This window comes from Rhodococcus sp. AW25M09 (assembly GCF_000333955.1).
Classification (GTDB): Bacteria; Actinomycetota; Actinomycetes; order Mycobacteriales; family Mycobacteriaceae; genus Rhodococcoides.
On sequence record NZ_CAPS01000054.1, the window covers coordinates 1 to 51041 of the forward strand.

A 51041-nucleotide genomic window follows, 5' to 3' on the forward strand; every position below is an offset into this window, starting at 1 on the left:
AGGCACGCAACAAAACCGCCGACACCGGTGACATTGCCGTGAAGCTCGATCAACTCATTGCTCGCTTCGGCAGGGAACGTGCCCCCGCGCACGAAGTCGAATACGTACCGAGCGAACGTGGTCAAACCGCCTGCCTCGCGCGCAATCCGGCGGACTTTCGATACTGGGAACCCGACACCGATGGCGAAGTCGGCGGTAGCGGCCGCGCACGAGAACGGGTTGAACTGTGGCGTCACAATGCCACCGGCCCGTTCCGGATTGGGAATGTTGTTCTGAATCCATGCCCGTACCTCCGGGTCGCTCGGTGCTCTCTGCTGCAAGTCTTGTGGGACCCGCTCCAGCGCCGAGAATGCCGCCGCAAGGTTCTCCACCTGGATTTCTTTTGATGTAGCAGCGACCGGTGCAGCGCTCGCAACCTGAACGGACACACTGCTGATAACTGCTGCGATGACAGCTGAGGTAAGTGCGGTGCGAATTTTTCGGGGTTCTTCTCGAGTCGATCCTCCGGCGGTCACCGGGGCGATGTGTGCACGAAGCTACGAGGCAAATGTCATGACCGCGAACGCGCAGGGCGAGTTCATCGTCGTCACGATGCGAGTGAAGAACATCGGGGACAAGCCGCAGAGCTACTTCGGCGACGACCAGAAGATGATCGATGCGCAGGGCCGCGAGTACGGGGCATCCAGCGAGGCCGGTATGTACATGAACACCGGAGTCGCCGTGACGGGTGAGATCAACCCCGGCAATTCGATAGACGTGAAGGTCGCATTCGACGTGCCACCAGGAACCGCTCCCGCCGCGTTGCAGCTACATGACTCGATGTTTTCCAGCGGTGTGAAAGTGGCTCTTGCTTGACCTGTTTCGTTGGATCAACTCGGCCACCACCCGCGGACCCGGCGTTATCCCCATACGCCTACCCATCGACAAGATAGTGTGACCTTGACTCCCCATCCGCCTGGCCCCGTGATCACACGAGTGCGAATCGCTCCAGCACCACCTGGGTGTCGTCGTTCACGGTGAAGTGCGGATCGCCCAGTTCCGCGCGAGTCTCGGTCGAGTGCCAGAACCTCTCGTGCCCGTCTCGCCATTGCGCGACGTCGGCGTATCCCTCACCCTCGTCGAGAGCATGTTGCAGCGAAACATCCTTCAGGGCAACAATATCGACGGCGATCGTTTCGACGACGGCCACTGCGCTGCCCGCCGAGTCGACCACCGCACAACGTTCGCCGACTCGCGGAAGCACCTCGTCTGTGTGCTGAACCAACAAGCTGGCCGTTGTGGTTTTCGCACCGGACAGGACGGCCGCAACCAGTGCGTCTCGCAGCGGACCCGGATAGGCGAATTCGACAATCGGAAGTTCGGTCACTCTCACATCATATTTCGAGGTCGGCCCACACCAGTCGGTGGTCCGAGGGATGCTCGGGCAGATCCGGCCAGTACACCTGCGAATCGACCACCGTCAGATCCTCCGAGGGGAGTACGTAGTCCACACGCAGATCACCCGGGTTCGGGTCGGCGAAATCTGCTGTGTCCGTTCCGTGTCCATCGGACGTGGGAGCCGGATCCTGAACCCGCGGAAGGTCGAGAACCTGCGCGATCGCACCGGCGACCGAATCTCCGTCGACCGGATCGCTGTTCTGATCGCCCAGCATGACGAACGACGCTCCGTCCTCCAGCCCGCCGCGCACACCGTTGTCGTCGTAGAGGTAGTCCGCACCCGAGATGTATTCGGCACTGAGCCTGATCTCGTCGTGGTTGCGCTTGCCGTTGCGGTCTTCGGGTCCGTCGAAGGACGGGGGAGTGGGGTGCGAGGCCAACACGTGCAGCGTCTTTCCGTTCACGTCGATCGGTACGTCCCAGTGCGATTTGCTGGACAGTCGCAGCGCGTCGGACACATCTCCGTAGTGCTCGCGCGGCAACAGCGAATCCGGCATGTCCTTCCACAGGAAATTCTGGAACGTGCGTACCGAATCGGTGTCGATCGGATACTTCGAGAACAGCGCCATCCCGTACTGACCCGGGAACTGGCCGAATCCCCAGGCGTCGCCCGGGCCGCCGAGCGCGCCGTCTCGGTCCAGGTCGAGTCCCGAATCGACGCCCGTGTTCACCGGTGCGGTGAAGGAGTAGGGGTACCGCTGGTCGAGATAGTTGTCGTTGAAGAGCGCCACCGCATCGGCACCCGAGTAATCGAACTCGTTGATCAGCAACACATCCGGTGAATTCGCGGCGATCGTATCGGCCACCGCGCGCGCCTGTGCGTTCTCGCCGGTCAGGTCGGTCACCAACTGTCCGGCCGCGGGTCGATTGAGACTGGCGTTGAACGTCGCCACCCGGATGCTCGACGCGTCGTCGGGGGCCGAGTCCGTAGAGGAGCAGCCGGCGGACGCGATGGCGAGGATGACGGTGACGGCCACAAGTCTCGACATTTTCACGCTCGCAACCGTAAAGAAGGTAAGCGAACACGAGGTTACAAATTAACAAGCAGGCGTGCTTGCTTTTTTCTCGACCCTTTGTGAAGCTGGACCCATGGCAGATCTCGACTCCCTCGTAGACGACCTTCGCGGCGAGGGCAACGACCTCGATGCACTCGTGGCCGAGCTGACTCCGGAGCAGTGGGCGGCATCGACCCCCGCTGCAGGCTGGACCATCGCACATCAGATCGCACATCTTTCCTGGACCGACCACGTCGCGGAGCGAACCACGTCCGCCGCGGCGGGTGATTCCGCCGCCGAGGCGGACTTTGCCGTGGTTCTGCAGGGTGCATGGGAGAACCCCACCGGCTTCGTCGACGACGCCGCCGAGGGTGAATCTCGCAACCCCGAACTGTTGAACGACTGGCGTACCCGACGCCGCGCCATGACCGATGCACTGACGCAGGTCCCGTCGGGAACCAAGATCACGTGGTTCGGACCCCCGATGAGTGCCGCGTCCATGGCCACCGCGCGGCTGATGGAGACCTGGGCCCACGGCCAGGATGTCGCCGACGCACTGGGCGTCACGCGGGCAGCCACCGACCGGATCCGCGGCGTTGCGCACATCGGCGTCCGTACAAGGGATTTCGCCTATGCGGTGAACCAGCAGACCGCGCCCGCCGAGCCGTTCCGGATAGAACTGACCGCGCCGTCGGGTGAGCTCTGGACGTGGGGGCCCGAGGACGCCGCCCAGCGGGTGAGCGGCCCGGCGCTCGACTTCTGCCTTCTCGTCACTCAGCGCGCCCACCGCGACAACCTCGACATCCATGCCGAGGGAAGCGATGCCGCGCACTGGCTCACCATCGCCCAAGCCTTCGCAGGCCTTCCCGGAGCAGGACGAGACCGAGCATGACAAGAGAAGGCATGACTGTGCGTATCGGTAACTGTTCGGGCTTCTACGGAGACCGGCTCTCCGCAATGCGTGAGATGCTCGAGGGCGGCGAACTCGACTACCTCACCGGCGACTATCTCGCCGAGCTCACGATGCTCATTCTGGGCCGCGACCGGATGAAGGACGCGACCCGCGGCTACGCCAAAACCTTTCTGCGTCAGGCCGAGGACTGCCTGGGTCTGGCTCTCGACAAGGGCGTCAAGATCGTTGCGAATGCCGGCGGACTCAATCCGCGAGGACTGGCCGAGGCGCTGGAGAAGCTCGATTCCGGTGCGAAGATCGCCTACGTCGATGGTGACGACCTCCTGGGAAGGGCCACCGAACTCGGTCTCGGCAGCCCCCTGACGGCCAATGCGTACCTCGGCGCGTGGGGCATCGTCGAGTGCCTGAACTCCGGTGCCGACGTCGTGGTCACCGGCCGTGTCACCGACGCCAGCGTGATCGTCGGACCGGCTGCGGCGCACTTCGGCTGGACGCCAACCGATTACGACGCCCTGGCCGGAGCCGTCATCGCCGGACACGTCATCGAATGCGGAACTCAGGCGACGGGTGGCAACTACTCCTTCTTCACCGAGATCGCAGACATGTCGCGTCCGGGATTTCCGATCGCGGAAATTCACGAAGACGGCTCGAGTGTCATCACCAAACACGAGGGCACCGGCGGTGCTGTCAGCGTCGGCACGGTGACCGCACAGTTGCTGTACGAGATCACCGGCGGGCGCTACGCGAACCCCGATGTCACCGCGCGCATCGACTCGGCGATGCTGGCGCAGGAGACCAGCGATCGAGTGTCGATCACGGGTGTGACCGGAGAAGCGCCGCCGCCCACCTACAAGGTGTCGCTCAACGCGCTCGGCGGTTTCCGCAACGAATTCACCATGGTGCTCACCGGCCTCGACATCGAAGCCAAAGCGGCACTCGCGCACAGTCAATTCGAGTCCTGGCTCAGCGATCGTCCGGCCGAACTGGAGTGGACTCTGGTGCGTACCGACAAGCCGGACGCCTCGACGGAGGAGACGGCCAGCGCCCTGCTGCGCTGCGTGGCCCGCGACAGCAACCCCGATGTCGTAGGGCGTCAGTTCTCCGCAGTGGCAGTCGAACTCGCACTGGCCAGCTACCCCGGATTCTCGGTCACCGCGCCGCCTGGAAACGGAGCGCCGTACGGGGTGTTCACGGCCGGCTTCGTCGACGCAGCCGAGGTACCGCATGTTGCGCATCGGGCCGACGGCACCGAACGTGCCATCGCGCCGTCGACGGAGACACGAGCGTTGGAACCTTTGGAAGAGCCCACACTTCCGGAACCCAGACCCCCGGAAGCAACCATCCGAGCGCCTCTCGGCATCATTGCTGCGGCTCGAAGCGGCGACAAGGGCGGTAACGCCAACGTCGGGGTGTGGGTGCGCACCGATGACGAATTCGCCTGGCTGGTACATGCATTGACGGTCGAGCAACTGAAGCGGATGTTGCCCGAGGCCGAGCAACTCACCGTCACGCGGCACGTATTGCCCAACCTGCGTGCCGTCAACTTCGTCATCGACGGCATCCTCGGACAAGGCGTCGCATCGCAGGCCAGATTCGATCCGCAAGCCAAGGGGCTCGGTGAGTGGCTGCGGTCGCGGCACATCGACATCCCCGAAACGCTGGCCTACAGCTCAGGAGTGGAGCCTGCGGAACGACCCGACAAGAGTGGAGAACTGATATGAGCATCTGGACGACGCCCGAGCGTCAGCAGTTGCGAAAGACCGTCCGCAGCTTCGTCGAGCAGGACATCGCTCCGTACATGAATCAGTGGGAGAGCGACGGCGAGATTCCACGTGACCTGCACAAGAAGGCGGCCGCTCTCGGTTTGCTCGGAGCCGGTTTTCCCGAGGAGGTCGGCGGCGACGGCGGGGATCTCGCCGACGCGGTCGTGATCTGCGAGGAGATGCATCAGGCCGGTGCCTCGGGCGGTCTGTTCGCATCGCTGTTCACCAGCGGAATCGCGTTGCCGCACCTGATTGCAGCCGGCGACGCCGACCAGATCGAGAAGTGGGTACGGCCAACCCTGGCGGGGGAGAAGATCGGCTCGCTCGCGATCACCGAGCCGGGTGGCGGCTCCGACGTCGGCCACCTCAGGACGAAGGCGGTCAGGGACGGCGAGCACTTTGTCGTCAACGGATCGAAGACGTACATCACCTCGGGCTGCCGAGCCGACTTCGTCGTCGCTGCTGTCCGCACCGGAGGCGACGGTGCCGCAGGGGTGTCACTGCTCGTCATCGAGAAGGGAACGCCGGGCTTCGAGGTGACCAGCAAGTTGGACAAGATGGGTTGGCGCGCATCCGATACCGCTGAGCTTGCATTCGTCGACGCCCGCGTCCCCGTGAGCAACCTCGTCGGTGCCGAGAACAGCGGCTTCGCGCAGATCGCGCAGGCGTTTCTCACCGAGCGCATCGCCCTCGCCGCCCAGGCCTACGCCAGCGCGCAGCGATGCCTCGATCTGACGTTGCAGTGGGTCCGCGATCGGGAGACGTTCGGAAAGCCGCTCATCGCACGGCAGTCCGTGCAGAACACCGTCACCGAAATGGCGCGCAAGATCGACATTGCCCGCGTCTACACCCGGTCCCTCGTCGAGCGATCCCTGCAGGAGAACCAGGACTTCATCGCCGAGGTCTGCTTCGCCAAGAACACCGCCGTCGAATCCGGAGAGTGGGTCGCCAATGCGGCAGTGCAGCTCTTCGGCGGACTCGGCTACATGCGCGAAAGTGAAGTCGAGCGGCAGTATCGCGATATGAGGATCCTCGGCATCGGCGGCGGCACCACCGAAATCCTCACCGGACTGGCAGCAAAACGATTGGGGTACCAGGCATGAGCGTGCTGAAGTCCACCCTCGACACCACATCGGAGCAATTCAACGGTGCGACCGAGGCGATGAACACCAAGCTCGGCGAGATCGACGCCGAGCACTCGAAGGCTCTGCTGGGCGGCGGCGAGAAGTACATCGAGCGGCACAAGAAGCGCGGCAAGCTCTTGGCCCGCGAACGCATCGAGTTGCTGATCGACGAGGACTCCGCGTTTCTCGAACTGTGCCCACTCGCGGCCTGGGGCAGCGACTTTCCGGTGGGAGCCAGCACCGTCATGGGCATCGGCGTCGTGTGCGGCGTCGAATGTCTCATCGTCGCCAACGATCCGACGGTCCGCGGCGGGGCCAGTAACCCGTGGACTCTCAAGAAGGGGTTCCGCGGCAACGACATCGCGACCCAGAACCGGCTCCCGGTCATCTCCTTGGTCGAGTCCGGCGGTGCCGATCTGCCGACGCAGAAGGAGGTCTTCATTCCGGGCGGCCGAATGTTCCGCGACCTGACACAGCTGTCGGCGGCGGGCATTCCGACGATCGCATTGGTGTTCGGCAACTCCACCGCCGGTGGCGCATACATTCCCGGTATGTCGGATCACGTCGTCATGGTCAAGGAGCGATCCAAGGTGTTCCTCGCCGGGCCGCCCCTGGTCAAGATGGCCACCGGTGAGGATTCCGACGACGAGTCCCTCGGTGGGGCCGAGATGCACGCCCGAAAGTCCGGTCTCGCCGACTACTTCGCCGTCGACGAGCAGGATGCCATCCGCATCGGACGCAGCATCGTCTCCCGGTTGAACTGGAAAAAGAAGGGGCCCCAGCCGCGCACCGAGGTCATCGAGCCGCTGGCCGATCCCGAGGATCTGCTCGGCATCGTGCCCACCGACCTGAAGATCCCGTTCGACCCCCGCGAGGTCATCGCCCGCATCGTCGACGGCTCGGATTTCGACGAGTTCAAGCCCATGTACGGCGGCTCTCTCGTCACCGGATGGGCCGAGCTGCACGGCTACCCGATCGGCATTCTCGCCAATGCTCGCGGCGTGCTGTTCAGCGAGGAATCGCAGAAGGCGACGCAGTTCATCCAGCTCGCCAACCGATCGAATACGCCACTGTTGTTCCTGCACAACACCACCGGCTACATGGTCGGCAAGGAGTACGAGGAAGGCGGGATGATCAAGCACGGCTCGATGATGATCAACGCCGTCTCGAACTCGACGGTTCCGCACATCTCGATCCTGCTCGGTGCGTCGTACGGAGCCGGCCACTACGGCATGTGCGGCCGCGCCTTCGATCCGCGATTCCTGTTCGCCTGGCCGTCCAGCAAATCCGCCGTGATGGGCGGCGCGCAACTCGCCGGTGTCATCTCCATCGTCGGACGCGCCGCCGCCGAAGCTCGCGGACAAGCCTTCGATGCCGAGGCCGACGCCGGCCTGCGCGCGATGATCGAGGCGCAGATCGAAGCCGAGTCGCTGCCGATGTTTCTCTCCGGACGCCTCTACGACGACGGTGTCATCGACCCCCGTGATACCCGCACGGTAGTGGGAATGTGCCTGTCGGCCATCGCCTCTGCCCCGATCGAAGGCACCGCCAACTTCGGTGTCTTCCGGATGTGAGAGACATGACTGTGTTATCTGGTCACTACGCAGGCTACGCTCCTGTCAGCAGCATCCTGGTCGCCAACCGCGGTGAAATCGCCCGACGCGTCTTCACCACGTGCCGCGCCGAGGGGATCGATACCGTCGCGGTGTTCTCCGATGCCGACGCGAACTCCCCGCACGTGCGCGAGGCCGATGCAGCCGTGCGCCTGCCCGGTAACAGCTCGAGCGAGACCTACCTGCGCGGTGAGCTCGTCATCGCCGCGGCAGTACAGGCCGGAGCCGACGCAATACATCCGGGATACGGATTTCTGTCCGAGAACGCCGATTTCGCGCAGCAGGTGCAGAACGCGGGGCTGACGTGGATCGGACCGCCCGTCAAGGCCATCGACATGATGGGCTCGAAGGTCGAGTCCAAGAAGATGATGGCCGACGCCGGGGTGCCGGTGCTGACGCAACTCGATCCCGCGTCGGTCACCGAGAACGAACTCCCGGTATTGATCAAGGCATCTGCGGGCGGCGGCGGGCGCGGCATGCGCATCGTGCGCAGCCTCGACAGCCTGCAGTCCGAACTCGAAGCGGCCGAGCGCGAGGCGTTGTCGGCTTTCGGTGACGGCACGGTGTTCGTCGAGCGCTACATCGAGACCGGCCGGCACATCGAAGTTCAGGTCATGGCCGACCGATTCGGCACCGTGTGGACGGTCGGCGAGCGCGAATGCTCGATCCAACGTCGACACCAGAAGGTGGTCGAAGAAGCACCGTCGCCACTCGTCGAACGCGTCGACGGTATGCGCGAAAGGCTCTTCGAGGCCGCGAGACTCGCTACCGAGGCCATCGGGTACGAGGGTGCAGGCACCGTCGAATTCCTCGCCGACGAGAAGGGCAACTTCTTCTTCCTCGAGATGAACACTCGTCTGCAGGTGGAGCACCCGGTCACCGAATGCACAACGGGACTGGATCTGGTTGCGCTGCAGATCCGAGTGGCGTCGGGGGAGCGGTTGCCCGCCGAGCAGCCGGTGACGCGCGGCCACTCCATCGAGGTTCGCCTGTACGCGGAGGACCCGGCCCAGGATTGGCAGCCGCAGAGCGGTGCCGTGCACCGATTCGAGATCCCCGGCTCGCAGTTCGAGGTTCTCGACAAAGCAGGCATCAGAGTGGACTCCGGCGTCGAGACCGGCAGCGTGGTGGGCACTCACTACGACCCGATGCTGGCGAAGGTCATCTCCTTCGCGCCGACGCGAGACCAGGCTGCGAACCTACTGGCGAAAGCATTGCAGAGGGCCACGATTCACGGGCTGAAGACCAACCGAGATCTGCTGGTCAACATTCTGCGGCATCCGGCGTTCCTGGCGGGGGACACCGACACTGCCTTTTTCGCCACCCATGGCCTCGACGTTCTGTCGCTGCCGATCGCACAGGGCCGTGCCGCGCAATTGTCGGCGCTCGCGGCCGCATTGGCCGATGCAGCGAACAACAGAAAGCACGCCCGAGTGAACGCGGGACTACCGGGCGGCTGGCGGAACCTGCGGTCGCAGCCACAGCGAAAGACCTACAACGACATCACTGTCGAGTATTCGATCGGGCGCAACGGGCTGACGTCCTCGCTCGATGGCGTCGAACTCGTCGATCACACTCCCTCGCAGGTGACGCTCGACGACAACGGGATTCGGCGTACGTTCGAGGTGCACAGCTACGGCTCGGATGTGTTCGTCGACTCCGCACTCGGGCCGGTTCGGCTGGTTCGGGCTCCACGCTTCACCGACCCCACCGACGAGGTGGCGGCCGGGTCTCTGCTGGCTCCGATGCCGGGTAGCGTCATCAGAATCGCTGCAGCGCAGGGCGATACCGTCACCGCCGGTCAGCCGATCCTGTGGCTGGAGGCGATGAAGATGGAACACACGGTCACCGCGCCGACAGATGGTGTGCTCACCGAATTGAACGTGCAGCAAGGTCAGCAAGTCGAAGTAGGGCAGGTGCTGGCAGTGGTCACCGAAGAATCTGTAGGAGAGGAACAATCATGAGTTTCGTCGAAACCGAAGAGCAGAAGGGGCTGCGCAACGCAGTCTCGTCACTGGGCAAGCGGTACAACTACATCGACTACGTGCTGCCCAAGGCACGCAAGGGTGAGCCACTGACCGAACTGTGGAACGAGGCAGGCAAGCTCGGCTTCCTCGGCGTCAACCTGCCCGAGGAGTACGGCGCGGGGGCGCAGGCATCTACGAGCTCGCGCTCGTCCAGGAAGAGCTTGCCTCGCACGGCGCCGGTCTGCTCCTCGTGGTCGTCAGCCCGGCGATCTGCGGCACCATCATCGGTAAGTACGGCACCGCCGATCAGAAGCAGGAGTGGCTCACCCCTCTCGCCGACGGTTCCAAGATCATGGTCTTCGGCATCACCGAACCCGACGCGGGATCGAACTCCCACCAGATCACCACGACCGCGCGACGCGATGGTGACCAGTGGGTTCTCAAGGGCAACAAGATCTACATCTCCGGCGTCGATCAGGCCGACGCCGTCTTGATCGTCGCGCGCACCGAGGACTCGAAGACCGGCAAGCTCAAGCCGGCCCTGTTCATCGTGCCCACCGATGCCCCCGGTCTGCAGAAGACGCAGATGGAGATGGACATCGTCGAGCCGGATCACCAGTTCGTGCTGTTCCTCGACGACGTTCGTTTGCCGGCCGAGGCGCTGGTGGGTGAGGCCGATGCCGCGCTGATGCAGCTGTTCGCGGGCCTGAACCCCGAACGCATTCTCGGTGCCGCGATGGCGATCGGCATGGGCCGCTACGCCCTCGACGCAGCGGTGAAGTACGCCAAGGAACGCACCGTCTGGAAGACGCCCATCGGGGCTCACCAGGGACTGTCTCATCCGTTGGCGCAGTGCAAGATCGAGCTCGAGCTCGCCAAGCTGATGATGCAGAAGGCAGCGGTGCTCTACGACTCCGGCGACGATTTCGGTGCCGCCGAGGCCGCGAACATGGCCAAATACGCTGCCGCCGAGGCCAGTATCAAGGCACTCGACCAAGCGATCCAGACCCACGGCGGGGCCGGACTGAGCAGTGAGTACGGCTTGGCCGCGATGCTCGGGGCCGCCCGCATCGCCCGCGTGGCACCGGTGAGTCGGGAGATGATCCTGAACTTCGTCTCGCAACATTCGCTCGGGCTGCCGAGAAGCTACTGATGGCGGTCACGTACGAGTTGGGCAGCAGGACAGCGTATGTGACGCTGGATTCGCCGGAGAACCGAAACGCCTTGTCCTCGGTGCTGGTCGAAGAGCTCACCGCCGGTCTCACGGCTGCGGCGGAGAACGACCACGTCAGAACGATCGTGCTCGGCCACACCGGCGGAACCTTCTGTGCCGGTGCCGACCTTCGCGAGGCAGGTGCATCGCCGGAGTTGCGCACCCGGCAGATGCTGGACCTGATGCGGTTGATCATCGACACCCCCAAGCCCGTCATCGCGCGCATCGACGGGCACGTGCGGGCGGGCGGCATGGGTCTGGTCGCCGCCTGCGATGTAGCGATCGCCGGACCCGAGAGCTCGTTCGCACTCACCGAGGCTCGCCTCGGACTTGCCGCGTCGGTCATCTCCGTCGCCGTGCTCCCGCGACTGACCTCTCGGGCCGCGAGTCGCTACTTCCTCACCGGAGAGACGTTCGACAGTGCCACGGCCGAGGCGATCGGCCTGATCACCGTGGCCGACGTCGTCCCGGCGGCTGCGGTGGCCGACTTCATGATCATGTTCTCGAAATGTTCGCCGCAGGGCCTGGCCGAGTCGAAGATGCTCACCACTGCGGCCATCCGGCGCGAGATCGACGAGCGTGGGAGGGCCGTCGCCGAGCAATCTGCCAGGTTGTTTGCATCCGACGAGGCGCGAGAGGGGATGATGTCCTTTCTGGAGAAGAGGCCCCCATCCTGGGTGGTCGAGAAGTAGGGCGGCCTAGAACAAGTAGAGGGAGATGGTGATGGCGCGCGAACCCAAGCAGGACCGAAGCAGGGTGACGCGTCAGCGACTGCTCGAGGCGACGATCGACTCACTCGCCGAGCAAGGTTGGGGTGCGACGACGGTCGGCGTCGTCGCCGAACGCGCCGGAGTCTCTCGCGGCGCGACCCAGCACCATTTCCCGACGCGTGAGGATTTGATCACCGGGGCGCTCGAGTACATGTTCGACATTCGAATGGACCACGCGCGCCGCGAGGCGCAGGACATTGCGCCCGGGCCCGGACGGACGAAGCTCGTGGTCGAGCGGCTCGTCGAGTACTACACCGGCCCGATGTTCAAAGCGGCACTGCAGGTCTGGACGGCGGCGTCGGCCGATCCCGAGCTACGCGATCGGATCGTGCCCCTCGAGGAGCGGTTCGGTCGTCGCGCGCACCAGATGGCCGTCGAGAACCTCGGGGTCGACGACAACGATCCCGTCACCCACCGCCTCGTCCAGGCGACCCTCGACCTCGCCCGCGGTCTGGGTCTGGCCGATGTGCTCACCGACGACGCGCGCCGACGGGCCGAGGTCGTGCGGTCGTGGGCCGATGTTCTCGACGTGTCGCTGCACGCGAGGCAGTCCACTGGATCGATAGCTCTCTAGAACAGCCGGTCTGCAGTACCGAGCAACCTGTGCTTGAGTCTGGCTGGTGACTTCCGATTCCGCACGCGTGCACCGCGGCCACATTTTTCACGTCGCCGGATCGCCCACGGTCATCGATGCCGCGGACGCGCTGGTGTCGATTCCCGACGGTGCCCTGGTGGTGTCCGAGGAAGGGAAAATCGAATTCTGCGGCGAATTCGATTCTCTTCCAGAGCAATACGCGCAGCTGGACACCGCCGATCATCGACCGGGATTTCTACTTCCGGGGTTCGTCGACACCCACATTCACTTTCCGCAGACCTACGCCGGAGATTCCTACGGCGGCGGCCAGCTCCTCGAATGGCTGAACGCGTGCATCTTCCCGTCCGAGTCTCGCTTCGCCGATCCCGAGTTCGCGGCCGCGGCGGCACGGGACTTCTGCGCCGCACGTATCCGGGCCGGCACCACGCAGGCGATGGTGTTCGGATCGGCCTTCCCCCATGCGCAGGATTCGTTGTTCTCCGAGACCGCGAAGCACGGACTGCGCATCGTCAGCGGGCGAGGCGTCCAGACCACCGGGCCGGCGTCGGCGAAGGCATTGATCACCGGTGAGGACGAGGCAATCCGGCTCGTGTCGGAGGAGATCGAGAAGTGGCACGCCGCCGATACCGGCGATGTCGAGACGGCGATGTTGCACGTGGCCGTCGTGCCGAGATTTTCGCTCTCGGTGACGACGGAGACGTTGAAGAATCTCGGCGAGCTCTACGATTCGGTCCGTGCCCGAGGCGTCTACTTCCACACTCATCTGAACGAGAACAACCGCGCGGGTACCGGCGAGATCGACGCGACGAAGGCCGCGTATCAGGTGGAGAACTACCTCGACACCTACGACGGCAAGTTTCTGCCCGGCTCACAGGTGGGCGGCAAGAGCTTTCTCGGCAAGCGCACCATCCTGGCCCATGCGGTGCACTGCCAGGACGCCGAACTGGAACGAATGGCCGAGACCGGCACCTCCATCGCGCACTGTCCGACGTCCCAGCAGTTTCTGGGCTCGGGCACGATGCCGTGGAAGCGAACGGTGGCGGCGGGAGTGAACATCGCCCTCGGCTCGGATTTCGGCGGCGGCGACGAATGGTTGCTTCCGCAGGTACTCGCCGACGCGTTCAAGGTGCACATTTCCGAGGCAGACGAGGAGGGATTGTCACTGCACCCGGCAGAGCTGCTGTTCACCGGAACCCTCGCCGGGGCTCGGGCGCTGGACATGGAGAACCGAATCGGCAACTTCGACGCAGGCAAGGAAGCGGATTTCGTCGTCGTCGATCCGTCCGTATGGCCGCAGTTGGCGGCGGCGATCGACCACGGTGTCCGCGCCGACGATCCGGAGCTGGCCCGCGATCAAACCCTGTTCGCTCTGCTGATGGCCATGCGAGAACCGGCGATCGTGGGGGTGTACGTCCGGGGACTCGCTGTCCACGGCCGGTGACGAGAGACCCGTCGGTTGATAGGTTCGGTGCGAGATCCGAACGGCAACCCGAACAGCAGGCGAAGGACGGCATGAAGCGAGTGGTACTGGCCATCACTGCAGTCGCCGCGCTGGTCGCAGGCTGTGGTGGCGGCGAGAACGACGCCGCATCGTCCGAAGAAGTGACAACGACCACCACGGCATACGAGCCCGGTCCCTTCTTCGGTGAATGCGGATCGATCACCGACGCCGAGGTGCAGTCCGCGTTCGGAGCGGGCCCGTTCGGACAGATCACCCGCAACTCCGTCGGCTGCCAGTGGGAAACCGTCGGCTTCGGCGGCCCAGGCGTCAGCTTCTCCTGGTACCGCGGCAGTCCGATCGGACGCGAACGGGCCGGTTCGGAGTTGATCGGGCGTCCGGCCGACGACATCGAGATCGACGGCAATCCAGGGTTCGAGGCCGAGCAAGGCACGCTGTGCGAGCTCGGCGTGCAGTTCGGCGACGACTTCTTCCACTGGTCGATCACATATTCCGACGGACCCGCGGCGCGCCCGCCCTGCGACGTCGCAAACGAGCTCGCGAAGCTGACCGTGGAGCGTAAGCAATGAGAAACAGTCGAGTGATTGCTGCGGCCGCGACCCTGTTGCTCGTCGCCGGTTGTTCCCAGACCGTCGAGGGGACCGCGTTGCCGGCCAGCTTCGGGGGATCGGGTGGACAAGAATTCACCAAGTTGTTGACCGAGTGCGACGCCGTGTCCGACGAGCAGATCCAGGAAACCACCGGAGCCGACGCCATCGCGCGGGGCTTCTTCGGGGCCATCTGTCGGTGGGATCTCGTGGGTTCCGCGGGCACGGTGAAGGTGACGTTCAACTGGTTCGAATCCGGCACGCTGGCGGCCGAGCGAGCCGCTGACGAGAAGATGATGTACACCGTCGGGGACACAACAGTGCAGGGTCGCAAGGCAATACAGGCCCAGCGTCCGAACGATTCGGCATCGTGCGGGGTCTCGGCGGGAGCGGACAGGGCGGGCATCTTCGGGTGGTGGGTGCAGTACCAGCCGGACGCCGCGCATCCCGATCCCTGCCAGGCCGCGGCGAAGCTGGCCGACCTCACGCTCAACCTGAGCCGGTAGGTTGCGCGGGCTCATCAGGGGTGTTTTGACCCGAGGCAACGCTGCCAGGTATCGTTATGGGTCGTGTCCGGCCTGGCCGGAACGTTTGTGTGCCTATGCGAGGTACAGCCGTGCGCACGTTCGCTTGAAAGAGCGCGCAACCGGCTGGACGTGTGGGGGTATGCGACACACCCGACCGCGGGGTGCAAGAGACCCGCAGAAGTAGTACCGGAGCAGCAGCGGTACCGGGTGAGGAGCAGTGTTCTCTTGCTCCAACTGCTAGATCCCTGTTTATCGACACGAAGAAAGCCGGTTTATGCCAACGATCAACCAGCTGGTCCGTAAGGGACGCACCGACAAGGTCGCGAAACTGAAGACCGCTGCCCTCAAGGGCAGTCCACAGCGCCGTGGCGTGTGCACTCGCGTGTACACCACCACCCCCAAGAAGCCGAACTCCGCTCTCCGTAAGGTCGCGCGCGTTCGCCTCACCTCTTCGGTCGAGGTAACGGCATACATCCCCGGTGAGGGTCACAACCTGCAGGAGCACTCCATGGTGCTCGTTCGCGGCGGTCGTGTGAAGGACCTCCCGGGTGTGCGTTACAAGATCATCCGCGGCTCGCTCGACACCCAGGGTGTCAAGAACCGCAAGCAGGCTCGCAGCCGCTACGGAGCCAAGAAGGAGAAGAGCTGATATGCCACGCAAGGGCCCAGCACCCAAGCGGCCGCTGATCAACGACCCGGTCTACGGATCGCCGTTGGTCACGCAGCTCGTCAACAAGATCCTCCTCGACGGCAAGAAGTCGACTGCAGAGCGCATCGTCTACCAGGCTCTGGAGCAGGCTCGCGAGAAGACCGGCACCGACCCCGTCGTCACGCTCAAGCGTGCACTCGACAACGTCAAGCCGGCCCTCGAGGTTCGCAGCCGTCGCGTCGGTGGTGCCACCTACCAGGTGCCCGTCGAGGTTCGTCCCGGCCGCTCCACCACGCTGGCACTGCGCTGGCTGGTCACGTTCTCGCGCGCTCGTCGTGAGAAGACCATGGTCGAGCGTCTGGCGAACGAGTTGCTCGACGCGAGCAACGGCCTCGGTGCCGCTGTGAAGCGTCGCGAGGACACTCACAAGATGGCCGAAGCCAACAAGGCGTTCGCCCACTACCGCTGGTGATCTCCTCGCTCGGGCGGCACTCGGAACTATCCGATGCCGCCGGAGCGTTGATCAGCTCAGGCAATACCTCTTCCAACACCAAGGCGGGTTAACTCGTGGCACAGGACGTGCTGACCGACCTACTCAAGGTCCGCAACATCGGCATCATGGCCCACATCGATGCCGGCAAGACCACCACTACCGAACGCATCCTCTTCTACACCGGTATCTCCTACAAGATCGGTGAAGTTCACGATGGCGCAGCCACCATGGACTGGATGGAGCAGGAGCAGGAACGTGGCATCACGATCACTTCTGCTGCCACGACGTGCTTCTGGAACGAAAACCAGATCAACATCATCGACACCCCCGGGCACGTCGACTTCACCGTCGAGGTGGAGCGTTCGCTCCGCGTGCTCGACGGCGCTGTCGCAGTGTTCGACGGCAAAGAAGGTGTCGAGCCGCAGTCCGAGCAGGTGTGGCGTCAGGCCGACAAGTACGACGTGCCGCGTATCTGCTTCGTCAACAAGATGGACAAGCTCGGCGCTGATTTCTACTACACCGTGCAGACCATCATCGATCGTCTCGGTGCCAAGCCGCTGGTCATTCAGCTGCCGATCGGTGCGGAGAGCAACTTCGAAGGCATCGTCGACCTCGTCGAGATGAACGCGAAGATCTGGCGCGGCGAGACCAAGCTGGGCGAGACCTACGAAACCATCGAGATCCCCGAAGATCTCAAGGAGCGCGCAGCCGAGTACCGCGAAATGCTGCTCGAGACCGTGGCCGAGTCCGACGAGGCGCTTCTGGAGAAGCACTTCGGCGGCGAAGAGCTCACGATCGACGAGATCAAGGCTGCCATCCGCAAGATGACGGTCAACAGCGAGCTGTACCCGATCCTGTGTGGATCCGCGTTCAAGAACAAGGGCGTTCAGCCCATGCTCGACGCGGTCATCGACTACCTCCCGTCACCCCTCGACGTTGCCGAGACCATCGGACACGCCGTCGGCGACGAGGAAAAGGAGATCACTCGCAAGCCGTCCGCAGACGAGCCGTTCGCAGCTCTCGCGTTCAAGATCGCGACGCACCCCTTCTTCGGCAAGCTGACCTACGTCCGGGTGTACTCGGGCAAGGTCGACTCCGGCGCTCAGGTCATCAACTCGACCAAGGGCAAGAAGGAGCGTCTGGGCAAGCTCTTCCAGATGCACTCCAACAAGGAGAACGCGATCGCGACCGCGTCTGCCGGTCACATCTACGCCGTCATCGGCCTCAAGGACACCACGACGGGTGACACGCTCTGCGATCCGCAGAACCAGATCATCCTCGAGTCCATGAGCTTCCCGGACCCGGTCATCCAGGTCTCGATCGAGCCGAAGACCAAGTCCGACCAGGAGAAGCTGGGAACAGCAATCCAGAAGCTCGCCGAAGAGGATCCCACCTTCTCGGTGAAGTTGGACGAGGACACCGGCCAGACGGTCATCGGCGGCATGGGCGAGCTCCACCTCGACATCCTCGTCGACCGTATGCGTCGCGAGTTCAAGGTCGAGGCCAACGTCGGCAAGCCGCAGGTCGCGTACCGCGAGACCATCCGCAAGACGGTCGAGAAGCACGACTACACGCACAAGAAGCAGACCGGTGGCTCCGGCCAGTTCGCGAAGGTCATCATCAAGCTCGAGCCTTTCGAGGGCGAAGACGGCGCGACCTACGAGTTCGAGAACAAGGTCAGCGGCGGTCGTGTGCCCAGGGAGTACATCCCCTCGGTCGACGCAGGTGCTCAGGACGCCATGCAGTACGGTGTTCTCGCCGGATACCCGCTGGTCAACGTCAAGGTCACACTGCTCGACGGTGCGTACCACGATGTCGACTCGTCGGAAATGGCCTTCAAGGTCGCCGGCTCACAAGCGTTCAAGGAAGCCGCCCGTAAGGCCAGCCCCGTCATCCTCGAACCCGTCATGGCCGTCGAGGTCATCACGCCCGAGGATTACATGGGTGAGGTCATCGGCGACCTGAACTCCCGCCGTGGTCAGATTCAGGCCATGGAGGAACGCAGCGGTGCCCGTATCGTCAAGGCACTGGTTCCGCTGTCGGAGATGTTCGGCTACATCGGAGACCTTCGGTCGAAGACGCAGGGCCGCGCTAACTACTCCATGGTCTTCGATTCGTACGCAGAAGTTCCCGCGAACGTAGCGAAGGAAATCATCGCGAAGGTGAACGGAGAGTAATTCTCTCCGCTTGCTGGACCACGCTCGACCTGTAATAAGAAACAACACATACGCGTGCTTGCCCCGCAGGGGTACGCACAGATCAGTCCAGGAGGACACACAGTGGCGAAGGCGAAGTTCGATCGGACGAAGCCGCACGTCAACATCGGCACCATCGGTCACGTTGACCACGGTAAGACGACGCTGACGGCTGCAATCACCAAGGTTCTGCACGACAAGTTCCCGGACCTGAACGAGGCATCGGCTTTCGATCAGATCGACAAGGCTCCGGAGGAGAAGGCTCGTGGTATCACGATCAACATCTCCCACGTCGAGTACCAGACCGAGAAGCGCCACTACGCGCACGTCGATGCACCGGGTCACGCCGACTACATCAAGAACATGATCACCGGCGCGGCTCAGATGGACGGCGCAATCCTGGTCGTGGCAGCTACCGACGGCCCGATGCCGCAGACCCGCGAGCACGTGCTGCTCGCTCGCCAGGTCGGCGTGCCGTACATCCTGGTTGCACTGAACAAGGCCGACATGGTCGACGACGACGAGATCATCGAGCTCGTCGAGATGGAGGTCCGCGAGCTCCTCGCTTCGCAGGAGTTCGACGAGGACGCACCGGTCATCAAGGTCTCCGCACTCAAGGCCCTCGAGGGTGACGAGAAGTGGGGCGAGTCGGTTCTGGAGCTCATGCAGGCCGTCGACGATTCCGTTCCGGATCCCGTCCGCGAGACCGACAAGCCGTTCCTCATGCCCGTCGAGGACGTCTTCACCATCACCGGCCGTGGCACCGTGGTCACCGGACGTATCGAGCGCGGCTCGGTCAACGTCAACGAAGAGGTCGAGATCGTCGGCATCCGCCCCGGATCGACCAAGACCACCGTCACCGGAATCGAAATGTTCCGCAAGCTGCTCGACTCGGGTCAGGCAGGCGACAACGTCGGCCTCCTCGTTCGTGGCATCAAGCGCGAAGACGTCGAGCGTGGACAGGTCATCATCAAGCCGGGCACCACGACTCCCCACACGGAGTTCGAGGGCAACGCTTACATCCTGTCCAAGGACGAGGGCGGCCGCCACACGCCGTTCTTCAACAACTACCGCCCGCAGTTCTACTTCCGTACCACGGACGTTACGGGCGTTGTGACCCTCCCCGAGGGCACCGAGATGGTCATGCCCGGTGACAACACCGAGATGTCCGTCACGCTGATCCAGCCGGTCGCCATGGATGTCGGCCTGCGTTTCGCTATCCGTGAGGGCGGTCGTACCGTCGGAGCCGGTCGCGTCACGAAGATCATCAAGTGATCTAGTTTCACCCAGCACTACACAAGCGGCACTCACCTTCGGGTGGGTGCCGCTTTTGCGTGCGCCGCTCCCGCGGACTGGGGGGAGAGAGAGACGGGCGGACGAGAGAAAATTCGGACGCATCGGGCGCAGTCGTCCCGTAACGTCGCAGCGGTGCTACTGACCGTGACTGCAAATGCGACAACCGATTTCCCGGACGCCTCCGAGATCGGGTATCTGTTGCACAAGCACCCCGATCGCGTGCAGACCCGCGACCTGCCGATGGGGAGAACGACGGTGCTGTACCCAGAAGTCTCGGCCGAGCGCACGACTGTTGCCGTCCTGCTGGACGGGAATGCGGCGTCAGGCCTTGCGGTAGCTCTATCGAGACTGTTCAAGCAGACCCTCGCCGGCGTCTGCACCTCAAGGACCGAACTGGTCTCTGCTGCAATCGATCTGACCATTTCGCTGCCTGCCGCACCGTCGCGTGGTTCCGCCGATCTCGCGTCGCGGCTGTTCGGTCCACTGGGGTGGAAGGTCGAGGCGACGCCTATTCCGCTCGATCCGACGCAGCCGAAGTGGGGCGACTCCGAATACATCGACCTCGCACTGACCGGCATGTTCACTCTGTCCGCCGCCCTGCGGCACCTGTATGTGCTTCTCCCTGTGCTCGACGACTCCAAGCACTACTGGGTAGGCGAGGACGAGGCCGACAAACTCGTTCGAGCAGCGGGGGATTGGCTCGGAGATCACCCTGAGTCGTCGTTGATCGCGTCCCGCTATCTGGCGCACCGCCGCGAACTCGTGGCCTCGGCGCTGGACCGACTGGTTCCCGACGCGCCACAGGGCGACACGGCACCGCGGGATCCGACGTTGGCCGAGCAGCGAGTACGCGACGTCCTGACTGCGCTCATAGTGGCCGGCGCGAAATCGGTGATCGACCTGGGATGCGGCGAGGGCCGTCTACTGCGGGAACTTCTCGTGAACAGCACCTTCGACCGCATCCTCGGTGCCGACGTGAGTGATCGTGCACTCGCCAAGGCGCACCGCCGGTTGCGTGTGGAGGATATGTCGGATCGGCAGAGAGCACGCATCGAACTGGTCCAGTCTTCGGCAACGTACCGCGATGTGCGGTTGCAGGGATTCGACGCGTTGGTGCTCATGGAGGTCATCGAGCACGTCGACCTCGATCGGCTGCCGGCGTTGGTGCGCTCGGTCTTTCGTGATGCCCGGCCCCGAACGGTGCTCATGACCACACCCAACTCGGAGTACAACGTGCTGTATCCAGGCCTCGAACCGGGAGCCTTCCGGCACGTCGATCACCGATTCGAGTTCACCCGCGCCGAATATCAGCAGTGGACATCGTCGGTGGCAGACGCCCACGCCTATTCGGTTCGTATCGAGGGGATCGGGCCGGTCGACGAGAACCGAGGGACTCCAACCCAGATGGCCGTATTCACCCGAGAGGAGCAGGACCGATGAGTGCTTTCGACATTCCGGATCTCTCCCTCGTCGTGCTCGTCGGCATCAGCGGTTCCGGCAAGTCGTCCTTTGCAGCATCACATTTCGGCCCGTACGAGACGGTATCGAGTGACGCGTGCCGTGGGATGGTCAGCAACGACCCCAATCTGCAGAGCGCAACCAAGGACGAGTTCGCGGTGCTGGAGTTCCTTGTCGCGACCAGGCTTCGGGCCGGTCTGCTCACCGTCGTCGATGCTACGAACGTCCAACCGGCTGCGCGCAAGGCGCTGATCGCGCTGGCTCGTGAACACGACGTGCTCCCGGTTGCCGTCGTATTCGATGTGCCGGAATCGGTGTGTGCGGGGCGCAACGAGGAGCGCACGGACAGGACGTTCGGACGAGACGTATTGCGCCGCCAGCAGTCTCAGTTGCAGCGTTCGATGCGCGGCCTGTCCAAAGAAGGTTTTCGCGCGGTCCATGTACTCGACGGTGTCGAGGCGGTGGCGTCGGCGCAGTTCGTTCGGACGCCGCTCCGCAGCGATCGCCGCGTGCTCACGGGACCGTTCGACGTCATCGGCGACATCCACGGCTGTCTTGCCGAACTCGAAAGCCTGCTCGATGCACTGGGTTACACGCTCGACCGCGACGAGGCCGGTCGGGCGGTCGGTGCGACGCCACCGCCCGGTCGTACCGCGGTGTTCCTCGGCGACTACGTCGACCGCGGACCCGATTCGGTCGGTGTACTGCGGCTGGTGATGGGAATGGTCGGTGCCGGATCGGCGCTGGCAGTTCCGGGCAACCACGAGAACAAGCTCGTCAAGGCACTGCGGGGGCGGAAGGTGACCGCATCGCACGGTCTGGCCGAGACCCTCGAGCAACTCGAAGCCGAATCCGAAGACTTCCGCAGGGAGGTCCTCGAATTCTGTGACGGGCTCGTCGCGCACCTCGTGCTGGACGACGGAAAGCTCGTCGTTGCCCACGCCGGTCTGATCGGGAAGTACCACAACAGGGCGTCGGGCAGGGTTCGAAGTTTTGCACTGTACGGCGACACCACGGGCGAGACCGACGAATTCGGCCTGCCGGTGCGGTATCCGTGGGCCCAGGACTATCGCGGCTCGGCGACAGTGCTCTACGGGCACACGCCGGTCCCGGAAGTGGAGTGGGAGAACAACACTGCGTGCCTCGACACAGGGTGCGTCTTCGGTGGGAAGCTCACGGCGCTGCGCTATCCGGAGCGCGAGATCGTCTCGGTGCCGGCTGAGCAGGTGTGGTACGAGCCAGCGCGACCGATGGGCGCGTTCACTCGTGATGCCGCGTCGCTCGATCTGTCCGACGTGATCGGGCCGACGGGTGTCGAGACGTCATTGCGTGGGCGTGTGTCTGTTCGGTCCGAGAATGCCGCGGGCGCACTGGAAGTGATGAGTCGGTTCGCATTGGCGCCGCAATGGTTGCACTATCTGCCGCCGACCATGGCACCGAGTAGAACGTCTGAGCGCGAGGGCTACCTCGAGTATCCGACCGAGGCGTACGAAGCTTATCGGGCGCTCGGTGCGTCGACGGTGATCTGCGAGGAGAAGCACATGGGCTCGCGGGTGGTCGTGGTGGTGTGTCGAGACGCCGATACCGCTCGGGAGAAGTTCGACGCTCAGGAGGGAGTGCTCGGCACCGCGTACACGCGAACCGGTAGACCGGCGTTCGACGAGTCGCTCACCGGTGAGCTGATCTCCGGGGTGTCCGACGCGATCGAGAAGGCCGGTGTGTGGGACGAATTGGGCTCGAACTGGCTGATTCTCGATTGCGAACTGATGCCGTGGTCTGCGAAAGCGGAGGGCCTGATCAAGACCGAGTACGCCGCGGTCGCAGCAGTGTCTCGGGCGAATCTCGAGGCCGAAGCCGCCGTGCTCGCTCGGGCCGACTCTCGTGGTCTGGCCGTGCAACAACTACAGGAGGAGAACGCACTGCGCCAGCACAACCTCGGCGAGTTCACCGATGCCTATCGGCGCTACATCTGGCCGACGGACGGATTGGACGGTGTTCGGATCGCGCCGTTTCAGGTGCTGGCGTCCAACGTCGAGACGTATGCGGATCGTGCGCATCAGTGGCACCTCGATGTGGCCGATCGGTTGGTAGTCGCCGCTCCCGAGGTGTTCGCCACCACCCGTCGGATCGAGGTGGATCTCTCTTCGCCTGATTCGATTGCAGCAGGGGAGAAGTGGTGGGAGGAGTTGACGGCACAAGGCGGCGAGGGCATGGTCGTCAAACCCGCGGGTAATGCTCCGCGCGGAACGATGCAGCCCGGCATGAAGGTTCGCGGCAGAGAATACCTGCGGCTGATCTACGGTGCCGACTACACCGACCCGGATCGACTGACTGCACTGCGCAACCGAAACGTGGGACACAAGCAGTCGATGGCCCTACGCGAATACGCGCTGGGAATGGAAGCGCTGGATCGGTCGGTACGCGGTGAGCCGCTCTATCGCATCCACCAGGCGGTGTTCGCTGTCCTGGCACTGGAATCGGAACCCGTCGACCCGCGGCTGTAAGTGCCTAGGTACCCCCGGCGAGACGTATCCACACCACTGCCGCAGGCACTATCATTCGGCGATGACAATCAGACTCGTTGTGTCCGTGGAGACGAAGGCGGGCCTCGGCGCTCGACAGGTCGAGGCATTCGCCGCGCTGGCGCCTCTGGTTCGCGCGGAACCGGGTTGCCTGCAGTACGACCTGCACCGGGTTCTCGACTCGGGGGAGCGGTTCGTCATTCTCGAACACTGGGAATCGGCTGAAGCGCTGGCGGCTCACGGCGAGGCCCCGCATATGCTCGACGCCGCTGTCACGAACAAGGAGTTCCGAGCGGGGCTGGCAGAGGTGCTGGTCATCGAAGGCGCGGCCGTCGGCTAGACCTCGCGCGCAGCCTCGGCTCAGGCCTTCTGGTTGGGATCGATGTGGGTTTCAGTCGGTCAGATTGCAACAAAGGGACATTGATCCCAACCGGGAGAGGCGTCGGCAAGCGGCAGTCGACCGGATCACTGCGGCGCAGTGGCACGATCGACGTGCAACTGAACGCGGGTGGCGACATACGTACCAGCGAGTGATTCGGCCACGAACTCGGCGCGGGATTCGGCCCTGGAAGTGAACGCGACCACATCGAAATCTGCTGCAGCGTAGACAGACACGGCGATAGTGGGCATTCCGCGGTCGTCGATCGCCGTGCCGCGAGCTCGGCGAACACCGGGGAATTCTGCCAACTCTGCCGCGACGCCCGATGCGATTGCGCTCAGGTCCACGTGCGCCGAGAAATGTGGCTCCTCGATGACACTCGCCGTCCCGGTTCGACGCGGAGAGAAGTTGCCGATCAACAATCCCAGCGCCGCCACGACGGCCACTACGACGACGATCACCAGCGTCGGCACCCACCAACCCTGCTGCGGCAATTCCGCAATGCGCGCACGATCGAAGCGAGACAACGTCTCTCGTGCCCACGGAGCGTCGTAGTGCCAGGCGAGGGCGAAGCCGCCGGCTCCCAGGAGGACGAGCCCGGCGGCAACGGCCAGGAGTCGATCCACCCCGGCGACGAGTGTCTTCATCACGACACCCTCGTCGGTTGTGCGACCGAGTGCTTCACCGTCAGACGTCGTCCGGCCGAGGCGACGGACACAACCGGCGCAAGTGCTTCGCGCACAGCAGCGTCGATACCGTCGACATCGAATGCCGCATCACGCTCCACTCGTACCTCGATCTTCTTGCGCGTGACGACTGTGTGTGCGACCGAGACTCGACTGTGTGACTGCGCTGCAGCACTGCACAATCGGGCGATGTCGGTGGGCGTGGCCCAGACAGTCGAAGACGATTCGCCCAGGCCGGAATGAGTTCTCGTGCGAGGTTTGACTCCGATGAACACCAGGAACAATCCGATGACGGCAGAACCGACAGCGGCGGCGATCATCCAACTCTGCCAGTGCAATTCGGCGACCCACGAGACGGCGTCGGCGATCCACGGGCTGCCGCCGATGCTTCCGTGTGCAATGAAGAATTCGCGACCGGCAACGAAGGCCACGCCGAGGAGGGCGAACCCGAACAACAGTGCCACCGGCATCGCGGCCGGACCGGCAGTGGGTGGGCGGGGTGAAATGGTCTGTGCCACGTGCACACCAGCGGTCGGATCGGTACTGCGATCGAGGATGGTCTCGGATACCAGCACGTTCACTCGATGCACGTGCAGTCCGGTCATCGTCGCCAATGCAGCTTCGACGGTCGCGTGTACGGCCTCGCTGACCTCGGTGATCTGCGACGGCCACGTCACGCCGATGTAGAGGTTGACGGCGATCGTGCCGTCGCCGAGAGTGATGTCGGCCCGCGGGAGTTCTCGCCCGGTCAGTCGCGACATGCCACCGGTGGTGCGGGTGACACGAGGATCCTTCAAGGCCGCCGCGATGGCGGTCCGGGATATCGCCCGATCCTTTATTTCCAGGCCGCCGCGAGAATCGGGGTCGGTATCGACACCGTCGTCGGATGCAGCCTGCGTCGTCACCGAGATCCTTCTGCCGTTCGCGGCCCGCTCGATTGCGGTTCGCGCTCCACAACTGTAGTGACGACCCACCGCCGATGCCGTCGCAGTAGTAATTGTTCCTGGCATACTTCGATCGTGTCGGAAATTGTGCGGGTGACTGCGTCGGATATCTCCTCGGCCGAGGAGTTGTTGGAACCGGTCATGCGCCGGACACCGGTGGTCGCCTCGCGGATTCTGTCCGACCTGACCGGCCACGAGGTGCGCCTCAAATGCGAGAACCTGCAGCGCACCGGGTCGTTCAAGCCGCGCGGGGCGTACAACCGCATCGCCAGGCTCGACGCCGAGCAACGCGCGCGCGGAGTCGTCGCGGCCAGCGCCGGCAACCACGCTCAAGGTGTCGCGTGGGCGGCCTCCCAGGTGGGAATCGAGTCGACAGTGTTCATGCCGGTGGGGGTGTCACTACCGAAGTTGGTGGCCACCAAGGCATACGGCGCGACGGTGCATCTGGTGGGAAACACGGTGGACGAGGCGCTGACGTCGGCGAGGGAGTTCGCCGAACGTACCGGAGCCACCCTGATTCATCCGTTCGATCATCTCGACATCGTGGCGGGTCAGGCCACCCTCGGTACCGAGTTGCTGCAGCAGATGCCCGATGTCGGCACCATCGTGATTCCCACCGGCGGCGGGGGTCTGCTGGCTGGTGTCGCCGCGGCGGTCAAGCTGACCAAGCCCGGCATCAGAATCGTCGGAGTGCAGGCCGAAGGTGCTGCCGCATGGCCCGCATCACTGAGGGCGGGACACCCGATCGCGTTGGAGTCGATGTCGACGATGGCCGACGGCATCGCCATCGGTCTGCCCGGCTCGGTGCCCTTCGACCATGTGCTGGAATGGGTCGACGACGTCGTCACCGTCAGCGAGGACGCCCTCTCGCGGGCGCTGGTGCTCTGCATCGAGCGAGCCAAACTCATCGTCGAACCCGCAGGCGCGGCAGCGGTGGCGGCGCTGATGACGCATTCCGCGGAGGAGCTCGGATTGACCGGCTCGGTGTGTGCCGTTCTCTCCGGCGGAAATATCGACCCACTGTTGCTCACGCACGTCATCACCCACGGTCTCCGCGCCGGAGGACGCTACCTCGCTGTGCGGGTCACCATTTCGGACAAGCCGGGCGGACTCACCGGTGTGCTCGGGGTGGTGCGCGACGCGGGGGCGAGTGTGGTCGACGTCGTCCACTCCCGTACCGGCGGACGCCTGGGACTGGAAGAAGTCAACGTGATGCTGACCGTCGAGACCCGTGGCCCCGATCACCGCGGTTCGGTGCTCGATGCTCTCGGTGCGGCCGGATATGCGGTGCAGGTCGAAAGCTGACGGCCCGGTCCACACAGGTCCGACTGGTACTTTGATCAACGACTTGGACCAGGACATCAGTGGGAGATATTTGCATGGCTCGGCTCGTCGCGATCATCTCCGCTGTGCTGGGAATCCTGCTGACGATCGCGATCCCGCTGCTGCCGATCGAGCAGCAACAGTCCTCGTTGACGTGGCCGCAATCCGACCCGATCGGCAAAGTGGAAGCTCCGCTCGTCGGCTACACCCCGATCAGCCTCGACGCGAGCATTCCGTGTGACGCCACAGATCAACTTCCCGACGGCGGATTGCTGTTGTCCACCTCGCCCAAGGGATCGCCCGACGCCTATCGCTACGGTCTGGTCGCCGAGGTCACGGGTGGAGACGTGCCGAACCTGAAGGTGACGTTGCGTGATTCGGTGCTGCTGGAAAAGCCGGTATCGGAACTGACCGGTTGCACCCTCACCATCTCGTCGAACAACATGTCGACGACCGTCGGACTGTCCGGTGCCGACACCGCGACGCGCGAGGGCGACGTCCGGCCCCAGCTGGTCGGAGTGTTCAGCGATCTTCGCGGCGAGGTCCCCGGCCTGACCTCGACCTCGCAGCTCGACAGCAGGTTCTCCTCGACTCCCAGTGCGTTGAAGTGGTTCGCGATGATCGTCGGCGTACTCGCCACGGGCATCTCGCTGGTGGCCCTGCATCGCCTGGACCTGTCCGACGGCCGGCGTGCCCGACGGTTCTTGCCGCGTCGCTGGTGGAGCTTCGGGGCGGTCGACGCTGTGGTGATCGGGACCCTGCTGGTGTGGCACCTGATCGGCGCGAACACCTCCGACGACGGTTACCAGCTCGGCATGGCCCGCACGGCCGATCACGCCGGGTACATGGCCAACTACTTCCGTTATTTCGGTGTGCCCGAGACACCCTTCGGCACACCGCTGTACGACATGTTCACCCTCCTCTCGCACGTCTCGACGGCGAGCGTCTGGATGCGGCTGCCGACGCTGATCTGCGCCGTCGTCGCGTGGCTCGTCATCAGTCGCGAGGTCATCCCGCGGTTCGGTGCTGCTGCTCGCGCGTCGAAGACCGCGCTGTGGAGCGGCGGCCTGGTGCTGCTCGCGTTCTGGCTGCCGTACAACAACGGCCTGCGCCCGGAGCCGTTCGTGGCGCTCGGTGTGTTGCTGACGTGGTGCTCGGTGGAGCGCTCGATCGCGACCCGCAGATTGCTCCCTGCGGCCACGGCGATTGTGATCGCGGCGTTGACGGTCACGTGCGGCCCCTCCGGTTTCATCTGCTTCGCTCCGCTGATCGCCGGAGCGCGGCCGGTGCTGCAGATCGTCGTCGCCCGCGCTCGGGAGTTCGGCAACACAACCCTGGGCGCGGTAACCCTGCTGGCCCCGCTGATCGCGTCGGGCACGGTGGTGCTGGTGTTCGCCTTCGGCAACCAGACCGTGGCGGGCATGCTCGAGATGCAGCGGGTGCACAATGCGGCCGGCCCGAGCCAGGCCTGGTTCGACGAGTACCTGCGCTATCAGTGGCTGCTGAACATGGACATCGACGGCTCGCTCGCGCGCCGGTTCGGGGTGTTCGTCATGCTCGTCTCGCTGATCGCGGTGGTCGTGGCGATGCTGCGCAAGGGCGGCAAGATCCCCGGCACCGCAACCGGTCCGGCGCGGCGGATCGTCGGAATCACCGTCGGGGCGATGGCGTTGATGATGATCACCCCCACCAAGTGGACCCACCATTTCGGCGTCTTCGCCGGCCTCGCTGCCTCGCTCGCGGTACTGGCGGCCGTGGCGACCGGCGCGGCGGTACTGCGCTCACGGCGCAACCGACTGCTGTTCGCTGCGTCGGTGTCCTTTCTGCTGGCCCTCGCCTTCACCGGAACGAACGGGTACTGGTACGTCTCGGCATGGGGAGTTCCGTTCTGGGACAAGCCGATTCTCGTTGCCGGGCTCGGCATCTCGACGATGTTCCTCGGTCTGACCGTGCTGTTGTTGCTTGCCGCCGTGTGGTTCCATCTTCGCGCGCCCTACGTGCGGATGGACAAGCCGATGGCGCGCTGGTGGTCGGTGCCGCCGATCGCGGTCGCGGCAGCATTGATGGTGCTGTTGGCCGTCGCATCCATGGCCAAGGGCGCTGTGGCACAGTGGCCGTCGTATTCGGTAGCCAAATCCAACCTCTCGGCGCTGGCCGGAAACACGTGTGGTCTTGCCGACGACGTGTTGCTCGAAACCGACCCCGATGCCGATGTGTTGCAACCGGTCAGCGGAGACGCATTCGCCGCACTGGGTGCCGAGAACGACGGGTTCAGCCCCGATGGGGTGGCGGGCGACCTCACCGCAGACGAGGAAGCATCGGCGTCGGGCACCTCCAACACCGTCGATACGGAACAACAACAGCAGCCGACGTCGACCACCGGAGCCGGAACCGGCGGCAGTGCATTGCCGTTCGGCTTGGACCCGGCTACCGTCCCGGTACTCGGTTCGTTCGGATCCGATACCCCCGCGGCCTTGACCACCGGCTGGTACGCGCTGCCGGAGGACCGCGGGGACCTGATCTCCATCGCCGCTGCTGGACGCATCCGCTCGGTGAACTCCGATGGCATCGTCACCTACGGGCAGAGCCTCGAACTGGAGTACGGAATCGACGGTCGCGCACAGGGCCGGGTGACGCCCATCGACATCGGCCCGACGCCGTCCTGGCGCAACCTGAGGGTTCCGATGGACCAGATCCCCACCGGCAGCGACATGATTCGCCTCGTGCTCGCCGATACGGACCGCGATTCCGACCAGTGGCTTGCGATCACTCCGCCGCGGGTACCGCGCACGCAGACATTGAACGAGGTGGTCGGCCGTGAGAATCCGGTGATGTTGGACTGGGAGGTGGGCTTCAACTTTCCCTGCCAGCATCCGTTCGATCACCGCCTCGGCGTGGCCGAGGTTCCGCAGTACCGGGTACTCCCGGACCGGAGCGGTGCCGTCATCACCAATGCGTGGCAGGACCATTACGGCGGTGGCCCGCTCGGGTGGATCGACATCGTCGCCTCGGCGCGTACCATCCCGTCGTATCTGAAGAACGACTGGGACCGCGACTGGGGATCGATCGAGCAGTACTTCCCCTACGACGAAACGGCCGAGCCGGCGCAGATCACTACCACCGAGGTGCAGCGTTCGGGCCTGTGGACGCCGGGTCCGATCAAAACCGGTTAATCTCTACGTGTTCTTCGGTCCCTATACCGACTGACAAAGAAACGGGGAGAGGGCCATGGCGAACGCTATCGAAGTAGAGAACCTCGTACTCCGCTACGGGAAGAACGTCGCGCTCGACGGGATCGATTTCACCGTTCCCGAGGGGACGGTGCTCGGTGTGCTCGGACCCAACGGGGCCGGCAAGACGACGGCCGTCCGTATTCTGGCCACGTTGTTGAAGGCGACATCCGGCTCGGCGCGGGTCTTCGGACTCGACGTGTCGACGCAGGCGAACGAGGTTCGCGGCACGATCGGCTTGACCGGCCAGTTCGCGGCCGTCGACGAGTATCTGACCGGATACGAGAACCTCGAGATGGTCGGGCGGCTGTTCGGCCTGCGCAAGGCGGAGGCCAAGAAGCGCGCCGACGAACTGCTCGCGCGATTCGACCTGGAGTACGCACGAGACCGCACCGCCAAGCAGTACTCCGGCGGTATGCGACGACGGCTCGACATCGCGGCGAGCCTGATCGGTCGACCGCGGGTGGTGTTCCTCGACGAGCCCACCACCGGACTGGATCCTCGCAGCCGAATCACCATGTGGGAGTTCATCGCGGACCTGGTCCGCGACGGGACGACGATTCTGTTGACCACGCAGTACCTCGAAGAGGCCGACCGGCTGGCCGATTCGATCATCGTGCTGAACAAGGGGAAGATCATCGCCCGCGGCACGGCGGACGAACTCAAGGCACAAACCGGCGGCGAGCGAGTCGAATTCGTGCTCACCGATCGCTCTCAGGCCGATCGCGCCAAAGATATCCTGACTCCGCTCGGCGTGGAGCCGCCCACATTCGACGAGCAGGTGGGACGCATCGTCATGCCTGTGAACGGCGGATCCAAGGATCTGTCCTCGGCTCTCGGTCACCTGGAAGCCGCGGGGATCGAGGTGGTCGATGTCGGTCTGCGACGGCCGAACCTCGACGATGTGTTCCTGAGTCTGACCGGTCAGACCACCGGAGAGCCCGAGACGGCGGAGGAAGAGAAATGAGCAACGTTCTCCTAGATTCCGCGATCATCACCAAGCGAAATCTGATCAAGCTCAAGCGAGTTCCCGATCTGCTGTTCTTCGCGGCACTGTCGCCGATCATGTTCGTGCTGCTGTTCGCCTATGTCTTCGGCAGTGCGATCGACGTTCCGGGAATCGACTACAAGAGCTTCCTGATGGGCGGTATCTTCGTCCAGACCATGATCTTCGGGTCCTCGCTCACCGGGTCCTCGCTGGCCGAGGATCTGCAGAAGGGCGTGATGGACCGGTTCCGGTCGTTGCCGATGGCACGATCGGCAGTGGTCATCGGGCGCACAGCGGCCGATGTCGGCAACAACATCGTCACCATCACGATCATGTCGATCACCGGACTCATCGTCGGCTGGCGCATCACGTCGTCGTTCTTCGATGCGCTGCTGGGGTACGTGCTGCTGTTGTTGTTCGCGTACTCGATCTCGTGGGTGATGGCCTTGGTGGGCCTGACCGTACGTTCGCCGGAGATATTCAACAACGCGTCGTTCATCGTGATCTTCCCGTTGACGTTCATCGCGAACACCTTCGTGCCGATCGACAATTTTCCGAGCGTGCTCAAGACGATCGCGGAATGGAACCCGATCTCGTCGGTGACGTTGGCGGTGCGTGAGCAATTCGGCAACACCAATCCGATGGCACCCCCGGCGGAAGTGTGGCCGTTGCAGAACCCCGTGCTCTACACCTTGATCTGGATCGTGGTGATGCTCGTGGTGTTCGTGCCATTGTCGGTACGCAAATACCAGAAGACGATGACTGCCTGATGCGCACTGCGGCGGTATGGGCATGCGCGCTGGCCGCTGCGGTGGCGCTCGGGGGATGCAGTTCCGACCCGGCAAGTGCCGAACGATTCGACTACCAGCTCGGTGCAGCGTACGAGACCGAGGGCGGTGTCGATACTGTCGTCCGAGATTCGACCGCGAAGCCACTGCCCGGCGCGTATTCGATTTGCTACGTCAACGGCTTTCAGACGCAGCCCGGTTCCGCGTGGAACCCCGAACTACTGCTGACCGACAGCGACGGCGAGGCGGTGATCGATCCGGAATGGCCGGACGAGAACATCCTCGACCCGAGTACCGCCCAGAAGCGGGCAGAGATCGACACTGTTCTCGGGCCCGTCATCGACGCCTGTGCGGCACAGGGATTCAGCGCCGTGGAAATCGACAACCTCGACACCTGGACCCGATTTCCGGACCTGATCGACGAGGATTCGGTCATGGCATTGGCGCGCCTCTACGCGGACCGGGCACACGCGTCGGGCATGGAGATCGCGCAGAAGAACACCCCGGACGGAGCCGGTCGGATCCGCGAGGACGTCGGATTCGATTTCGCTGTGGCGGAGGAGTGCCTTGCGTACGACGAATGCGGCTCGTACATCGAGGCGTACGGCTCACGGGTGTACGACATCGAGTACACCGACAATCTCCCGGAGTCGTTCGAGGAGCTGTGCACGCGACAAGATCGGCCGTCCGTCACGATTCTTCGAGACCGAGACCTGGTGGCTCCGACCGATCCGGAGTACGTGTACCGGCAGTGCTGACCTGCGTCGACGACTGCACCCCCGGCCGCAGAGCGACCAGGGGTGCAGGCGAAAAATGTGCCGACTCAGGTGTGGTACGGCTCCGCGCTGACGAGCGTGACCTTCATGGTCTTGCCGTTGGGCAGCGTGTACTGACGGGTGTCGCCGACCTTGGCGTCGATGAGCGATCCGCCCAGCGGCGACGCGGGGGAGTACACCTCGAGCTTGCTGTCGCGGGCACCCTCTTCGCGAGTGGCGATCAGGAAGGTCTCGGTGTCGGACTCGTCGCCGTCGTAGTAGACCTTGACGACAGATCCGGGCAGTGCGACGCCGGACTGGGTCGGTGCTTCGCCGACCTTCGCGTTGTTGAGCAGTTCCTGCAGCTGGCGAATGCGTGCTTCCTGCTGACCCTGATCCTCGCGCGCAGCGTGGTAACCGCCGTTCTCTTTCAGATCGCCTTCTTCGCGACGCTCGTTGATTTCGGCGGCGATGACGGGGCGATTGGAAATGAGCTGGTCGAGTTCGCTCTTGAGCCTGTCGTGTGATTCCTGGGTAAGCCAGGTCACCTGGGTCTCGGTCATCTCGATCACTCCCTCGTAGTCGGAATCTCGACATCGATTCCGGTTTCTGGGCAGGTAGGGCACGCAACGAACAGGGGACTCCAATGGTTGGATCCCCTTGGTCGGCCCACATCCTGGAGCCGTCGCCATCGTTAGCAGTTGAACCCTGCCCGCAATGCAGCAATACACGGCACCTACTGCGGTGGCCGTGTATGACCCGAGCTTACCACGAACAGGCAGTTCGCCTATCGAGCGCGTAAATACTCGGGAACATCGAGGCTGCAGCCGTAGACGTCGCCGACGGCCGGCGCGGACGATGTCGTCACCTCGGTTGTCATCTCCACGGTGGTGGACGCCGACTCCGGTCCGATGTACACCTCACGCCTGCCGGTCTCGGAACCGTCGCGTGAGCGGGCGCGGACGATGCACACGGCCGGTTGCTCGGGATCTTGCCGGGTGACGCTGAAACGGATCGACATCGTGTTCTCGTCGACGATGTCGAACGAGAGCTGACTGCCTTCGATCGGTTTGACCGAGAACTTCGTGTATCCGTAGTAGGCCACGCCCACTCCGACCAGCAGGACCAATGCCACCAGTGCGATCTTCGTCGCACGTTTCGGGGCCCGCCGAATACCGCTGGGGCCGGAACCCGACGGGTATCTACCTGCGGGAAGTGCGTTGGTCATGGCCGCTCTCGGGGTCGATTCGGGGGTGCCACTGGGGGCCTGTCGGCGTCAGGTGGAACTATAGGGCAGGCAAGAATCAGGCGAATCCGAGGTGAGGAAGAACGTGTCCGGACTGCGGCTCATGGCAGTGCATGCCCATCCCGACGACGAGTCCAGCAAAGGTGCTGCGACTACGGCTCGCTACGCGGCCGAAGGACATGACGTTCTGGTCGTCACCCTCACCGGTGGCGAACGGGGTGACATCCTCAATCCGGCCATGGACATTCCTGGAGTGCACGAGCGCATCCACGAGGTTCGGCGCGAGGAGATGGCCGAGGCCGCTCGCGTACTCGGCGTTGCGCAGACCTGGCTCGGATTCGAGGACTCCGGGTTGCCCGAGGGCGATCCGCTGCCGCCGCTGCCCGATGGTTGCTTCGCGTTGGTCCCGTTGGATGTCTCGACCGAGGCACTGGTCAAGGTGGTGCGTGAGTTCAAGCCGCACGTCATCACCACCTACGACGAGCGCGGCGGCTACCCGCACCCCGACCACATCCGCTGCCACGAGGTCTCCATGGCGGCGTGGGAGGCAGCGGGAGATCCCGAACGTTTCCCCGATGCGGGCGAGCCCTGGACGCCGCTCAAGCTCTACTACTCGCACGGCTTCATCCGTAAGCGCATGCAGCTCTTCAACGACTGGTTCACCGACCGCGGCGAAGAAAGCCCGTTCGTCGACTGGCTCAAGCGCTGGGACGGTCAGAAGGACGAGATCATCGGCCGTATCACCACTCAGGTTGCCGTCGGTGACTACTTCGAGCAGCGGGACGACGCACTTCGAGCGCACGCCACGCAGATCGATCCCAACGGATCGTTCTTCGCGGTGCCGGTGGACATCCAGCGCAAGCTGTGGCCCACCGAGGAATTCGAGCTGGCTCGCACCCGGGTGACCACCTCACTGCCCGAGACCGACCTGTTCGCCGGAATAGACGAGACCGACCAGTGATCGTCTCGATTCTCGCCCAGCAGCCCACCGGGCCCGAGTTCGGCAAGTCCTCGCCGATCGGGCTGGTGATTCTGGTGGCGCTGCTGGTCGGAACAGCCCTGCTGATCTGGTCGATGAACAAGAAGATCAAGCGGCTGCCCGCCACGTTCGAGAAGGGGGATCCGGCGCTGGATCAGGCCCTCGACGAGGGTACCGATCGCGGCGGGATCGCCACCTCCACTCCGCCGAAACCGGATTCGGCAAAACCTTCAGTACCCGACGAATCCTGATGCTCGACGCCAACGCGCTCGGCGAGTCCACCAGCCCGTATCTGCGGCAGCATGCGGACAACCCGGTGCACTGGCAGCAGTGGGGCGCGCAGGCTCTGCAGTCCGCCCGCGATCGTGACGTGCCGATTTTGCTGTCGATCGGATATTCGGCGTGCCACTGGTGCCATGTCATGGCCCACGAATCGTTCGAGGACGAGGCCACGGCGGCGTTGATGAACGAGCAGTTCGTGTGCATCAAAGTCGATCGCGAGGAAAGACCCGACCTCGATTCGGTGTACATGAACGCCACTGTGGCGATGACCGGCCAGGGTGGTTGGCCGATGACGTGTTTCCTCACTCCAGACACCGAACCGTTCTACTGCGGCACCTACTTCCCGCCTGCCCCGCGTCAGGGAATGCCGTCGTTCCAGCAGTTGCTCACCGCGATTGCCGACACCTGGTCGACGCGGAGACAGGACGTGTTCGACGCCTCCGCCGCCATCGTCACCGAACTACGCAAGCAGAGCGCGGGAGTCCCGGCCGGCGGGCGCCCGATCGACGCCGACACACTGGCCACCTCCGTCGCGGCGATCTGTGCCGACGAGGACACCACCTTCGGCGGCTTCGGCCGAGCACCGAAGTTTCCGCCGGGCGCACTGCTCGAAGGTCTGCTCCGACATTACGAGCGCACCGGCGACGTCGAGGTCCTCGGAGTCGTCCGCCGCACCGCGTCGGCCATGGCGCGCGGGGGCATCTACGACCAGCTCGGCGGCGGGTTCGCGCGCTACTCCGTCGATGCCGAGTGGATCGTTCCGCATTTCGAGAAGATGCTCTACGACAACGCCCTGCTGCTGAGGTTCTACGCGCACGCAGCCCGAATCGACAACGATCCGCTCGTTCGGCGGGTGGCGTCGGACACGGCGGAGTTCATGCTCCGCGAATTACGCACGGAGAACGGCTGTTTCGCATCGGCGCTCGATGCCGACACCGAGGGCGTCGAGGGTCTGACCTACGCGTGGACACCGGAGCAACTGACCGAGACCCTCGGTTTCGAGGACGGTGTCTGGGCGGCGGGCTTGTTCGCCGTGGCGTCGGCAGGCACGTTCGAGGCCGGTATGTCGGTGCTGCAGTTGCCCGCCGAACCCGAGGACTACGAGCGGTTCGCCCGGGTTCGTCGTGCGCTGTCGGATGCTCGTGCCATCAGGCCGCAGCCTGGCCGCGACGACAAGGTGGTCACCGCCTGGAACGGGTTGGCGATCACCGCGCTGGTCGAGGCCGGGACCGGGCTGGGACAGCCGAGATGGGTCGACGCGGCCGTCGAGTGCGGCGAACAACTCTTCGCCGCGCATGTGGAGACGGGCCGGGTCCGTCGCGCCTCACTCGGCAGCGCGGTGGGCCAGGCGACCGGTGTGCTCGAAGATTACGCATGTCTGGCTGTGGCCGCGGCAGCGCTGTTCCAGGCCACCGGAGACGCCGTCTGGACCGGACGCATGAGCTCGATCCTGGATTCGGCGATCGAGCATTTCTCCGACCCCGGCGATGTCGGCAGTTGGTTCGACACTGCCGATGACGCCGAGACCTTGGTAACTCGGCCGCGAGACCCGATCGATGGGGCCACCCCGTCCGGCGCGTCGACGATGGCAGAGGCATTACTCACAGCTGCTGCACTGGTCGATCACGAATCGTCGGCGCGCTACGGCGAACTGGCAGCGGCGTCGTTGGCACGAGCGTCGTTGATTCTGGGGCGTGCGCCCCGATCCGGTGGGCACTGGCTGGCCGTCGCGGAGGCGTCCGTTCGTGGACCGATTCAGGTCGCGGTGTCGACCGCGCCCGACGGTCACCTGGTCGCCGCTGCGCGCGCACTGGTGCCGGGTGGTTCGGTGGTGGTTGCGGGCGCGACCGATTCGTCGGTGCTGTTGATGGACCGGCCACCCGTCGACGGCGTCGAAACGGCGTACGTGTGTCGCGGCTTCGTCTGCGACCGTCCTGTGACGTCTACCGATGATCTGGCGTTCGCACTGAAGAGATGACCAAGCTCGTCGATGCTTCGAGAGACAAACAGTATCGTTGCGGGAGCTTCGACCTGGGGCGGTCGAAAAATTCCAGCAGCGGATCGGCGGTGTCATGACTGAAGGCGTCACCAGGGACAGTGTCGTGGGTGACGGCATCGTGCACGAGGCGGTGACCGACGAGCAGCGCTCGGCCGTCGCAGCATTCGTCGCCTCGGTCCCGATGGCGGCCATGGTCCACTCGATGCAGTACGAGGTGGTCGGTGCGAACACGCTGTGCGAAGAGGTCCTCGACTGTCCGGTGGAGGGGATGCTGGGTCGGCCGGTGGCCGATTTCGTGCCGCTCGGCGATCGCGCGTCGGCCCAGCGGATTGCGGTGTCGGTCGAGCAGCGTTACGCCGCAACGGGCACGACCGATGTCGGTCGACCGATCGGAGCCTTGCGCCGAGTGCGGCGCAGTGACGGCGAGGTCGTCTCCTGTTGGATGCACGTCGGAATCTCGACTATCGCCGGTCGGCGGTTCATCGTCGCATTGCTCGATCTGATCAATCCTGTCGTCGACGACACCGTTCGCTGGCGCGATCGCGCCGAGCGCGACGATCTGACCGGGTTGCTACGGCGGGGTCCACTGTTGGCGCACGTCGACGAATGGATCGTGGCCGATCTGCCGGTTGCTTTGGCCTTCGTCGACGTCGATCGGTTGAAGTCGATCAACGACGCCCACGGTCATGCGGCCGGGGACGCCGTGCTCGAGGCAGCGGGCCGTCGACTGCACCAGTGGTCGCCGCGGGGGAGTGTCGTCGGTCGATATGCCGGGGACGAGTTCGTTTTCGCGATCACCGGCGGTCCGACAGCAATCGACAGCAGAAGTCTCGCCGAAGCGGTTCGATCGGCGATCTGCGACGAACCGGTGCCGTTCGAGTCTCGACTGCTCGAGATGTCGGTGAGCGTGGGTGTGGCGGTGCGGGAGGTGGGCGAACCGAGAGATCGGCTCATTCGAAGGGCCGACGAGTTGATGTACCGAGACAAGGCGTCCCGACCCACCTGACGTGGCTCAGAACAGGACGAGCCAGACGGCCACGAGGTGGCAGATTGCCGCCAATACCGTTGCTGCATGAAAGAATTCGTGATGGCCGAACGTCATCGGCCACGGGTTCGGCCACTTGGTCGCGTACAGGACGCCCCCGACGCTGTAGAACACCCCGCCGACGAGCAGTAGCAGAAATGGCGCGTAGCCGACGTGCTCGATGAGCGTGGGCGCGACCGGAACGATCGCCCAGCCCAGGATCAGATACAGCGGCACGCCCAGCCATCGCGGGGCGGTCGGCCACAGCATCTTCAGGGCCACCCCGGCGAGGGCCCCGCTCCAGACGATGATCAGCAACGTGCGTCCGGTGGAGGCGGGCAGTCCCAGCACGGCGAACGGGGTGTAGCTACCTGCGATGAACAGAAAGATCATCGAATGATCGGCCCGCTTCATCCAGATCTGAGACGCCGTGGTCTTCCAGTGCACACGGTGATAGGTGGCACTGACGCCGAACACACCGCAGACGGTGACGGAATACACTCCCGTCGCCAGTCCCGCGCTGACCGAGACCGAGCTGAAGGCAAGTGTGACGAGCGTGATGGCACAGACGATCGCCACCCCGAACGCGTAGAGGTGAATCCAACCGCGCATGCGAGGTTTGACCGGCACCTCGTCCAGTCCGAACATCGTCATGAAAGAGGCCTCTCCGTACTGCTGTCAGAACCTACGCAACCGTAGGTTCTGACGCTACTGTACCGTCGACCGGCTCGAAGCGGGCGGCGTAAGGTGATTCCCCGTGGTGATGGGAGCAATGGTGACGAAGCAGTGGTGACTGAGAAGTGGTGATCATTCCGCAGAAGGTGCGCGGCGTTCTCTACAACGTGTACGAGCGGCGTCTGTTGAGCCAGCTCGAAGGAGTACAACATCCGCGGCACGTGGCCGTGATGTGCGACGGCAATCGCCGTTGGGCGCGGGAGAACGGATTCACCGACGTCGCGCACGGCCACCGCATGGGGGCGCTCAAGATCGCCGAGATGCTCGGCTGGTGTGACGCCGCCGGTATCGAGATGGCCACCATCTACCTGCTCTCTACCGAGAACCTCCGACGGGAAGCCGACGAGCTCGACTCACTGCTCGAGATCATCACCGATGTCGTCGAGGAGATCTGCGGCCCTGAGCAGAACTGGGGCGTCAAACTCGTCGGCACCCTCGATCTGTTGCCTGCGTCGACCTCGCGCCGACTCAAGGAAGCAGCCGCGCTGACCGAGGGACGGACGGGAACGCACGTCAACGTCGCCGTCGGGTACGGCGGTCGACAGGAAATCGCCGACGCCGTGCAATCCCTGGTGAGCGAGAAGATCGCCGAAGGCGTCACCGGTGAGGACCTGGTTGCCTCCATCAACGTGGACGGCATCGACAGCCACCTCTACACCTCCGGCCAGCCCGATCCCGATCTCGTCATCCGCACCTCGGGCGAACAGCGGCTCTCCGGATTTCTGCTGTGGCAGAGCGCGTACTCGGAAATCTGGTTCACCGAGGCCTACTGGCCCGAATTCCGTCGTGTCGATTTCCTGCGCGCACTGCGCGACTTCGCGGCCAGACACCGGCGGTTCGGCATCTGACGATCGGTCTACAACTTTCGTAGGCGCAGCCGGTTGATCGCGTGGTCGTTGTCCTTGCGCAGCACCATCGTCGCTCGTGGCCTTGTCGGCAGGATGTTCTCCACCAGGTTCGGCAGGTTGATCGAATGCCACAGATCCTCGGCAGCGATCTGCGCGTGGTCGTCGGACAGGCCTGCGTAGTGGTGGAAGTGCGAGGACGGATCGGTGAACGACGTCTTGCGCAGCGCGAGAAACCGCTTGACGTACCAGCTCTCGATGTCCTCGATACGCGCGTCGACGTAGATGGAGAAGTCGAACAGATCCGAGACCATCAACCGCGATCCGGTCTGCAGGACATTGAGCCCCTCCACGATCAGGATGTCCGGTTGGCGGACCATGTGGAACTGGCCTTTGACGATGTCGTACGAGACGTGTGAGTAGACCGGTGCGCCCACCTCTTCGGTCCCGGATTTGACCTCGGTGACGAATCTGAGCAGCTTGCGCCTGTCGTAACTCTCGGGAAAACCCTTGCGGTGCAGGATGCCTCGACGCATGAGCTCGGCCGTCGGGTACAGAAATCCGTCGGTGGTGACCAGGTCGACCCGAGGATGATGATCCCAGCGGGCCAGGAGGGCCTGCAGCACACGGGCTGTGGTCGACTTACCGACGGCGACACTGCCCGCTACGCCGATGACGAAGGGGACCTGACGATCGGGGTGCTTCTCGCCGAGGAACGTCGCGGTGGCGGCGAACAGCCGTTGCCGGGCCGCGACCTGAAGGTGGATCAGTCGCGCCAACGGCAGGTAGACCTCGGCCACCTCGTCCAAGTCGATCTGTTCACCGAGACCGCGAAGACCGATCAGTTCTTCTTCGGTCAGTGCCAGCGGCGTGGACTGGCGCAGCGTGCGCCACTGCGCGCGATCGAACTCGACGTACGGACTGGACTCGCTCACGCACGGCTCCCCTCGTGCGCCTTTTGCGTCCTCAGAGGTATGCAAAAGGCGCACGATGGGTCCGGAAGTCGCATGGCTTCAGATTGTGCTCGGTCCCGGCCGATCGCGCACGGGCGGGGTCGTTCGCCGTACTAGGGTTCGGTTATGGACGCATCTTCCCTGGTTCGCGAATACCTGTTGCTGGGCCTCGGTTTCGACCGACTCGAAGAAGGGTTCGTCGACGCATACACCGGCGATCCCGAGTTGCGCCGGATCACCGAGAACGCCCCCGCGCCCGAGCCGCGCGAGCTGGTGCGTCAGGCACAGACGCTGCGCGCCGAGCTCGGCAACGTCGATCTGAGCGCCGAGCGCAGGACGTTTCTCGATGTGCATCTGCGGGCTCTCGAATGCTCGGCCCGCAAGTTCGCCGGCGAGGACATCGGATTCGTCGACGAGGTGTACTCCTACTTCGACGTCCGCATCGCCCCCGGTGATCAAGACCAGTACCTGCAGGCCCACCGCAAGATGGACGAGGTCCTTGCCGGGCCCGGCTCGTTGAGCGAACGGTTGATCGCCCATCGCCGCACCGACGTCATTCCGGCCGACCGGCTGCAGGACTGTGTCGAGGCGTTCTCGTCCGCGCTGCGCGACCGCGTTCGCGCCGAGTACACGTTGCCCGACACCGAGAAGGTGACCTACGAGGTCGTCGGAGACAAGCCGTGGTCGGGATTCAACTACTACCTCGGTGATTACCAGTCGACAGTTGCGATCAACTCCGACATCGAGCAGCAGATGGCCAATCTGCCGCACCTGATCGCACACGAGTCCTACCCCGGTCACCACACCGAGCACTGCCGCAAGGAGACCGGCCTCGTCGGCGCCGGTCAGCTCGAACAGACGCTGTTTCTGGTCAACACCCCGCAGTGTCTGATGGCCGAGGGCCTGGCCGATCACGCACTCGGTGCCATCGTGGGCGACGGGTGGGGCAGGTGGGCGCAGGAGATCTACGCCGATCTGGGACTGCGTTTCGACGGCGACAAAGCCGAGCGCCTCTCGGCCGCGTCGAGTCAGCTGTTGGGGGTGCGTCAAGATGCCGCGCTGCTGCTGCACGATCAGCACAAGAGCGAGGACGACGTGGCCGCCTACCTGGAGCGTTGGTCGCTCGCGTCGCCGCAGCGCGCCCGGCACAGCCTTCGGTTTCTGTCCTCCCCTCTGTGGCGGGCGTACATCAGCACGTACGTCGAGGGCTACACGCTGCTCGCCGGCTGGCTCGACCAGGGTGAGACCGTGAGCGCGCGCGCCCAGCTGTTCGGCAGGCTGCTCGACGAGCCGCTGACACCGGGCGCACTACGCGTCTCGTAAACTGCAAGAGCCCCTTACTCTGCTGTCCCTTGGAGACTCCTGTTATGACCGACGTCAACAACCTGTCACTGGCCGAACTCGATCCCGAGGTCGCCGAAGCGATGGCCGGTGAGCTGGGACGTCAGCGCGACACCCTCGAGATGATCGCGTCGGAGAACTTCGTTCCCCGCGCGGTTCTGCAGGCTCAGGGCAGCGTCCTGACCAACAAGTACGCCGAGGGGTACCCCGGGCGCCGCTACTACGGCGGTTGCGAGCACGTCGACATCGTCGAGGACCTCGCGCGCAACCGTGCCAAGGAACTCTTCGGTGCCGAGTTCGCGAACGTGCAGCCGCACGCGGGTGCGCAGGCCAACGCTGCGGTACTGATGGCGCTGATCAACCCGGGCGACAAGATCATGGGCCTCGATCTCGCCCACGGTGGCCACCTGACGCACGGCATGAAGCTCAATTTCTCGGGCAAGCTCTACGAGGTCGAGTCCTACGGCGTCAGCAAAGAAGACCACCGCATCGACATGGACGAGGTGCGTAAGCAGGCCATCGCGGCCAAGCCTCAGGTGCTCATCGCCGGCTGGTCGGCCTACCCGCGGCACCAGGACTTCGCGGCATTCCGCTCCATCGCCGACGAGGTCGGCGCGCTGTTGTGGGTCGACATGGCGCACTTCGCCGGACTAGTCGCCGCAGGCGTTCACCCCTCACCGGTGCCGTACGCCGACGTTGTCTCCTCCACGGTGCACAAGACCCTGGGTGGACCCCGCTCCGGCATCATCCTGGCCAAGAAGGAATGGGCCAAGAAGCTCAACTCCGCAGTGTTCCCCGGCCAGCAGGGCGGGCCGTTGATGCATGCCATCGCCGCGAAGGCCGTCGCCTTCAAGATCGCCGCGACGCCCGAGTTCAAAGAGCGCCAGGAGCGCACCCTGCTCGGTGCCTCACTGCTGGCCGAGCGTCTCACCGGATCCGACGTTGCCGACAAGGGCGTTTCGGTCCTCACCGGCGGCACCGACGTGCATTTGGCTCTGGTGGATCTGCGAAACTCCGAGATGAACGGCCAGGAGGCCGAGGACCTCCTGCACGAGGTCGGCATCACCGTCAACCGCAATGCCGTGCCCTTCGACCCGCGCCCGCCGATGGTCACCTCCGGCCTGCGCATCGGCACCGGTGCACTGGCCACCCGCGGATTCGGTGAGGCCGAGTTCACCGAGGTCGCCGACATCATCGGTACCGCTCTGGCCACCGGTGAGGCCACCGATTCCCTCAAGAACCGCGTCGTGAAGCTCGCGCAGAGCAAGCCCCTGTACGAGGGCCTGGAGGACTGGGGCCTGCTCGGCTGATCGCCGCTGCGGTGCACGGCCCACGGCCCACCGCCCGCGGATGGTTCACACCGAACCGGTCCGCGTGAATGGACCATTGCACTGCCCAGACGTGTGCAGTGGTCCATTCACGCATCCGGGGCGGGGCGGTTTCGACGTAACGCGTTGTTCACCGACACGCCAGACTTCTCAGCGAGCCGAACCCATGGTTCGGCTGTACCGTCGGCAGTAACAGGAAGCGGGGAAGCTACCTGTGCGGGAGGTTCTGATACGTGACTGAGCTAGTGAGCGCGAGAGGGCCGGCACCCGGCCCTCGTGTCATCTGACACGTCTGGACCGACCGGCCCGAGCGACCAACGTTCGTGCGGTGTCGTGCGAACATAGGAGCCCCACGTGACCACTTCACGCTCCGTTTCCGCCCCTCTCCGGACCTTCGTGCTGGACACCTCGGTGTTGCTTTCGGACCCCTGGGCAGTCATTCGGTTCGCCGAGCACAATGTGGTTCTTCCGCTGGTTGTCATCAGCGAGTTGGAGGGTAAACGCCATCACCACGAGTTGGGGTGGTTCGCGCGGGAGTCCTTGCGGATGCTCGATGATCTCCGCGTCGAGTTCGGCCGACTCGATCAGCCGGTTCCTATCGGAAGCGTCGGTGGCACACTGCAAGTCGAGCTCAATCACACCGACCCCTCGGTGCTCCCCGTCGGTTTTCGCACCGACACCAACGATTCCCGAATCCTCGCCTGTGCTCTCAATCTGAAGGCGGAGGGCAAGGACGTCGTGCTCGTCAGCAAGGATATTCCGCTGCGGGTCAAGGCCGGTGCCGTCGGTCTTCCCGCCGACGAGTATCACGCTCACGACGTGGTGAATTCCGGATGGACCGGGATGACCGAACTCGACGTGCAACCCGACGCCGTGGACACCCTGTTCAACGATGGAGTCATCGATCTCGTCGAGGCGCGAGACCTGCCGTGCCACACCGGTGTTCGACTCCTCGCTGGTCGGCAGAGTGCGTTGGGGCGCGTGACTCCGGACAAGCAGATTCAGCTGGTCCGCGGTGAGCGGGAGGCATTCGGCTTGCACGGACGATCCGCGGAGCAGCGTGTTGCTCTGGACCTGCTGCTCGACGAGAGCATCGGCATCGTCTCGCTCGGTGGGAAGGCCGGAACGGGTAAGTCCGCGCTGGCCCTGACCGCGGGCCTCGAAGCGGTGCTCGAGCGTCGATCGCATCGCAAAGTCGTTGTCTTTCGGCCGCTTTACGCTGTCGGTGGACAGGAACTCGGCTACCTACCCGGTAGTGAGAGTGAGAAGATGGGTCCGTGGGGTCAGGCGGTGTTCGACACCCTCGAAGGTCTCGCCAGCCCCGAGGTGATGGAAGAGGTCATCGCGCGTGGGATGCTGGAAGTGTTGCCGCTCACACACATTCGTGGTCGATCGCTACACGATTCCTTCGTGATCGTCGACGAGGCGCAGTCGCTCGAACGCAATGTACTGCTGACGGTGCTGTCCAGGCTCGGTAGCGGCTCCCGCGTCGTGCTTACCCACGACGTCGCTCAGCGTGACAACCTTCGGGTCGGTCGACACGACGGTGTCGCCGCGGTAATCGAAAAGCTCAAGGGCCACCCACTTTTCGCGCACATCACTCTCACCCGCAGCGAGCGTTCACCGATCGCTGCACTGGTGACCGAAATGCTCGAAGAGTTCGGCCCCTCCGGAGCATAAGCGCTTCGCGCATGTGAACGGAACTTCGTAGCCCACTACGAAGTTCCGCTCACATGGTCACCGACCCACCACGGCTCGGAACAATCCGCGGACAACGCCTTTCAAAAAGTCCAGGTTGTCGAAGTGGTCGCGCCACACGGCCACTGTGCCGTCGCGCATCTCGAAGGTTCCACACACCCAGAACTCGATCCGCAGTCGCCGCCAGATCAAGGCGTCGGTGCGTTCGGTGAGAACGATATCTCCGTTCGCTGCGATGTTGTGCATTTCGACGTCGAATCCGTACGCCGGCTTGGCAAGTGCCCTCATGAACCAGCCTACGTTCGAGGCACCGCGCACCTTCGGGAGCCCGACGTTGTGCCACACGATCTCCTTGTGGAGTAGAGCCATCGCGCGGTCGGTGTCGCGATTCTTCACCGCGTAGAGCATGTCTTCCACGATCTCGGTTGCCTGCTGTGTCTCGGTCATCTGGTGAACCGCCCCAATCCATCTCCGTCGAAGAACTCCAGCGTCACTGTATTCGCGTCGAACATCGCTCGAGAGACGGTGCCGTCGGGCGCGTTCTCGCCGGAGGGCACGAATGTGAAGGTGTCGCCGTCCCAGGGGGACAACTCGTAGCTGGTTCCCTTCGGCCCCAGGGCCAACACCAATTTTCCGTCGGACTCGGTCACTGTGGCCGGCCCCCAATAGTCGTTCTGATAGACCCCGGTGTACGACTCGAGTGGTCGAGGCGCAGCGGCATTCGACGGAGCAGTCTCGCCCACGAGCTCACCCTCCGGCTCGCTCATTCCGGCGAAGGCATTCTTGTACAGCGTTCGCCAGTCCTCGCGTACCTCGCCGAACTGGACGAGGTCCGCGAACTCGGCTGTGACTGTTTCTGCGATACCGAGGGGTGCGGCGTTGGTCAGGACGACTACGGCGACGTCGAGCGAGGGAATCCACACGAAGTTGGTGCCGGCCCCGAGCGCGAATGCTCCGGAATGACTCACCGTCGTGCGTCCGGCCGCACTGGTCGAGACATTGAATCCGTACCCGTAGGAGCCGGCACGCGAGTCCGGTGTCGCCGAGGGGTTGGAGATGATCTGCGCGCTGACGGCTGGGAGGAGGGCGTCGGGATCGATGATCTTCGCCCCGTCGTATGTTCCGTCGGCGATGAGCATCTTCAGCCACTCGGCGAGGTCGTTCACCGATGAGCTGACCCCGCCCGCCGGTGTCTGTGCGTCGGGATCTCGCTGATATTTCGGCTGGTATTCGCCGTCCACCAGGACATGAGGCACGGCGCGATCGGACCGACCCATGTAGTCGGAGAACGACGAACTCGTCGAGTCCATCCCGAGTGGACCATAGATCGCGTCCTGGCTGAGGGTGTCCCAGTCCTTGCCCGACGCCGCGGCAACGGCCTCGGCTCCGGCCGTGAGACCGAAGTTGGTGTAGTGGTACGTGGAGCGGAAGGGGTCCAGGGGCAGCTCTCGCAACCGTTCGAGAACTTGCCTGCGGTCGTAGCCGATGTCCTCGAGCCGATCGCCGGCGTGCCCGGGTAGCCCGCTTCGATGCGCGTAGAAGTCGCCGACCGTGATGTTTCGGGTCACCCAGGGCTCGTCGAGCTCGAACCACGGCAACTGCGACACCACCGGCGTCGACCAGTCGACTACACCCGCTCCCACCTGGGACGCAATCACCGTTGCACCTACCGGCTTGGACATCGAGGCCAGCTGGAACACCGAGTTGCCGTCGACCGGATCGTCCTTGCCGATCTCGCGAACGCCGAAGCCTTTGGAATAGACGACGTCGGCACCGTGCACCACAGCAACGGCCATGCCCGGAATGTTCGACGACGCCATCAGCTCCCCCACGATGCCGTCGAGCTCGCCGACGGCATCGTCGACGCGGCCGGCCGGAACATCGACGCCGGCCACCTGGCCAGGGGAAAGATCCTCGGTCGGTGCCGACTCGGATGTCGGGGGACGGTCCCCGGTGGATGGGTTGTCGTTCGCGCACCCGACCAGCAAAATCGTCGAACACACAACAGCAAGACACAGGAAATCTCGACCCGACCGCATCACGAGGAGTCCTCACTTCGGTGACTGGATGCTCCTCAGAATAGACCCGCGCCGACCTGGGTTTAGGAGAATTCACAGAGCTCAGGGGTGCGGCGTCGGACGTTCGGATGCAGGCGCTACGGTTACCGCATGTCTACGAACCTGTCCGACGGTGATCTGCTGGTCCGTTTGGAGCCCGCGGTCGAAGAGAATCTGAAGCGCCATATCGAGGCAGCGAGCGATTGGCACCCCCATGACCTCGCGCCGTTCGACGAGGGCAAGAACTTCGCATTCCTCGGCGGCGAGGACTGGACGCCCGAGCAGTCGCACCTGAGCGACGTCGAAATCCTGTCCGCGACGGTCGGCGTCCTGATAGCCGACAACTTGCCCGCGTACCACCGCGAACTGGCCCACGCCCTCACCGGCCTCGGAGCATGGTGGAAGTGGACCGGGCGGTGGACGTCGGAGGAGAACCGACAGTCGATCGTGCTGCGCAACTTCCTGGTGCTCACCCGCGCCGTGGATCCGGTCGCCCTCGAGCGCGTCCGGATGGAGCACATGACTCTGGGCTACGACGCCCCCAGCCTCCATCTGCTCGACATCCTCGCGCATTTCGCCATCGAGGAAGCCGCAGCGTCACTACGCAACCGCAACACGATTGCGCTCGGCAAGGACCCGGTGTTGGCCACTATCCTCGGCAAGATCGCCGACGACGACGCGTTGCAGTCGACCTTCTACGCAAACATCCTCGACGAGGCATTCGCCGTGGTGCCCGACCAGGCCGCTCGCGCCGTGGCCGACCGCATCAACGGCTTCAAGATTCCTGTGGTGGACCTGCCCGAGCGGGGCAGCAGCACCGCAGCACTCGCCGAAGCCGGCATCTACGACGCCGATCAGGAACGTGACAAGGTGTTCAAGCCGCTGCTCGCGGGTTGGAAGATCTTCGACCGCACCGATCTGGGCGACGACGGCAAGAAGGCACGCGAGGAACTCGCTCACCTCGCCTGATTGTTGGCCCCACTTCGAAGCGTGAATGGTCCACTGCACACGTCTCGGCGGTGCAATGGACCATTCACGCGTTCAGGGGTCCGGCGGGCGATCGGGAAAGCTAGTCCTTGACCTTCGCCATCGCGAGTACGTCGAGGCGCTTGTCGAGTTCTGCCTCGCTGAGCTTGTCGCCGATCAATCCGCGGTCGATGACCGTCTGACGGATCGTCTTCTTTTCCTTCAGTGCCTGCTTGGCCACGGCTGCAGCTTCCTCGTAGCCGATCGCGGAGTTCAGTGGCGTCACGATGGACGGCGAGGACTCGGCGAGGGTCTTGAGGTGCTCGACGTTCGCCTGCAGACCGGTGACGCACTTGTCTGCGAACAACACCGAGACGTTGGCGAGCAGCTTGAACGATTCGAGTACGTTGCGCGCCATCATCGGGATGTACACGTTGAGCTCGAATGCGCCCGATGCGCCGCCGAAGGCAACTGCGGCGTCGTTGCCGATCACCTGTGCGGCGACCTGCGTCACTGCTTCTGGGAGAACGGGATTGACCTTGCCGGGCATGATGGAACTGCCGGGCTGCAGATCGGGGAGGGCGAGCTCGCCGAGTCCGGTGAGCGGTCCCGATCCCATCCATCGAATGTCGTTGGCAATCTTGGTCAGCGACACCGCGATGGTGCGCAGCGCGCCGGATGCTTCGACCAGTCCGTCGCGCGCGGCCTGTGCCTCGAACGAATCCTTGGCGGCGGTGAGTGCATCGATTCCGGTCGACTTCACCAGTTCTGCAACCACTTTGGGGCCGAAGCCGTCGGGTGCGTTGAGGCCGGTGCCGACTGCGGTGCCGCCGATGGGCAGCTCGCCCAGACGGGGCAGGGTGGCCTCGACGCGCTCGATGCCGGCCTCGATCTGACGGGCGTAACCGCCGAACTCCTGGCCGAGGGTGACCGGGACGGCATCCATCAAGTGGGTGCGGCCGGACTTCACGACTGTCTTCCACTCCACGGCCTTGGCGGCGAGCGCTTCGTGCAGGTGCTTGAGAGCGGGTACCAGCGAGGTGACGGCTGCCTCGGTGGCGGCGACGTGAGTAGCCGTCGGGAACGTGTCGTTCGAGGACTGCGACATGTTCACGTGATCGTTGGGGTGCACCTCGACGCCGTTCGCCTTGGCGATCGACGCGATGACCTCGTTGGCGTTCATGTTCGAGCTGGTGCCCGAGCCGGTTTGGAACACATCGATCGGGAACTGGTCGTCGTGCTTGCCTTCGGCGATCTCGTTCGCGGCCGCGATGATGGCATCGGCGAGTGCGCCGTCGAGCAGACCGAGATCTTTGTTGACCTGCGCGCACGCTGCCTTGAGCAGGCCCATCGCGCGGATCTGGGTGCGCTCGAGCGGACGCCCGGAGATGGGGAAGTTCTCCACCGCACGCTGTGTCTGGGCACGCCAGAGCGCGTCGATGGGAACGCGTACCTCTCCCATGGTGTCGTGCTCGATCCGGAACTGCTGTTCGTCTGTCTGCGTCATGAGCCTTACTTTGCCAGTGGTGGGTGCGGTGGAGGTGAACGTGGTCAGAAGGACGGTGCCTGACCGGCCTCGTCGGCGTCGAAGTCCACCGAGGAGTACTCGCGCAGCTTCGCGAGGCGGTGGTATGCGTCGATCATGCGCACGGTGCCGGACTTCGAGCGCATCACGATGGACTGGGTGTGCGCACCGCCGCCGGCGTAGCGGACGCCGCGCAGCAGGTCGCCGTCGGTGACGCCGGTGGCGGTGAAGAAGACGTTCTCGCCCGAGACGAGGTCCTTGGTGTCGAGCACGCGGTCCAGGTCGTGGCCTGCGTCGATCGCCTTCTGCTTCTCTTCGTCGTCCGTGGGTGCCAGACGCCCCAGGATGGCACCGTCCATGCAGCGCATTGCGGCGGCGGCGATGATGCCCTCGGGCGTGCCGCCGACGCCGATGAGCATGTCGGTGCCGGAATCGGGCCGGGCGGCGGCGATGGCACCGGCGACGTCACCGTCGGAGATCAACCGGATGCGGGATCCGGCGTCGCGCACCTGCTGGATCAGTTCGGCGTGCCGCGGACGATCGAGGATGCACACCGTGACGTCCGATGCGGAACCCTTCTTGATCTTGGCGATGCGAGCGATGTTCTCGGCGACGGGCGCGGTGATGTCGATGACGTCGGCGTAATCGGGGCCGACGGCGATCTTCTCCATGTAGAAGACGGCGGACGGGTCGAACATCGCACCTCGCTCGGCGACGGCGAGCACCGAGATGGCGTTGGGCATGCCCTTGGCCATCAGGGTGGTTCCGTCGACGGGATCGACGGCGAAGTCGACGTCGGGTCCGTTGCCGTTGCCGACCTCTTCGCCGTTGTAGAGCATCGGCGCTTCGTCCTTCTCGCCCTCACCGATGACGACGACGCCGCGCATCGAGACCGAGGCGACCAACTGACGCATCGCGTCGACTGCCGCTCCGTCGCCACCTTCCTTGTCGCCGCGACCGACCCAGCGACCCGACGCGAGAGCACCGGCCTCGGTGACACGTACGAGTTCGAGTGCGAGGTTGCGATCTGGCGCCATGGCGCGAGTGGACTCGGTGCTGGCCGTCATCGGTTTGTAGCCTCCTGGTTGGTTGGGTGTTACCCAGGCGCGATTATCTCACTTCTGTGATGCCGACGGTGGGGTCGGGTCGACTGTGAGGCACGCGGCGACCGAGCACTGCCGCACAGAGGGGATACTGGTGGTGTGGCAAACAGCAAACCCCGGATTCTCAACAACAATCGCGACATGGTCTGGTCGCTCATTCCGCTGGTCATTGCGTGTTTGCTGATTGCGGGCGTGGCCAGCCAGTGTTCGTTGAGCCCCGGTGGCCCCAAACAGGGGCCAATTCCCAACTTCGACGTGAACACCGCCTTGCAGTACGACGCGTCGGAAATC

Annotated in this window: 46 protein-coding genes and 1 pseudogene; 34 read left to right on the forward strand and 13 right to left on the reverse strand. The window is 64.3% G+C overall.

The window, feature by feature from the left end:
• On the reverse strand, positions 1-371 hold a 371-nt coding region (locus RHODMAR_RS10000), incomplete at its 3' end, for a hypothetical protein (protein WP_042938643.1).
• A 151-nt stretch (positions 372-522) separates the two neighbouring features.
• Here RHODMAR_RS10000 and RHODMAR_RS10005 point away from each other — a divergent pair.
• Complete coding sequence (locus RHODMAR_RS10005) at positions 523-855, forward strand: DUF4352 domain-containing protein (RefSeq protein WP_081605956.1); 333 nt, start codon at positions 523-525, stop codon at positions 853-855.
• 112 nt (positions 856-967) lie between these two features.
• On the opposite strand, the gene RHODMAR_RS10010 is transcribed toward RHODMAR_RS10005, so the two are convergent.
• Positions 968-1366, reverse strand: a complete 399-nt coding sequence (locus RHODMAR_RS10010) for an ASCH domain-containing protein (protein WP_008714026.1) — start codon at positions 1364-1366, stop codon at positions 968-970.
• A gap of 7 nt (positions 1367-1373) precedes the next feature.
• A complete protein-coding gene (locus tag RHODMAR_RS10015) occupies positions 1374-2426 on the reverse strand; it encodes an endonuclease/exonuclease/phosphatase family protein (protein ID WP_086000250.1) in 1053 nt (350 codons plus the stop codon).
• Positions 2427-2526: 100 nt separating this feature from the next.
• Here RHODMAR_RS10015 and RHODMAR_RS10020 point away from each other — a divergent pair, with 100 nt between their 5' ends.
• The 18 genes and pseudogenes from RHODMAR_RS10020 to RHODMAR_RS10105 all read left to right on the forward strand — a co-directional run bounded on the left by RHODMAR_RS10020 (position 2527) and on the right by RHODMAR_RS10105 (position 23916).
• Positions 2527-3324, forward strand: coding sequence for a TIGR03084 family metal-binding protein (locus RHODMAR_RS10020; RefSeq protein WP_008714029.1), 798 nt, complete (start codon positions 2527-2529; stop codon positions 3322-3324).
• Between the two features lie 11 nt (positions 3325-3335).
• Positions 3336-5066, forward strand: a complete 1731-nt coding sequence (locus RHODMAR_RS10025) for an acyclic terpene utilization AtuA family protein (RefSeq protein ID WP_051047930.1) — start codon at positions 3336-3338, stop codon at positions 5064-5066.
• The gene (locus tag RHODMAR_RS10030) at positions 5063-6211 is read left to right on the forward strand and encodes an acyl-CoA dehydrogenase family protein (RefSeq protein WP_008714032.1); all 1149 of its coding nucleotides are present in this window, start codon (positions 5063-5065) and stop codon (positions 6209-6211) included. Before RHODMAR_RS10025 ends, RHODMAR_RS10030 begins: the two co-directional genes overlap by 4 nt.
• Positions 6208-7806 (forward strand): acyl-CoA carboxylase subunit beta, encoded by a 1599-nt coding sequence (locus tag RHODMAR_RS10035; RefSeq protein WP_008714034.1) that lies wholly within the window; start codon positions 6208-6210, stop codon positions 7804-7806. The genes RHODMAR_RS10030 and RHODMAR_RS10035 overlap by 4 nt, the downstream gene beginning before the upstream one ends.
• Before the next feature lie 5 nt (positions 7807-7811).
• Positions 7812-9809: an acetyl/propionyl/methylcrotonyl-CoA carboxylase subunit alpha gene (locus RHODMAR_RS10040; RefSeq protein WP_008714037.1), complete on the forward strand. Its 1998-nt coding sequence runs from the start codon at positions 7812-7814 to the stop codon at positions 9807-9809.
• Positions 9806-10965: pseudogene (locus tag RHODMAR_RS10045) on the forward strand (acyl-CoA dehydrogenase family protein). The gene RHODMAR_RS10040 and the pseudogene RHODMAR_RS10045 overlap by 4 nt, the downstream one beginning before the upstream one ends.
• A complete protein-coding gene (locus RHODMAR_RS10050; RefSeq protein WP_008714040.1) occupies positions 10965-11717 on the forward strand; it encodes an enoyl-CoA hydratase family protein in 753 nt (250 codons plus the stop codon). Before RHODMAR_RS10045 ends, RHODMAR_RS10050 begins: the two are co-directional and overlap by 1 nt.
• A gap of 31 nt (positions 11718-11748) precedes the next feature.
• Positions 11749-12369: a TetR/AcrR family transcriptional regulator gene (locus tag RHODMAR_RS10055; RefSeq protein WP_042938665.1), complete on the forward strand. Its 621-nt coding sequence runs from the start codon at positions 11749-11751 to the stop codon at positions 12367-12369.
• Between the two features lie 46 nt (positions 12370-12415).
• A complete protein-coding gene (locus tag RHODMAR_RS10060; RefSeq protein ID WP_008714044.1) occupies positions 12416-13831 on the forward strand; it encodes a guanine deaminase in 1416 nt (471 codons plus the stop codon).
• Between the two features lie 71 nt (positions 13832-13902).
• Positions 13903-14418, forward strand: coding sequence for a DUF3558 domain-containing protein (locus RHODMAR_RS10065; RefSeq protein WP_008714045.1), 516 nt, complete (start codon positions 13903-13905; stop codon positions 14416-14418).
• Positions 14415-14942 (forward strand): DUF3558 domain-containing protein, encoded by a 528-nt coding sequence (locus tag RHODMAR_RS10070; RefSeq protein ID WP_042938648.1) that lies wholly within the window; start codon positions 14415-14417, stop codon positions 14940-14942. The genes RHODMAR_RS10065 and RHODMAR_RS10070 overlap by 4 nt, the downstream gene beginning before the upstream one ends.
• Before the next feature lie 295 nt (positions 14943-15237).
• Positions 15238-15612 (forward strand): 30S ribosomal protein S12, encoded by a 375-nt coding sequence (gene rpsL / locus RHODMAR_RS10075; protein ID WP_008714048.1) that lies wholly within the window; start codon positions 15238-15240, stop codon positions 15610-15612.
• Between the two features lies 1 nt (position 15613).
• A complete protein-coding gene (gene rpsG, locus RHODMAR_RS10080) occupies positions 15614-16084 on the forward strand; it encodes a 30S ribosomal protein S7 (protein ID WP_003941856.1) in 471 nt (156 codons plus the stop codon).
• 95 nt (positions 16085-16179) lie between these two features.
• Positions 16180-18282: an elongation factor G gene (fusA, locus tag RHODMAR_RS10085; RefSeq protein ID WP_008714054.1), complete on the forward strand. Its 2103-nt coding sequence runs from the start codon at positions 16180-16182 to the stop codon at positions 18280-18282.
• Between the two features lie 102 nt (positions 18283-18384).
• Positions 18385-19575: an elongation factor Tu gene (gene tuf, locus RHODMAR_RS10090; RefSeq protein WP_008714056.1), complete on the forward strand. Its 1191-nt coding sequence runs from the start codon at positions 18385-18387 to the stop codon at positions 19573-19575.
• 165 nt (positions 19576-19740) lie between these two features.
• Positions 19741-21036: a 3' terminal RNA ribose 2'-O-methyltransferase Hen1 gene (locus RHODMAR_RS10095; RefSeq protein ID WP_232433618.1), complete on the forward strand. Its 1296-nt coding sequence runs from the start codon at positions 19741-19743 to the stop codon at positions 21034-21036.
• On the forward strand, positions 21033-23558 hold the full coding sequence (locus tag RHODMAR_RS10100; RefSeq protein WP_008714059.1) for a polynucleotide kinase-phosphatase: 2526 nt from the start codon (positions 21033-21035) through the stop codon (positions 23556-23558). Before RHODMAR_RS10095 ends, RHODMAR_RS10100 begins: the two co-directional genes overlap by 4 nt.
• Before the next feature lie 61 nt (positions 23559-23619).
• Entirely contained in the window at positions 23620-23916 is a 297-nt protein-coding gene (locus RHODMAR_RS10105; protein ID WP_042938652.1) for a putative quinol monooxygenase, read from the forward strand.
• Positions 23917-24041: 125 nt separating this feature from the next.
• On the opposite strand, the gene RHODMAR_RS10110 is transcribed toward RHODMAR_RS10105, so the two are convergent.
• Together RHODMAR_RS10110 and RHODMAR_RS10115 are read right to left on the reverse strand one after the other, a co-directional pair.
• Positions 24042-24602: a hypothetical protein gene (locus tag RHODMAR_RS10110; protein ID WP_008714063.1), complete on the reverse strand. Its 561-nt coding sequence runs from the start codon at positions 24600-24602 to the stop codon at positions 24042-24044.
• Positions 24602-25546 (reverse strand): DUF6286 domain-containing Asp23/Gls24 family envelope stress response protein, encoded by a 945-nt coding sequence (locus tag RHODMAR_RS10115; RefSeq protein WP_008714065.1) that lies wholly within the window; start codon positions 25544-25546, stop codon positions 24602-24604. Before RHODMAR_RS10115 ends, RHODMAR_RS10110 begins: the two co-directional genes overlap by 1 nt.
• 180 nt (positions 25547-25726) lie before the next feature.
• Here RHODMAR_RS10115 and ilvA point away from each other — a divergent pair, with 180 nt between their 5' ends.
• From ilvA to RHODMAR_RS10140, 5 genes are all read left to right on the forward strand, one after another.
• On the forward strand, positions 25727-26890 hold the full coding sequence (gene ilvA / locus RHODMAR_RS10120; RefSeq protein WP_269744625.1) for a threonine ammonia-lyase: 1164 nt from the start codon (positions 25727-25729) through the stop codon (positions 26888-26890).
• Positions 26891-26964: 74 nt separating this feature from the next.
• Positions 26965-30081 (forward strand): arabinosyltransferase domain-containing protein, encoded by a 3117-nt coding sequence (locus RHODMAR_RS10125; RefSeq protein ID WP_008714068.1) that lies wholly within the window; start codon positions 26965-26967, stop codon positions 30079-30081.
• A 55-nt stretch (positions 30082-30136) separates the two neighbouring features.
• Entirely contained in the window at positions 30137-31105 is a 969-nt protein-coding gene (locus tag RHODMAR_RS10130; protein WP_008714070.1) for a daunorubicin resistance protein DrrA family ABC transporter ATP-binding protein, read from the forward strand.
• On the forward strand, positions 31102-31896 hold the full coding sequence (locus RHODMAR_RS10135) for an ABC transporter permease (protein ID WP_008714072.1): 795 nt from the start codon (positions 31102-31104) through the stop codon (positions 31894-31896). Before RHODMAR_RS10130 ends, RHODMAR_RS10135 begins: the two co-directional genes overlap by 4 nt.
• Positions 31896-32672 (forward strand): endo alpha-1,4 polygalactosaminidase, encoded by a 777-nt coding sequence (locus RHODMAR_RS10140; RefSeq protein WP_008714074.1) that lies wholly within the window; start codon positions 31896-31898, stop codon positions 32670-32672. The genes RHODMAR_RS10135 and RHODMAR_RS10140 overlap by 1 nt, the downstream gene beginning before the upstream one ends.
• A gap of 65 nt (positions 32673-32737) precedes the next feature.
• On the opposite strand, the gene greA is transcribed toward RHODMAR_RS10140, so the two are convergent.
• Positions 32738-33232, reverse strand: a complete 495-nt coding sequence (gene greA / locus RHODMAR_RS10145) for a transcription elongation factor GreA (protein ID WP_008714076.1) — start codon at positions 33230-33232, stop codon at positions 32738-32740.
• Positions 33233-33456: 224 nt separating this feature from the next.
• Positions 33457-33897: a DUF4307 domain-containing protein gene (locus RHODMAR_RS10150; protein ID WP_008714078.1), complete on the reverse strand. Its 441-nt coding sequence runs from the start codon at positions 33895-33897 to the stop codon at positions 33457-33459.
• Positions 33898-34000: 103 nt separating this feature from the next.
• On the opposite strand from RHODMAR_RS10150, the gene mca reads away from it, so the two are divergent.
• The 4 genes from mca to RHODMAR_RS10170 all read left to right on the forward strand — a co-directional run bounded on the left by mca (position 34001) and on the right by RHODMAR_RS10170 (position 38181).
• The gene (mca, locus tag RHODMAR_RS10155; protein WP_008714079.1) at positions 34001-34876 is read left to right on the forward strand and encodes a mycothiol conjugate amidase Mca; all 876 of its coding nucleotides are present in this window, start codon (positions 34001-34003) and stop codon (positions 34874-34876) included.
• Positions 34873-35145: a hypothetical protein gene (locus RHODMAR_RS10160; RefSeq protein WP_008714081.1), complete on the forward strand. Its 273-nt coding sequence runs from the start codon at positions 34873-34875 to the stop codon at positions 35143-35145. The genes mca and RHODMAR_RS10160 overlap by 4 nt, the downstream gene beginning before the upstream one ends.
• Positions 35145-37154, forward strand: coding sequence for a thioredoxin domain-containing protein (locus tag RHODMAR_RS10165; RefSeq protein WP_008714083.1), 2010 nt, complete (start codon positions 35145-35147; stop codon positions 37152-37154). The genes RHODMAR_RS10160 and RHODMAR_RS10165 overlap by 1 nt, the downstream gene beginning before the upstream one ends.
• 94 nt (positions 37155-37248) lie before the next feature.
• Positions 37249-38181, forward strand: coding sequence for a GGDEF domain-containing protein (locus RHODMAR_RS10170; protein WP_008714085.1), 933 nt, complete (start codon positions 37249-37251; stop codon positions 38179-38181).
• Between the two features lie 6 nt (positions 38182-38187).
• On the opposite strand, the gene trhA is transcribed toward RHODMAR_RS10170, so the two are convergent.
• Positions 38188-38853, reverse strand: a complete 666-nt coding sequence (trhA, locus tag RHODMAR_RS10175; RefSeq protein ID WP_008714087.1) for a PAQR family membrane homeostasis protein TrhA — start codon at positions 38851-38853, stop codon at positions 38188-38190.
• Positions 38854-38999: 146 nt separating this feature from the next.
• On the opposite strand from trhA, the gene RHODMAR_RS10180 reads away from it, so the two are divergent.
• Positions 39000-39782: an isoprenyl transferase gene (locus tag RHODMAR_RS10180; protein ID WP_008714089.1), complete on the forward strand. Its 783-nt coding sequence runs from the start codon at positions 39000-39002 to the stop codon at positions 39780-39782.
• 8 nt (positions 39783-39790) lie between these two features.
• Here the strand turns inward: RHODMAR_RS10180 and coaA are convergent, their stop codons facing one another.
• Positions 39791-40759, reverse strand: coding sequence for a type I pantothenate kinase (gene coaA, locus RHODMAR_RS10185; RefSeq protein WP_442970046.1), 969 nt, complete (start codon positions 40757-40759; stop codon positions 39791-39793).
• Between the two features lie 99 nt (positions 40760-40858).
• On the opposite strand from coaA, the gene RHODMAR_RS10190 reads away from it, so the two are divergent.
• The 3 genes from RHODMAR_RS10190 to RHODMAR_RS10200 all read left to right on the forward strand — a co-directional run bounded on the left by RHODMAR_RS10190 (position 40859) and on the right by RHODMAR_RS10200 (position 45081).
• Positions 40859-42055, forward strand: a complete 1197-nt coding sequence (locus tag RHODMAR_RS10190) for a hypothetical protein (RefSeq protein ID WP_008714093.1) — start codon at positions 40859-40861, stop codon at positions 42053-42055.
• A gap of 44 nt (positions 42056-42099) precedes the next feature.
• A complete protein-coding gene (glyA, locus tag RHODMAR_RS10195; protein WP_008714095.1) occupies positions 42100-43383 on the forward strand; it encodes a serine hydroxymethyltransferase in 1284 nt (427 codons plus the stop codon).
• 372 nt (positions 43384-43755) lie between these two features.
• On the forward strand, positions 43756-45081 hold the full coding sequence (locus tag RHODMAR_RS10200; protein ID WP_008714097.1) for a PhoH family protein: 1326 nt from the start codon (positions 43756-43758) through the stop codon (positions 45079-45081).
• A gap of 57 nt (positions 45082-45138) precedes the next feature.
• Here RHODMAR_RS10200 and RHODMAR_RS10205 read toward each other — a convergent pair whose 3' ends face one another.
• A complete protein-coding gene (locus tag RHODMAR_RS10205) occupies positions 45139-45546 on the reverse strand; it encodes a limonene-1,2-epoxide hydrolase family protein (protein ID WP_008714098.1) in 408 nt (135 codons plus the stop codon).
• Positions 45543-47138, reverse strand: a complete 1596-nt coding sequence (locus tag RHODMAR_RS10210; protein ID WP_042938659.1) for a serine hydrolase — start codon at positions 47136-47138, stop codon at positions 45543-45545. Before RHODMAR_RS10210 ends, RHODMAR_RS10205 begins: the two co-directional genes overlap by 4 nt.
• A 129-nt stretch (positions 47139-47267) precedes the next feature.
• Between RHODMAR_RS10210 and RHODMAR_RS10215 the strand changes: the two genes are divergently transcribed.
• Positions 47268-48125 carry an acyl-ACP desaturase gene (locus RHODMAR_RS10215; protein WP_042938660.1) on the forward strand — a complete coding sequence of 286 codons (858 nt, stop codon included), beginning with the start codon at positions 47268-47270 and terminating at the stop codon, positions 48123-48125.
• Positions 48126-48225: 100 nt separating this feature from the next.
• Here RHODMAR_RS10215 and RHODMAR_RS10220 read toward each other — a convergent pair whose 3' ends face one another.
• Together RHODMAR_RS10220 and glpX are read right to left on the reverse strand one after the other, a co-directional pair.
• Positions 48226-49629, reverse strand: a complete 1404-nt coding sequence (locus tag RHODMAR_RS10220) for a class II fumarate hydratase (RefSeq protein WP_008714105.1) — start codon at positions 49627-49629, stop codon at positions 48226-48228.
• 44 nt (positions 49630-49673) lie between these two features.
• Positions 49674-50714 carry a class II fructose-bisphosphatase gene (gene glpX, locus RHODMAR_RS10225; protein ID WP_008714108.1) on the reverse strand — a complete coding sequence of 347 codons (1041 nt, stop codon included), beginning with the start codon at positions 50712-50714 and terminating at the stop codon, positions 49674-49676.
• Between the two features lie 135 nt (positions 50715-50849).
• On the opposite strand from glpX, the gene RHODMAR_RS10230 reads away from it, so the two are divergent.
• On the forward strand, positions 50850-51041 hold a 192-nt coding region (locus RHODMAR_RS10230; RefSeq protein WP_157226052.1), incomplete at its 3' end, for a DUF4245 family protein.

Coding starts and splice junctions, on each gene's coding strand:
- RHODMAR_RS10005 (WP_081605956.1), top strand. CDS start 523: ATGTGTGCACGAAGCTACGAGGCAAATGTCATGACCGCGAACGCGCAG.
- RHODMAR_RS10125 (WP_008714068.1), top strand. CDS start 26,965: ATGGCTCGGCTCGTCGCGATCATCTCCGCTGTGCTGGGAATCCTGCTG.
- RHODMAR_RS10215 (WP_042938660.1), top strand. CDS start 47,268: ATGTCTACGAACCTGTCCGACGGTGATCTGCTGGTCCGTTTGGAGCCC.
- greA (WP_008714076.1), bottom strand. CDS start 33,232: ATGACCGAGACCCAGGTGACCTGGCTTACCCAGGAATCACACGACAGG.
- RHODMAR_RS10055 (WP_042938665.1), top strand. CDS start 11,749: ATGGCGCGCGAACCCAAGCAGGACCGAAGCAGGGTGACGCGTCAGCGA.
- RHODMAR_RS10065 (WP_008714045.1), top strand. CDS start 13,903: ATGAAGCGAGTGGTACTGGCCATCACTGCAGTCGCCGCGCTGGTCGCA.
- rpsG (WP_003941856.1), top strand. CDS start 15,614: ATGCCACGCAAGGGCCCAGCACCCAAGCGGCCGCTGATCAACGACCCG.
- RHODMAR_RS10190 (WP_008714093.1), top strand. CDS start 40,859: ATGGACGCATCTTCCCTGGTTCGCGAATACCTGTTGCTGGGCCTCGGT.
- RHODMAR_RS10070 (WP_042938648.1), top strand. CDS start 14,415: ATGAGAAACAGTCGAGTGATTGCTGCGGCCGCGACCCTGTTGCTCGTC.
- RHODMAR_RS10110 (WP_008714063.1), bottom strand. CDS start 24,602: ATGAAGACACTCGTCGCCGGGGTGGATCGACTCCTGGCCGTTGCCGCC.
- RHODMAR_RS10220 (WP_008714105.1), bottom strand. CDS start 49,629: ATGACGCAGACAGACGAACAGCAGTTCCGGATCGAGCACGACACCATG.
- RHODMAR_RS10050 (WP_008714040.1), top strand. CDS start 10,965: ATGGCGGTCACGTACGAGTTGGGCAGCAGGACAGCGTATGTGACGCTG.
- RHODMAR_RS10140 (WP_008714074.1), top strand. CDS start 31,896: ATGCGCACTGCGGCGGTATGGGCATGCGCGCTGGCCGCTGCGGTGGCG.
- RHODMAR_RS10020 (WP_008714029.1), top strand. CDS start 2,527: ATGGCAGATCTCGACTCCCTCGTAGACGACCTTCGCGGCGAGGGCAAC.
- RHODMAR_RS10035 (WP_008714034.1), top strand. CDS start 6,208: ATGAGCGTGCTGAAGTCCACCCTCGACACCACATCGGAGCAATTCAAC.
- trhA (WP_008714087.1), bottom strand. CDS start 38,853: ATGACGATGTTCGGACTGGACGAGGTGCCGGTCAAACCTCGCATGCGC.
- RHODMAR_RS10135 (WP_008714072.1), top strand. CDS start 31,102: ATGAGCAACGTTCTCCTAGATTCCGCGATCATCACCAAGCGAAATCTG.
- RHODMAR_RS10100 (WP_008714059.1), top strand. CDS start 21,033: ATGAGTGCTTTCGACATTCCGGATCTCTCCCTCGTCGTGCTCGTCGGC.
- RHODMAR_RS10130 (WP_008714070.1), top strand. CDS start 30,137: ATGGCGAACGCTATCGAAGTAGAGAACCTCGTACTCCGCTACGGGAAG.
- RHODMAR_RS10150 (WP_008714078.1), bottom strand. CDS start 33,897: ATGACCAACGCACTTCCCGCAGGTAGATACCCGTCGGGTTCCGGCCCC.
- RHODMAR_RS10105 (WP_042938652.1), top strand. CDS start 23,620: ATGACAATCAGACTCGTTGTGTCCGTGGAGACGAAGGCGGGCCTCGGC.
- glyA (WP_008714095.1), top strand. CDS start 42,100: ATGACCGACGTCAACAACCTGTCACTGGCCGAACTCGATCCCGAGGTC.
- RHODMAR_RS10170 (WP_008714085.1), top strand. CDS start 37,249: ATGACTGAAGGCGTCACCAGGGACAGTGTCGTGGGTGACGGCATCGTG.
- RHODMAR_RS10015 (WP_086000250.1), bottom strand. CDS start 2,426: ATGTCGAGACTTGTGGCCGTCACCGTCATCCTCGCCATCGCGTCCGCC.
- rpsL (WP_008714048.1), top strand. CDS start 15,238: ATGCCAACGATCAACCAGCTGGTCCGTAAGGGACGCACCGACAAGGTC.
- RHODMAR_RS10205 (WP_008714098.1), bottom strand. CDS start 45,546: ATGACCGAGACACAGCAGGCAACCGAGATCGTGGAAGACATGCTCTAC.
- RHODMAR_RS10040 (WP_008714037.1), top strand. CDS start 7,812: ATGACTGTGTTATCTGGTCACTACGCAGGCTACGCTCCTGTCAGCAGC.
- RHODMAR_RS10165 (WP_008714083.1), top strand. CDS start 35,145: ATGCTCGACGCCAACGCGCTCGGCGAGTCCACCAGCCCGTATCTGCGG.
- RHODMAR_RS10210 (WP_042938659.1), bottom strand. CDS start 47,138: ATGCGGTCGGGTCGAGATTTCCTGTGTCTTGCTGTTGTGTGTTCGACG.
- glpX (WP_008714108.1), bottom strand. CDS start 50,714: ATGACGGCCAGCACCGAGTCCACTCGCGCCATGGCGCCAGATCGCAAC.
- RHODMAR_RS10030 (WP_008714032.1), top strand. CDS start 5,063: ATGAGCATCTGGACGACGCCCGAGCGTCAGCAGTTGCGAAAGACCGTC.
- RHODMAR_RS10025 (WP_051047930.1), top strand. CDS start 3,336: ATGACTGTGCGTATCGGTAACTGTTCGGGCTTCTACGGAGACCGGCTC.
- ilvA (WP_269744625.1), top strand. CDS start 25,727: ATGCGCCGGACACCGGTGGTCGCCTCGCGGATTCTGTCCGACCTGACC.